This is a genomic window from Bradyrhizobium sp. 139, assembly GCF_023074175.1.
Classification (GTDB): domain Bacteria; phylum Pseudomonadota; class Alphaproteobacteria; order Rhizobiales; family Xanthobacteraceae; genus Bradyrhizobium.
Genome location: NZ_JADPKS010000019.1, coordinates 1 through 44,975, shown reverse-complemented (window position 1 = coordinate 44,975; position 44,975 = coordinate 1). Strand labels below are relative to the sequence as shown.

The 44,975-nt window shown below is 59.9% G+C and carries 32 protein-coding genes, 1 tRNA gene and 8 pseudogenes; 16 read left to right on the top strand and 25 right to left on the bottom strand.

Annotation, left to right across the window (positions count from 1 at the left end):
- Together IVA80_RS04945 and IVA80_RS04940 are read right to left on the bottom strand one after the other, a co-directional pair.
- The coding region (locus tag IVA80_RS04945) for an Hpt domain-containing protein (protein ID WP_247426105.1) at positions 1-869 on the bottom strand (869 nt) is incomplete at its 3' end.
- Positions 870-1,065: 196 nt separating this feature from the next.
- Positions 1,066-1,719 (bottom strand): histidine phosphotransferase family protein, encoded by a 654-nt coding sequence (locus tag IVA80_RS04940; protein WP_247426103.1) that lies wholly within the window; start codon positions 1,717-1,719, stop codon positions 1,066-1,068.
- A gap of 172 nt (positions 1,720-1,891) precedes the next feature.
- Between IVA80_RS04940 and IVA80_RS04935 the strand changes: the two genes are divergently transcribed.
- Positions 1,892-2,722: a 3'(2'),5'-bisphosphate nucleotidase CysQ gene (locus IVA80_RS04935; protein ID WP_247426101.1), complete on the top strand. Its 831-nt coding sequence runs from the start codon at positions 1,892-1,894 to the stop codon at positions 2,720-2,722.
- Here IVA80_RS04935 and IVA80_RS04930 read toward each other — a convergent pair.
- On the bottom strand, positions 2,716-3,201 hold the full coding sequence (locus IVA80_RS04930) for a YHS domain-containing (seleno)protein (RefSeq protein ID WP_247426100.1): 486 nt from the start codon (positions 3,199-3,201) through the stop codon (positions 2,716-2,718). The genes IVA80_RS04935 and IVA80_RS04930 overlap by 7 nt on opposite strands.
- Before the next feature lie 234 nt (positions 3,202-3,435).
- Here IVA80_RS04930 and IVA80_RS04925 point away from each other — a divergent pair, with 234 nt between their 5' ends.
- The 4 genes and pseudogenes from IVA80_RS04925 to IVA80_RS04910 all read left to right on the top strand — a co-directional run bounded on the left by IVA80_RS04925 (position 3,436) and on the right by IVA80_RS04910 (position 7,127).
- Positions 3,436-4,038, top strand: coding sequence for a DUF1134 domain-containing protein (locus IVA80_RS04925; protein WP_247426098.1), 603 nt, complete (start codon positions 3,436-3,438; stop codon positions 4,036-4,038).
- Positions 4,039-4,234: 196 nt separating this feature from the next.
- Positions 4,235-5,533 (top strand): hypothetical protein, encoded by a 1,299-nt coding sequence (locus IVA80_RS04920; protein WP_247426096.1) that lies wholly within the window; start codon positions 4,235-4,237, stop codon positions 5,531-5,533.
- 157 nt (positions 5,534-5,690) lie between these two features.
- Positions 5,691-5,765, top strand: a tRNA-Val gene (locus IVA80_RS04915).
- A 591-nt stretch (positions 5,766-6,356) separates the two neighbouring features.
- A pseudogene (locus IVA80_RS04910) lies at positions 6,357-7,127 on the top strand (outer membrane beta-barrel protein).
- Between the two features lie 1,335 nt (positions 7,128-8,462).
- Here the strand turns inward: IVA80_RS04910 and IVA80_RS04905 are convergent.
- Complete coding sequence (locus IVA80_RS04905) at positions 8,463-10,865, bottom strand: hypothetical protein (protein ID WP_346347966.1); 2,403 nt, start codon at positions 10,863-10,865, stop codon at positions 8,463-8,465.
- Positions 10,866-13,964: 3,099 nt separating this feature from the next.
- Here IVA80_RS04905 and IVA80_RS04900 point away from each other — a divergent pair.
- The 3 genes from IVA80_RS04900 to IVA80_RS04890 all read left to right on the top strand — a co-directional run bounded on the left by IVA80_RS04900 (position 13,965) and on the right by IVA80_RS04890 (position 16,822).
- Entirely contained in the window at positions 13,965-14,654 is a 690-nt protein-coding gene (locus IVA80_RS04900) for a response regulator transcription factor (RefSeq protein WP_247426092.1), read from the top strand.
- A gap of 73 nt (positions 14,655-14,727) precedes the next feature.
- The gene (locus IVA80_RS04895) at positions 14,728-16,149 is read left to right on the top strand and encodes a type II and III secretion system protein family protein (protein ID WP_247426107.1); all 1,422 of its coding nucleotides are present in this window, start codon (positions 14,728-14,730) and stop codon (positions 16,147-16,149) included.
- Between the two features lie 10 nt (positions 16,150-16,159).
- Positions 16,160-16,822: a CpaD family pilus assembly lipoprotein gene (locus IVA80_RS04890; protein ID WP_247384410.1), complete on the top strand. Its 663-nt coding sequence runs from the start codon at positions 16,160-16,162 to the stop codon at positions 16,820-16,822.
- 43 nt (positions 16,823-16,865) lie between these two features.
- Here the strand turns inward: IVA80_RS04890 and IVA80_RS04885 are convergent, their stop codons facing one another.
- The 11 genes from IVA80_RS04885 to IVA80_RS04835 all read right to left on the bottom strand — a co-directional run bounded on the left by IVA80_RS04885 (position 16,866) and on the right by IVA80_RS04835 (position 25,266).
- A complete protein-coding gene (locus IVA80_RS04885) occupies positions 16,866-17,903 on the bottom strand; it encodes an EscU/YscU/HrcU family type III secretion system export apparatus switch protein (protein WP_247426090.1) in 1,038 nt (345 codons plus the stop codon).
- The gene (gene sctT / locus IVA80_RS04880; RefSeq protein ID WP_247426088.1) at positions 17,900-18,721 is read right to left on the bottom strand and encodes a type III secretion system export apparatus subunit SctT; all 822 of its coding nucleotides are present in this window, start codon (positions 18,719-18,721) and stop codon (positions 17,900-17,902) included. Before sctT ends, IVA80_RS04885 begins: the two co-directional genes overlap by 4 nt.
- A gap of 11 nt (positions 18,722-18,732) precedes the next feature.
- Positions 18,733-19,008 carry an EscS/YscS/HrcS family type III secretion system export apparatus protein gene (locus IVA80_RS04875; protein ID WP_247275802.1) on the bottom strand — a complete coding sequence of 92 codons (276 nt, stop codon included), beginning with the start codon at positions 19,006-19,008 and terminating at the stop codon, positions 18,733-18,735.
- Between the two features lie 2 nt (positions 19,009-19,010).
- On the bottom strand, positions 19,011-19,676 hold the full coding sequence (gene sctR / locus IVA80_RS04870) for a type III secretion system export apparatus subunit SctR (RefSeq protein ID WP_247384404.1): 666 nt from the start codon (positions 19,674-19,676) through the stop codon (positions 19,011-19,013).
- Entirely contained in the window at positions 19,669-20,577 is a 909-nt protein-coding gene (gene sctQ, locus IVA80_RS04865; protein WP_346347965.1) for a type III secretion system cytoplasmic ring protein SctQ, read from the bottom strand. Before sctQ ends, sctR begins: the two co-directional genes overlap by 8 nt.
- Before the next feature lie 203 nt (positions 20,578-20,780).
- The gene (locus tag IVA80_RS04860; protein WP_247426084.1) at positions 20,781-21,314 is read right to left on the bottom strand and encodes a hypothetical protein; all 534 of its coding nucleotides are present in this window, start codon (positions 21,312-21,314) and stop codon (positions 20,781-20,783) included.
- A complete protein-coding gene (sctN, locus tag IVA80_RS04855; protein ID WP_247384398.1) occupies positions 21,290-22,558 on the bottom strand; it encodes a type III secretion system ATPase SctN in 1,269 nt (422 codons plus the stop codon). Before sctN ends, IVA80_RS04860 begins: the two co-directional genes overlap by 25 nt.
- 89 nt (positions 22,559-22,647) lie before the next feature.
- Positions 22,648-23,268 carry a type III secretion system stator protein SctL gene (gene sctL, locus IVA80_RS04850; RefSeq protein ID WP_247384395.1) on the bottom strand — a complete coding sequence of 207 codons (621 nt, stop codon included), beginning with the start codon at positions 23,266-23,268 and terminating at the stop codon, positions 22,648-22,650.
- Positions 23,265-23,897: a nodulation protein NolU gene (locus IVA80_RS04845; protein WP_247426082.1), complete on the bottom strand. Its 633-nt coding sequence runs from the start codon at positions 23,895-23,897 to the stop codon at positions 23,265-23,267. The genes sctL and IVA80_RS04845 overlap by 4 nt, the downstream gene beginning before the upstream one ends.
- A gap of 13 nt (positions 23,898-23,910) precedes the next feature.
- On the bottom strand, positions 23,911-24,777 hold the full coding sequence (sctJ, locus tag IVA80_RS04840; protein ID WP_247426081.1) for a type III secretion inner membrane ring lipoprotein SctJ: 867 nt from the start codon (positions 24,775-24,777) through the stop codon (positions 23,911-23,913).
- A gap of 9 nt (positions 24,778-24,786) precedes the next feature.
- On the bottom strand, positions 24,787-25,266 hold the full coding sequence (locus tag IVA80_RS04835) for a nodulation protein NolB (RefSeq protein WP_247426080.1): 480 nt from the start codon (positions 25,264-25,266) through the stop codon (positions 24,787-24,789).
- Positions 25,267-25,451: 185 nt separating this feature from the next.
- On the opposite strand from IVA80_RS04835, the gene IVA80_RS04830 reads away from it, so the two are divergent.
- The 4 genes and pseudogenes from IVA80_RS04830 to IVA80_RS04815 all read left to right on the top strand — a co-directional run.
- Positions 25,452-26,147, top strand: a complete 696-nt coding sequence (locus IVA80_RS04830) for a nodulation protein NolW (protein ID WP_247426079.1) — start codon at positions 25,452-25,454, stop codon at positions 26,145-26,147.
- A gap of 271 nt (positions 26,148-26,418) precedes the next feature.
- Positions 26,419-26,711 (top strand): annotated as a pseudogene (locus IVA80_RS04825) (transposase); the annotation flags it as partial.
- Between the two features lie 14 nt (positions 26,712-26,725).
- Positions 26,726-26,788: pseudogene (locus IVA80_RS38550) on the top strand (hypothetical protein); the annotation flags it as partial.
- A 228-nt stretch (positions 26,789-27,016) separates the two neighbouring features.
- Positions 27,017-27,411, top strand: a pseudogene (locus IVA80_RS04815) (ATP-binding protein); the annotation flags it as partial.
- A gap of 476 nt (positions 27,412-27,887) precedes the next feature.
- Here the strand turns inward: IVA80_RS04815 and IVA80_RS04810 are convergent.
- Positions 27,888-28,247: a transposase gene (locus IVA80_RS04810; protein WP_247426078.1), complete on the bottom strand. Its 360-nt coding sequence runs from the start codon at positions 28,245-28,247 to the stop codon at positions 27,888-27,890.
- 162 nt (positions 28,248-28,409) lie between these two features.
- Here IVA80_RS04810 and IVA80_RS04805 point away from each other — a divergent pair, with 162 nt between their 5' ends.
- A complete protein-coding gene (locus IVA80_RS04805) occupies positions 28,410-31,040 on the top strand; it encodes an NEL-type E3 ubiquitin ligase domain-containing protein (RefSeq protein ID WP_247426077.1) in 2,631 nt (876 codons plus the stop codon).
- A gap of 1,355 nt (positions 31,041-32,395) precedes the next feature.
- Here the strand turns inward: IVA80_RS04805 and sctV are convergent.
- From sctV to IVA80_RS04775, 6 genes are all read right to left on the bottom strand, one after another.
- Positions 32,396-34,519 carry a type III secretion system export apparatus subunit SctV gene (gene sctV / locus IVA80_RS04800; RefSeq protein WP_247426076.1) on the bottom strand — a complete coding sequence of 708 codons (2,124 nt, stop codon included), beginning with the start codon at positions 34,517-34,519 and terminating at the stop codon, positions 32,396-32,398.
- Positions 34,500-34,943, bottom strand: a complete 444-nt coding sequence (locus tag IVA80_RS04795) for a histidine kinase (protein WP_247426075.1) — start codon at positions 34,941-34,943, stop codon at positions 34,500-34,502. The genes sctV and IVA80_RS04795 overlap by 20 nt, the downstream gene beginning before the upstream one ends.
- Before the next feature lie 2 nt (positions 34,944-34,945).
- Positions 34,946-35,482, bottom strand: coding sequence for a hypothetical protein (locus IVA80_RS04790; RefSeq protein WP_247426073.1), 537 nt, complete (start codon positions 35,480-35,482; stop codon positions 34,946-34,948).
- 35 nt (positions 35,483-35,517) lie between these two features.
- On the bottom strand, positions 35,518-36,408 hold the full coding sequence (locus IVA80_RS04785; protein WP_247426071.1) for a hypothetical protein: 891 nt from the start codon (positions 36,406-36,408) through the stop codon (positions 35,518-35,520).
- A 115-nt stretch (positions 36,409-36,523) separates the two neighbouring features.
- Positions 36,524-36,820 (bottom strand): hypothetical protein, encoded by a 297-nt coding sequence (locus IVA80_RS04780; RefSeq protein WP_247426070.1) that lies wholly within the window; start codon positions 36,818-36,820, stop codon positions 36,524-36,526.
- Between the two features lie 67 nt (positions 36,821-36,887).
- Positions 36,888-37,073 carry a hypothetical protein gene (locus IVA80_RS04775; protein WP_247363765.1) on the bottom strand — a complete coding sequence of 62 codons (186 nt, stop codon included), beginning with the start codon at positions 37,071-37,073 and terminating at the stop codon, positions 36,888-36,890.
- Between the two features lie 627 nt (positions 37,074-37,700).
- Between IVA80_RS04775 and IVA80_RS04770 the strand changes: the two genes are divergently transcribed.
- Positions 37,701-39,611 carry an HrpF/NolX family T3SS translocon protein gene (locus IVA80_RS04770; protein WP_247426068.1) on the top strand — a complete coding sequence of 637 codons (1,911 nt, stop codon included), beginning with the start codon at positions 37,701-37,703 and terminating at the stop codon, positions 39,609-39,611.
- Between the two features lie 246 nt (positions 39,612-39,857).
- A pseudogene (locus IVA80_RS04765) lies at positions 39,858-40,156 on the top strand (transposase); the annotation flags it as partial.
- Between the two features lie 298 nt (positions 40,157-40,454).
- On the opposite strand, the pseudogene IVA80_RS04760 reads toward IVA80_RS04765, so the two are convergent.
- Together IVA80_RS04760 and IVA80_RS04755 are read right to left on the bottom strand one after the other, a co-directional pair.
- Positions 40,455-40,730 (bottom strand): annotated as a pseudogene (locus IVA80_RS04760) (transposase); the annotation flags it as partial.
- 435 nt (positions 40,731-41,165) lie between these two features.
- Positions 41,166-41,412: pseudogene (locus tag IVA80_RS04755) on the bottom strand (hypothetical protein); the annotation flags it as partial.
- Positions 41,413-42,469: 1,057 nt separating this feature from the next.
- On the opposite strand from IVA80_RS04755, the gene IVA80_RS04750 reads away from it, so the two are divergent.
- The gene (locus tag IVA80_RS04750; protein ID WP_247426066.1) at positions 42,470-43,279 is read left to right on the top strand and encodes an effector protein NopP; all 810 of its coding nucleotides are present in this window, start codon (positions 42,470-42,472) and stop codon (positions 43,277-43,279) included.
- Between the two features lie 499 nt (positions 43,280-43,778).
- On the opposite strand, the pseudogene IVA80_RS04745 reads toward IVA80_RS04750, so the two are convergent.
- A pseudogene (locus IVA80_RS04745) lies at positions 43,779-44,368 on the bottom strand (transposase); the annotation flags it as partial.
- Positions 44,369-44,975: the final 607 nt, after the last annotated feature.

Here is a 44,975-nt window from a genome sequence, read left to right as displayed (position 1 = left end):
TCGTTGCGGGTCAAGACCAGCTCGGAGACCATGGTCATCAGATGCTCCAGCGTATCCACGTTGACGCGGATCGACTGGTTGGCGATGCGGTCGCCTTCGCTGGCGACCTCGTCCGCCATCGACTTCTTCGGCGCGACCTTGGCCTTGGCGGGTTTTGCCTCTTTGGCGGGCTCCTTGGCGACGGGCGCAGGAGCTTCCACGGCCGGTGCAGGCTCGGCCTTGACAACAGGGGCCGGGGCTTCGATCGCGGTCTCGCGAAAGGCGCGCTCGAGCTCGTCGAGCGACACTTCGCCCGGACGCAGCGGGCGCTCCAGGGTCTGGTCGATCAGCGCGCCGGGCGCGGCCTCGACGGCAGCCGGGGCTTCCGGCGCCAGCGGCGGAGACTCGGCAACGGGAGCAGCAGCGCCGGACGCGATCGGCTGCGCCGACGCTGACGCGATCGGCTGCGCCGACGCTGACGCGATCGGCTGCGCCGACGCTGACATAACCGCCATGCCCTGCTCGACCATCGCCTCCAGCTTGTCGATCAGGTCGCGGTCGGTGCCTTCGGGCTCGGCTTCGGTCGCCTCGAGCCCGGCCAGGATTTCCTTGATGCGGTCGATCGAGGACAGGATCACCGTCACCGCCTGTCCCGTCACCGGCATGCCGTCGCGGAACTTGCTCATCAGCGTCTCGCCGGCATGCGCCAGCGCTTCCAGACGCGGCAGTCCGAGGAAGCCGCACGTGCCCTTGATGGTGTGGACCAGGCGGAAGATGTTATCCAGGATCTTGGCGTTGTTCGGCTCCTGCTCGAACTTCACCAGCTGATTGTCGACGGTGTCCAGACTCTCGCTGGTCTCCGTCAAAAACTCCCGCAACAGATCATCCATAAAACAGGCCTTCATACAGGGAGGGCGCGCACGAGGTGTGATGCGCCATGTCAGAATGGGGCCAGCTTCACCGCAAAGCGTTTAATATTGGTTGAGTAAGTGGAAAAGAACGGAACCAACAAAGAGATAAGGCGCTCCGGACAAGCCGAAGCGCCTCGTAAAGATTCGATTAACGTTCCGGGAGTGAGGCGCGCGTTTACGAAGCGGAAATGATGATGGCTTCGCCTTCGGGCTTGAGCGTCACGGTGAGTCCGCAGGCCTGCGCCAGCAGCCGTGTATAATACGGCTGGATCGCGTGCGCATCCGCGGCCGGGCCGCGCTCGCCGCTCAGGAGCTCGGAGATGTTCTGCGGCAGCCGTGCATTATGTCCGGTCGCGGTGATACGAAAGCTCATGGTCTCGCCCTCGCCGATCGGATCGATCGTCAGCATGCCGCCGCGCGGGATCGTGTGCTGGGAAACAATCAGCATATTGAGCAGCAACTTGACGCGATTCTTCGGCAGCAAGAGCCGCGGCAGATTCCACGTGATCTTGCACTTGCCGTCCTCGATGTGGCCGCGCGCCATGGTCTGGGCATCGCCGAGATCGATCTGCGCGCCGGACGAGCCGGCCGCGCCGAAGGCCAGGCGACAGAACTGGAGGCGGGCGGAGGCGGTTTTCGCGCTCTTGCGGATCAAATCGAGCGCGAACTCGCGATCCTCGGGCTTGGGATCGTCGTCGAGCACTTCGAGCCCATTGACGATGGCGCCGACAGGGCTGATGAGATCGTGGCAGACCCGCGAGCACAGGAGCGCTGCGAGTTCGAGCGCATCTGGAGCGGTAGCGGTACCGGGTGACGAAGCGTCAGACATAAAGGGTTCCTGGAATTGCACGGCGCGGACGCGGCGAATCACGCATGCTTGACGAGTGCCGCGGGTTCTAGCATTCGCAAGCCCTTGGCAGCTAGCTTGCGATCGGATGGAAGCGGCCATAAAGCCGCGGGCGAATCAGTCGCGTAGGGATGGAATTGCCGATGAATGAGGCATGCAGGTGAAGCGGATCATCGACGGCGCCGCCGCATCCGGCCTGATGGAGCCGCTCACCGCGCTGGTGGTGAAGGCGGGCGAGGCGATCCTCAGCGTCAACCGCGCGGTGATGCGGGTCGACGGCAAGCAGGACGGCTCTCCGGTCACCGAGGCCGACCTCGCTGCCGACCGCATCATCGCAGACGGTCTGGCGCAGCTTGCCGGCGACGTGCCGACGCTGTCGGAAGAGCGGACCCAGCTCGCCTCGCCGCCATTTCGCGACAGCTTCTTTCTGATCGATCCGCTCGACGGCACCAAGGAGTTCGTTGCCGGCCGCGACGAGTTCACCGTCAACCTCGCGCTCGTGACCTCAGGCGTGCCGCTGCTCGGCATCGTCAGCGCGCCCGCGCTCGGTCTGCTCTGGCGCGGCATCGTCGGCCGCGGCGCCGAGCGCGTCAGGTTTGACGGCGCGACCATCGGTGCCGCCGAGCCGATCCGCACCCGCAAGCTGCCGACACAGGGCGAGCCCTGGATCGCGGCCGTGAGCCGCTCGCATGGCGATCCCAGGAGCGAAGCGTTCATCGACGGCCGGCCCAATGCCATCAGGAAGACTGTCGGCTCGGCGGTGAAATTCGGCCGGATCGCGGAGGGCAGCGCCGACATTTATCCCCGCTTCGGACCGACCTCGGAGTGGGATGTCGGGGCCGGCTGTGCGGTCGTGACCGCCGCCGGCGGCAAGGTCACCGACGGCAAGGGTGACGAGCTCAGATTCGGCCAGCGCAGCGACACCGGCTTCATCATCCCGGACTTCATCGCCTGGGGCGATCCGCAGGCGGTGGGCTGCTATTGACCGAGCTGTTCCTGGAGCGCCGGCCAGCGCTTGCGCACCTCATGGAGGAAGCGCTCCGGGTTGGCGGCGAAGGCATCGCGATTGGCCTCCCGGCTGAACAAATAGAGCCGCTGCGCCGAAATCACGTAGAAGCGGGGATTGGCGGCGACGGCCACGCCCCGGGCAATGTCGGCCGGATCGTACCCGCCGAACTGCGGTCCATAGATCTCAGGATGGGCCAGAAAGGACGCCCGGTTGCCCTCGTTGCGGAAACGCCAGACCGTGCCCCAGAGATTCGCCTCGAACTCGGCCGTCCCCTGCTTGGCCGCGCCATCGACGAAATAGGCGACGGGGTCGAAACCCTCGATCGCCACGCCGCTGAAGCGGTTGACGACGACCCGCTCGGTGGTGGCAGCCTCAGCCGGCTCCCCCGCGCAGGCGATCCAAATGCCCGCCAGCAGGCAGACGAAGAAGCCGATCAAGGCAATTCCGGGGCGCAAAGGGCTATCTTCCTGCCGTTGTGCCGTCATTGTCTGAATTGATACCAGCGCTGATCTTCCTTGGCCGATGGCAGGAAGCCACCTGAAAGGCCGGTTTCGATCCCGACAATGCCGTTGTGCCGTCATAGTTGCTGCGGATAACATCCGAGTCGAGGGGACATCCGGCGCAATCTAGAGCCGCGCCTGTTGGCGTCAGGTTAAGGAAGCGACGGAATTCGATACCAGGGGTTCTTTATGACTTTCGCATCACGCCTTGCTGCGGTCGCGCTTGCCGCGCTGGTCGGCTGGATCGTCCCGGCCTCCGCCCAGCAGCCGCCGCCCAATCTGCCGCCGCCGCAGCGGACCCAGACGCCGAGCACCTATGGGCCGGACGAGCTCGTGACCGCCGGCCACCGCTTCTTCGGCAACGTCTCGCGCGGGCTCGCCTCGATCATCGAGAAGGCCGTCAGCCAGTGGGGCCTGCCCAACGGCTATATCCTGGGCGAGGAAGGATCCGGCGCTTTCGTCGCCGGCCTGCGCTACGGCGAAGGCACGCTCTACACCAAGAATGCCGGCGACCTACGCGTCTATTGGCAGGGCCCCTCGCTCGGCTTCGACTGGGGCGGCGACGGCGCGCGCACCATGACGCTGGTCTATAACCTGCCCGCCACCAACGCGATCTACCAGCGCTTCGCCGGCCTCGATGGCTCGGCCTATATCATCGGCGGCTTCGGCATGACGGCGCTCACCGCCAACAACATCGTGCTGGTGCCGATCCGCTCGGGGCTCGGCCTGCGGCTGGGAGCCAATATCGGCTATTTGAAATTCACCCCGCGCGCGACCTGGAACCCGTTCTAAAGCGCAAGCGCTTTGGGTTGTTGTTTGAGCATGATTTTTTCGGAAAACCGCTGCGCACTTTTCCGGATCATGCTTTAGGGCTCCCTCCTCCGGTCCAGTTCCGGATTCACGTTAACAACAGGCCGGGGCTGGCTTTTTGCCGGCCCGCCATGCATTGTCGTTGGTAAATTTTCCTTAGCTTTTGGAGTTCCGGCCCATGGTCGAACCGATCATATATCTGGCGATCGGTTTCCTGCTCTCGATGCTGTGCGGGCTCGCCATCGTGCCGCTGGTGCATAACCGCGCGGTGCGCCTGACCACGCGCCGGCTCGAGGCCGCCACGCCGCTGTCCATGGCGGAGATCCAGGCCGACAAGGACCAGCTTCGCGCCGAATTCGCCATGTCGGCGCGGCGGCTCGAAATGAGCGTCGACCAGCTCAAGAACAAGACCACGAGCCAGCTCGCCGAACTCGGCAAGAAGAGCGACGCCATCAACCGCATGAAGATCGAGCTCGGCGAGAAGAACGCCACCATCTTCGCGCTGGAAGCACGCGAGAAGGCGATGAAGGAGCAGCTCCGCGCCACTGAAGAGGAGTTCAGCGCCAAGACCGAAGCCCTGCGCGCTGCCGAGAATGCGTTGACCGACAAACGGGGCGAGCTCGCAAAAATCAATTCCGAACTGTCCGACCGCTCGATGATGGCGGAGAGCCGTCAGGTCGAGCTGATCGCCGTGCGTGCGCAGATCGAGGAGCTGAAGAACCGTGTCGGCGACGCCGAGAAGGAGTTTGCCGCGACGCAGGCGCGACTGGCGCAGGAGCGTACCGACTCCGAGACCGCCTCGCGTGAGCTATCGGACGCGCGCGGCCGCGTCGAGAGTCTGAGCCAGCGCGTCACCGAGCTCGATCGTCAGCTCATCGTGCAGGTGAAAGAAGCCGAGATGCTGTCGGGCCGCGTCACCGACCTCGAAGGGCGCCTCGCCACCCAGGGCAAGCTGCTCGCCGAGCGTGACTATGAGAACAACCAGCTCCGCCAGGCCAATGAGAGCAATGAGCGCACCGTCAAGGAGCTGCGCGTCGAGATCGCAGCGCTGAGCGGCGGCAAATCATCGGTCGCGGCCGAAGCGCTGCGCGCGGAAAAGACCGCGCTGGAGGAGCAGCTCCGCACCGCACGCGACGAGCGCGCAAAACTCCAGCGCGACATCAACGCGATCCAGCAGCAGGCGGAAAGCTCCTGGGCGACCGAGCGCATGGAGAACGCGCTGCTGCGCGAACGCATCAACGACATCGCCGCCGAGGTGGCCAAGCTCGCGATGCAGCTCGAAGGCCCGAACTCGCCGATCGAGGCCCTGCTTGCGGCCGAAGCCGGCCAGCCGCCGAGACCGGCGCCCCGCCCGGCCAACGACGCCGCGACCAATGGCGCGGCCGCGGGCCCCCTGCCCGCAGGCGGCGGAACGCTCGCCGAGCGCATCCGCGCGCTCCAGGCCCACGCCTCCCGCGCCCGCCAGCAGGGCGCCTGAGCGGGCGGAACGCGGTCTCGCCGCCGAATTGCGCGACCTGCAAAAGGATTTCCGGCGTCAAGGCGCCTCGAAACTTGACACCTGTGGCCTGCACTTCTAAATCGCGGGCTCCAGCGCACCGGCCGGCCGAAAGTCCGGCCGCCTGCATGATGGTCCCGGGCGCATAGCTCAGCGGGAGAGCGTTCCCTTCACACGGGAGAGGTCCAAGGTTCGATCCCTTGTGCGCCCACCATTTACCCCGTGGAATCAGCGACTTAGCGACGCGGCTCTCCAAGTATGTGCCCCAAAAAAGCTGGGGCACAACAGGGGCACCGAGCAATGATGGTGCGAGGTCTCGGAGGGCTCGGCTGCTCATCGTGCGACCGTCCGATGTTCTCGCCACCCAATCGGTGTAGGCGGCCTCGTTTGTCTCGATGCGCTCTTGTCTGCGACGTTCCTGCACTGTTTCTCTCTGCCTAAAGTCCTTCTCAGCCGGTGAGCGATCACTCTGCCGAGCAGCAGGACTTCGGCTGCGCGCCTAAAGAAAATCCCGCCAGCCACATAGGGCTGACCGGTTCTCGTTTGCCAGTGCGTATCCGCGGTACTCGTCACCATCCGCGATGGCACATCGTGCAGCCATAACGGTTGACGTAGGCCCCCGATGTGCACGCCACCGGGATTTTAGTTACGCAACTATCTTATAACTATGAAGAATTCCACTCGTCTTTGACCGCGAGTGTTGCAGCCGGCTACAGCAACGTAGAGGCGAACGACGTACTCTTAATCGGGCACGGAGCCAAACGCATCCGATTCATTGAACTCGTATTTCTGGGGAGACACTCGCATGAAAAGGCTTTTAGCGGCTGTGGCCGGAACAATAACTCTGGGGCTGGTCGCTCCCGCCAGTGCGGCGGATCTGGCCGCGCGGCCATATACGAAGGCGCCTCCGATGGTTGCTGCTGTTTACGACTGGAGCGGCTTTTACATCGGCATCAACGGCGGCGGCGGTTCAAGCCGCAAGTGCTGGGATTTTGTGGATGCAGCCGGCATTTTCGGTGTCCAGGCGCTCTGGTGGGCGAGGGTTGCCACACTGCTGTCGGGGGCACGATCGTTGGTCAGATTGGCTATCGCTGGCAGACGGCAAATTGGGTGTTCGGTTTCGAAGGCCAAGGCAACTGGGCTGACTTCAGAGGCGACAACACGAGCTTGGCGTTTGGCACTGATCGCAATCGCTCTCGCATCGACTCTTTTGGTCTGATTACCGGGCAGGTCGGTTACGCATGGAGCAATGTTTTGTTCTACGTCAAGGGCGGCGCCGCGGTCGTCGGCGACAAGTATCAAGTATGATGTGTTCGATATTTCGACCGGCGCGCTCTTGTCGTCGGCGCGTGAAACCCGTTGGGGTGGCACCGTTGGCGCGGGCCTCGAGTATGGCTTTGCTCCGAACTGGTCGGTTGGCGTCGAGTACAACCACATCTTCCTGGGCGATCGCACGATCGAGTTCACCTCGCCGGCTGGAGCCTTCGCAGGTAGCGACCGCAGCCGCCAAGACGTTGACATCGGCCTCGTCCGCCTGAACTACAAGTTCGGCGGTCCGATGATCGCGAGGTACTGAGCAGCTTCATAAAAAGAACAGGGGCCGGCTCTTAGAGCCGGCCATCTTCTTTGGGAGGCTCGAATGACAAAGACCTTCAGGCCAGTCATCCCTTCGCAGCTCACCGTTGAGCTCAACGAGGCATTCGCTTCGGGTGAACCTCACACAATTTGCAGAGCGATCGGGCGGGCGCTCAGACATTTCAACATTTCAGAACTCTCAATAAAAACTGGACTGCAGCGTACAAGCATCTATCGCGCGTTCGGCGACCAAAGCTTCCGAATTTTTCAACAGTTCTCAGTGTGCTCACCGCCATGGGCTTGCAGATCAAACTAGTTCCAAGCACTGGCGGCAAGTGAGCGTCGAGGACATGATCAGGGCTCTCCAAAAGAAGCTCAATCTCGACTAGCGCGAGCCCGTTTCGGGAGAGCCGGTCCACGCTAGCGGGCCTGTGTGCTAGCAACTTGGCGTGCCGCGCGGATCGTGCGGAACGTCGCGGCACTGGCCGCAGGAGCCGTCATAAGGTAGCACCTGCGGCCTACATATCCGCGGGGGCTCGAACGCCGCCGCACCTGATGGAAGCCCGTTGTTCTCGTTTTGCGGAATGTTCTCATGCTGCCTCGGGTACTGGCCTGTTTCCGAGCGCGGTGGCCTAGTTTGAAAATCACAGTGGCCTGATTTGAGGAACCGGCCCGGAACTTTCGCGTTTGAATTGCCGGGTTACGTCATGGAGAAAGGCCATGGGAGCGCGCCGCCGATTTAGCCAGTCTTCGTCCTTGGAACAACGACTTGCCGAAGAAGCGAAGAGCCTGCGCGAGCAAGCCAAGAAGCTCCCGCATGGACCGCAGCGGGAAGCCTTACTGCGTAGAGCCCGACAAAACGATGTTGGCGCTCACATGACCTAATGGCTTATGTCGCCCGGCTTGCAGCCGCCGGAGTAAAGCGTAAGATTCAGGTGATTTGCGAAACCAAATGGGGGGGAGCGTGACGGCGCCAGACCTCGTTTTCATAATCACCATCGTTGGATTGAGCGCTCTATCCACGGTCCTCGCGTATATGCTGGTGCTGAGCCTCTAAGGCGCCCGTAAATCTCCGAATGCACAGAGAGTAAGGCCGCCTCAGTTGGCGGGCCTCTTCTGCGGGTGCAGGTTCACGCTGGCGGGCCTATCACGTCGTACTCAAAGGCGACGCCCTCGGGGTCGTTCTCATCGAGCCATCGAATTTCAGTCGGACCGGTTGTCGATCTGTTCGAGGAGCCCGCGCCGGCTTCGAGTTCATCGAGGATTTCCTCTCGGTGATAACGGTCTGCTTGATGGTGTCACCACAGCGACGCTCTGGCGTGAGACACTCAGGTAACTACATCCTGAGGCGCGCGAACTGCATCGACGCATGCTCCGCCTCGCGAAGGGAGTCGCATGGGACGATGCTCAACAACGACTTACAGACCGCAGGCGTGAGCTTGCCGCGGTGGATCACGACGTTCTCGTGCCCCGTGGCGGCTCGAGCGCTCTGCCATTGCCGATTGTAGCCGCGCTGTTCATTGGACTTCACGTGGCAAGCGGCGAAGTCGGCGCCGCCCAGCGTGGCCAACTGCCAGGCATGTACCGGCAGCTTGGTATGGATGTGCACCCACATCGGATTTGGCATCCTACCACTGCGCAGCGCCTTGGGCTGCAGCTTGATCTCGAACAGCGTCGCTGGCTCGCTCTTCAAGGCGCGGGGTGGATACACAGACGCAAGTTCTTCGGCCGCCTGCAACTGTTCAAGGTACTTCTGCGACGGAAACGCGTATGTCTTCATGCAATCGATCGTGATCGCCGCCTTTCGTGCGTTCAATGAGTTTGCCTGTCCCTGAACCTGGGATAACATCGCCTTAAGCTGGACTATTTTTCCGTGCACTTCAGGCAATTGCGCATGCGTGAGTAGGCCATGGCGGAGGGGCTCCTCCAGCGCGGCTACACAGGCCTTAATCTCGACTTCTTGCGTCTCCAGGCGCTTAAGGACGAGATCCACGACGTGGTCGGCGTCCTCAGGCTTCATCTGGCGCGCTTGCGAGACGGCGCTTTGCTGAGCCGGCAGATCGAACTGCAGCAGCTCGTCCAATCGCTTGAGTAGTCCCGTCAGTGCGTTCCTGGAGGGCGGAGCCTGCCACATCGCCAGGTGCCCGGTCGCCGATGATGACGCCCTCGCGCGTGCCTCCTCCGCACTCGCGAGTTTCTTCGTACCCAGATCCGAGAGTACGATAACCTTGGCAGTAGAGGCTGTGGCAGCGTCGGGCCTAGCGAGCTGCGGCTCGCGCAGCCCGGCCGTTGAACTCCCCTCGCCTGCGGCCGGTGCGCGCTTGCCTTTCCCCTTCCTGCGCGCCGCGTGGTTCTCAGCCGCTAAGTCGGTCTTTTCCGATATCGCAGTCTGGGCAGGCGGCTCCACTTGCCTCTTTGGCTGCACTGCCAAAAGTCGCGTGACTTGGTGCGCGGTGACCCATGCACCTTCCACGATCTGGTCCAACTGTTCCAATGGAAGGTCGGCATCCGTTCTAGCATCCCTTAGCCTGGCAACGATACGTTCAACCTCTGAGGCAAATTCCGAATGCCGTTCCATGACTCCTTCCAGAACGGTGCAGTGCTCTGCGTCGAGTGGCTCTCCGTCCTTGTTCAGAACGGCTTTGTACGTCGAGAGGAATGCCGGAAAAGCATCCTGAATATAGGTCCCGAGCAGACGCACCCGCCCGTTCTCATCCATGAGGGCGTCCCTCACGGCTGGTTCAAACGTGCTCGCCTGAGACTCAATCAGAAGCTTCGCGAGCTTAATCCGCGATTCCAGATACAAGCACCCATCATAAAGTGCCGAGCCGGTGTGCAGGCGTAGTGCGGCTTCGTTGGCCTTCCGCATCTCGGGCGTCGTGCTTGGCAAGTTGGCAGTGGCCTCGCAGGCGGACTGCATCCGTTCCGAGCGCAACAGCTTCTTTCCCCACCACTCGATTACAGGCACATGGTCCTTCACCATACTGGAAGCCACTCGGCTCAGCTGGTCGGGGGTAGCGTTGGATTCGAAAATCCGCTGGAACAGGCGTGCCGATTGCTGTCTGCGCTCTTCCAAGGCGAGGATAATCGCCGAGCCCACAGTCTTGCCTTGATTCCCCGCATGGAGCACGGCATAGCAGTATTGACGGGCCTCAGCGTCGGACAGAATGCTCCGCGCCACGGCCGGGCGCACGCTCGCGTAGTACTCCAGAACTGCCGAGCCTGCTTTGACGAATCGATCGATCAGCTCTAGCGTCTCCTCCAGCCCGGCATCCTCGCCCGGCTGAGCGCAAGCGCCAAGTTCCTCACGCAGGCGGTCCATGTGTCGCCTTGTTGCGTTGATTTCTTCCTCTGACGAGGAAATGGGGACTGCCACACCGGAAGTTGGCGGCTGGCTGGCGACCGGCGCCGTGTCTCCACCCTCCGACACTGAAGGAAAGCCGCGCCGCCGCGCAGTGACTGCACGTGGCGCAGCGGCTGCACGTGCCGCAGCGCCTAGGATTCGATCTGGGCCAACGGAGGGACCGGAAGACCTGTCGCCAAGGGCATCGTCGGCACCGCGCGCCGTGCTAGCGGAGGGCGTCCCTCTATCTTGGGGCCCAGAGCGCATCCGCTCCACGACGGAATCGAACGATTGACTGCCTTCCCCAGGGGCTAGACTCGAGTGCGAGCGTGAACTGCTCGATCCGGCTCCAGCATCTCCAGTGCGCGATCTTCCAGATCGGCCAATGCCCGTCATATTCCATCTCCAATCAAGTCGAGAATGCGCAGCCTGTCTGGATAGACAGGCTGGCTGACGAGTAGCTGACGAAGGGCGTTTTTCCGGTTGCACAGGAAACCCACATCGCCGTGGATCGTGGTCGAGTAGCTCGGCCATTTGCTTTGCCCTCACAGATCCGGGCAGACGGCTTTGGCGAGTAGGCCGGCGGAATCTCACCGCCGGCCTCTCAAGGATCCCAGCGTGAGACTCTCGCGTCACTAGGCTCCCATCAGGCGAACGAGCCGCGTATGCCGATCTTCCATTGCGCGAACAACCCGGGACGTTCGCGAGATAGTCGTTCGAGAACGCGGCCGGTCTTGGCCTTGCGACCCCATAAAGCGTTTGAACTTCCGCACCATCCAAGCCTCGATTGTCTGATTGACGTATCGAAGGATTGACCCAGAGGCGCCGGCCTGAATCGACCGTAATACACAATCCCCCCGCAGGAGAGGATTGAGCTGCCGAGCGATGTCAGCCATTGACACATGGGTCCGTTTTCGGAGGTTCAAATCCCGGATTGCCGCCCGCATAAACTTCAGCGCCGAAGCGCTGAGCCGAGGCAGAAAACTGCAAAACACCGAGGCGTTTTGTAAGTTCTTTGCCCGTCGCGGCCCGAAGCAGTAGCCGAGGAAGTCAAACTTGACGTTCGAAACCGGGCATATGTCACGCGCGAGGAGCACGATCCGGCGCGAGCGCTTCCTTCAAGTTCACTTCTGAACCGGCCCCTGCAATAGCGAAATACCGGTCCGCCCCAGCCCGCTCTCATCATTCCGAATCGTCTTGTCCCCCAGGCAATCTTCGAACAGCGCGCTCCAGGTAATACGAGGGATCATCGTCACACGAATCCGTCTCGCAGCTCTCTTGACTATCGCTATCCTCGACTTCGGAAAGATACTTTGTAGGCCTGACTACTCGGTGCCACTGGTCGTTCTCGTTCTTCGTCCACACTTTGGGATGCTGTTGAGGATCAAGCACCCAGTTATTGCGACCCACGTGAACAAAATCCATTTCCGCTAGACGGGGTTCCATACCTCCTACGCCAGGACGTGATAAGACCAACGGATGATCGCCGTCCACTCGCAGTTCATGCTCCAGCAGGATATCGCCCGCGTTCTCGGCGAGCGGATAAGTAACGCGTAGATCTACCACGGACGTGATATCGTTACGCCGGAACTGTTGGCGAAAATGGTCTCCCCCTGATCCTGACCGAGCCTCCGGCTCCTAAAAGCCCTATAGTTTCGCCACCCAACCTGATATCTGAAAAATCGCGCGTGCTTACCCGGATCATCGTAAGTACTGGAATAGCCTCCACCCACCGACAGTTGCAGCCCGCTCGCCTTTCTCCGAACAAAATCCGAGTACTCCTGCGGGTTACTGGCGATGTGCATGATTTCACTGGACAAGAATCTCTTCACTTTGCGCATGAAAGATTCTCAGTCGACGATCTTGATAATGGGCGGATTGGAACGCAGGAGTATGGCGTCGCGCCCGCCGACGACGACCCACCTCGCTCCAGGCCGGCAACCGCTTCCGCAAAACGGAGCCACCGATTCTGCCATACATCAGATCGCTCCCGATCGGCAAAATGCACGCGATTGAGCTCGTGCCGCGACAAGCTTTGCCGAGGAGGATATACAACCTAGCTGACCACAACCTGACCAAAGCATCTATCCGCACTCCGATGCGACTGCCAAGCACTCTGCGGAAGACTTATTGGCCGTCAAGCTCTCTAGGATCGGGGCGCTTCGGCTCAGACGGAACAACTTGCTGACGCGCGGTCATGCACCATGCGAATTCCGGAGCAAGTCGCCCACCGATTCCGAGATGATGCACCATTCTGATCAGACGTAGAATGTCGATCACAACAACATTTTTTCCCACGTCCGGATGACAGAACCGACATTGCTGGGCGAGTGACCATCACCTGGGTTTTGCTAGTCCAGAAGAGTCGGCGCCCAATGTGAGCCTTGCAGGAAGACGCCGCCATGCAAATCACCAAAATTATCGCTCGCCCCACCAGAGCTGCCAGCGACAGATTGCGTTCGGTCATCAGAGCATCAGGTGCGACTAGGAGACTGAGACACAGACCTCAGACGTGTTGTCACTATCCAGGATGCGAATGCAATCCATCCAAAGAATTGATTTCACACTTCATGTGCTGCCGGGTAGGGAAAGCGTCGTGCATCACGCAACATGGTAGGTTTACTGTCGGCAAAGCTGCGATGAGTACGTGATCATGGACGCCGCGATCGGATTGTAGGCACGGTTTTGCCCGGTGCGGCCAACTTCATGTCACCCCCCGTCTTTGGATTGTGCGGCCGTTGAGCAGTTCATTCCACAGCGTCTCGGTGATTTTATAAAAGTTCGAAAAAGGAAGGCGCGGCAGGACGGCCTCGTTATGGCGTTCTCCAGCTGAGCGTAGCCGCGCTTGGCCATCACTGTCGCTCCGGTGATCGGAGCACGAAGGAGGCTCACCTTCCAGGCCGAATGAGGAAGTTCGTTGCTCAAGCACGGAACGTCTGCCGGCGTGTGAGGCTTTGCAAATTGAGGGTCGCGATGCAAATCGCCTATCATCGCTGCTCCCCCATCAAACCTGCGGCCGTGCGGCTGCGCTCGCCATCGGGAGCATCGATCGTGATGAGGAGATTTAGATCCAGACCGTGGAACGGCATTGTCACTGATCCGCCATGTGAATGCATCGATCCAAACCATGGATTTCACCAATCAATGTGTTCTCGGCAATCATCTCGACCTCAGGAGGTCGGCGACAACTACCGGGATTGTTCCGGCGCTGAGCGGGGTGCTGCCCGCCTATCGATGCATTTGATTGATTGCCGCCTATGTCCCGGTGGCGAGAGCACATTCGACGTCACCAAGATGCATGCGCGCCACGTGAGACAGTGAACACGCCAGTCGAGCTTACAATGGAATCCCGATCCAGTATGCGAGTCGCCAGCACCGCTGCTCTTCGTCTATTCCGGATTCCAACGCTTACGCGGAGGCCGGACTGTTCAATTCCGCGCATGCTCGAACCTGACGTGGTGGGTGTCTTGGCGTGACTTGATAGGAGGTCGCGGAATGCGAACGCTACTCGTTGATCATGAGACAGACCCAGCGCGCGTTGTACAAGATGCGCTCTCCGATTGCGGTTTTGCCGTTGACGTAGCGTGCACCCTGGACGAGGCGGCCGCCGCTTTTTGTTGCGCCAGGTATGACATTCTCTTGCTCGAGTTGGTTCTACCGGATGGAGACGGCTTGGATTGGCTGAAGCAGTTGAGACGTGACGGACATTCGATGCCTGCCATGATGATGAGTAACTTCAACGAGCTCGGTAGGCGGATAGCGCTATTTAATGGCGGTGCGGACGACTTCCTGCCCAAGCCCGTATCTACTGATGAACTCATCGCACGGATGCGCGCTACTCTGCGCCGATCAACGCAAATGACGGCCCCCATCGTTACCTTTGGCAATCTACGATTCGATTCGATCGGTCGGCAAGCATCGGTCAATGGTCGACCGCTGAAGATTGCCCGCCGCGAGGTGTGCATTCTCGAACATCTGCTCAGCCGGGCCGGCCGCACCGTGGCTCGCGCGTCATTGCAGGATAGCCTCTATGCATTTGACGACGAGGTCTCCACCAATGCGCTTGAGGTCGGAATCTATCGTTTGCGCGGTCATTTGAGTCAGTCCGGTGCGACGCTACGGATCAAAACCGCGCGCGGGATCGGCTACGTCCTTGAATTGAAATGCGCGGCATCGACCGCGTAGTCAATCGAACTTGAAAGAAAAGACCATCTTGAGCATCATTCTTGACAAGCATGCCGGCGTCACTCGAGGATCGATCGCCGCCAACGGCCTTTCGTCCACCTTTCTTCCTTGTCTTTCGCAGCTTTTGTGCGTGGTCGTCCTGCTATTCCCGGCTGCTGCCGTAGCTCAGATCAAGCGGGATGATGGAGGTGGGCCGCAGCGTACGGCTGCCGACGGCATTAGCGGAACGCTGACCCTTTCCTCTTCGCTGGGTAAGACGATTCATCTGCCAGCGCCGGCTGCGAGCATCTTTATCGCAGATCCTACGGTCGCGGACTATCAGGCACCTTCGAACAACACCATCTTCGTTTTCGGCAAAAAATCCGGGCGGACCAGCTTGTTCGCACTGAACGAGGGCGGGGAGGCTCTCGCTGAACTGCGTGTTGTGGTCACGCAGCCGATCGAGGATCTGCGCGCCACGCTGAAAGCCCAGGTCGGCGACTATCCCATCCAGGTAAGCTACACCCCGCGCGGGGCCATCCTTAGCGGTACGGCGCCCAATGCGGAGATCGTCGACATAGCGATGAAAGTGACCGAGCAGTTTCTTGGGTCTGGTGCGCTCGTCGTCAACAAGATTCAGGTGGCTGGGTCATTGCAGGTGAATCTGAGCGTGCGGGTGGCGGAGGTCTCCCGGAGCGCCATGAAGGAGCTCGGCGTCAACCTCTCCGCTTCCGGTCAAGCTGGCCCTTTCACTCTCGGCTTGGTCAGTGGCAGTGGTGGTGGATACGGCGCGGCGCAGGGCGGCGGTACGGCGAAGATGGGAGTCAACACTGGCCATGTGAACGTCAGCGCTATGCTCGATGCACTGGCTCACGAGCGCCTCGCTTCCGTACTTGCTGAACCGAACCTCACCGCAATGTCAGGCGAATCCGCCAGCTTCCTCGCCGGCGGCGAATTTCCCATTCCGGTGTTGCAGGACAATCGGCAGGTCTCTGTCGAGTTCCGTCACTTCGGCGTCAGCCTGGAGTTTGTGCCGACCGTTCTCAGTAACAATCAGATCAATATCCGCGTGAAGCCTGAAGTCAGCGAACTATCGTCACAAGGTGCTGTCAACATCAACGGCATCTCCGTGCCGGCTCTCTCCACCCGGCGTGCCAACACGGTCGTCGAGCTCGCCAGCGGCCAGAGCTTTGCAATTGGTGGGCTTATCCGGCGCAACTTCAGCACTGAGATCACGACTTTCCCTTGGCTCGGCGACGTTCCGATTCTTGGTGCGCTATTTCGCTCATCGTCATTTCAACAGGAGGAGACGGAACTCGTGATCATCGTCACGCCTTACGTCGTGCGGCCAAGATCGAACTCGAAGCAGATGAGTGCGCCCACCGACCGCATCGCTCCGCCCTCAGACCTCGCGCGCAGTCTGACAAACACATTGGCAACGCGCTCGCCTGTTCGCAGTGCTCCCCCGATAAGCGTACCAGGCGCGACAAGGGGCACCGGGCACATCATCGAATGAGGATCGACCAATGAGATTACGATTCGTGCGCCCCCTCATCGGTCTGACGGCCAGTCTAGGTGGCTGCGCAAGCACCGCGCCGACTTACCTCGAGCCGACCGCGCAAGCGATCCTAGTTGAACAGGAGAAGAACGTCTTACTGTTACAGACCTTCGGAGGGCCCGAACGGCAGCGTCTGCGTTATTTCATAGCGAGTACCAGTCGCGGTCGGTATGACGCGCTCCATCTTGATATCGTCGGCTCACGTCGGCTCGGGGCGCAGATAGCAGCTGAGGCCCGCGCAGTGGGCGTCGACGCTCACAACATCCGCCTGTACGGTCCATTCATCGATAGGCGTGATGGCTCTGCCGCCCGAATCGAGGCGATTACGTACGAGGCGCACCCTCCCGTTTGTCCGTCGATTGCGATCGTCGGCCCTTCAGTGAACGACAATTCTTTCGATCCGACGCTTGGCTGCTCGATCCGCAACAACTTGGCCGGCATGGTCAACGATCCGCGCGACTTGATTGACAATCAGGCCGTTGTGCCGAGTGATGGCAATCGTGCGGCCATTCCCGTTGCCACATACAAAGCCTTCGCGACCGGCAATAACAGCAACTTGGGTATAGCTAACAACAAGCTGCTATCAGATCCCACGTCTGCCGGCACCCAGACCGTGCAGCCGTCTCGATAGCGAGAACATCAGTCATTCGATGCGACCTCATTCACAACACGAACTAGACTTGGCCGGCGGCAAAGAGTGCTTTTGCGACAGCCTCGAAATACTGGACAGGAATGGAATTGCCAAGGCTAGTGTTGCAGATTAGCTCACGGACCAGGACGTGATCATCGACGATACTGAGACGAAGGCGCCTCGCTTCATCAATGAGCCGTGAAGCCGCCTCCCCATCGCCGCGGCAAACCAGGACCGGGACGCCCGTTTCGCCACGGATGTAGCGTACCCCGACCAGCAGCTCGCGCCCAGTCAAGATCAATGTCGCGCGACGCACGCCGAGTGGAGACTCGCTCGCCTGCTCCCGCCGAAGGCGTCGGTGTTCGCGTTTCACCTCCGGACTGCCTTGCTGCTCCTTGTCCTCGCGCTTCATATCGCTCTTAGTCATGCGCATGCCGCGCAAAAACAACCAGCGCTGGACGAGGAGATCGACCAATCCGCCGATCAGAAATGCACCACTTGCAATCCCGATCAACAGTTTCACTTGAATGAACACGAACTCGAAGCAGCCCGTGCCGCAAACCGGCAGATAGACCAGTGTCTTCCACGCGCCGACAACGACGAGGAGAAAGATCGCGCCGAGGCAGAAGACCTTGAACAAGGTCTTGCCAAGCTCGATGAGGGAACGCAAAGAAGCGATGCGCTTCAGTCCGCTGATGGGATCAATGTTCTCGAATTTCGGCGTCATCGGCTCCGAGGAAAACACTAATCCACCATTGGCCAGGACCGTCGTCAGAATTGCGCAGGTGACCATACTCCCAAGAAGCGGGCCAACAATTCTCAGTGCAAGTTCGGGCAAGACGCCGAGCGCAAGATCGACCGCAATATTGAACGGCTTATCAAGCAGCTTGTCAGTCAGCATGAGCGCTTCACGACATTTGTCGTAGATGGAACTCGCTTCTAACCAGAGATAGCCGAGACCGGCGCAAGCGCTGACGGCCCTGACTAGATCCGTGCTATGCGGAACCATGCCTTTCTTGCGCGAATCGCTTAGCTTCTTTTCCGTGGGGGCGAGCGTTTTCTCTTCGCTCGTGTCGCTCACTTCAGTTTCCTTTCAAGCCTCTCCAGCTCTCGGCTCGACTGCATGATTTCCGATTGCATGTATTCGATGAGATAGATCGTATAAGTGACCATGACGATCGCAAAGCCTATATTCTTGATCGTCAAAGATAGGTCCCGCGGGTTGAATTGCGGCGCAAAGCGCCCGAGCAGGAGCGCTGATATGTCGGCCAGCAAGAGGAAAGCTACCACAGGTCCAGAGACCAGGACGGCGGTACGTATGATGCTGTCGAGCACGCCCCACAACTCCAGTGTCCCTTGCATGCTCAGCGTGGGTCCAAGCTGATAAGCCGGCCAAACCAGATAGCTGCCGTAAAGCCCGCTGATCATGGTTTGCAGGCCCCCCGATACGACGAAGATCGTGATCGCGGTGGTACCGATAAGCAGTCCCGTCGCCGAAGCCTGACTGCGTGTCGCGGGATCGGCGGGAGTGACCACGCTGCTGATGCCCCGTTGCGCGTCGATGAACTCGCCGACGGCCTGAAGACTCCAGAGGGGAATACTGAGCAGGGCGCCGATCAGCAGGCCGACACACGTCTCCTTAAGACCGAGTAGCGGGATCTTGAGCAGACGGGTGTCCGGATCTAGCTCCTTCAGGCCATCGGCGATGTGCGCCAAGTATGGTAGTTCGAGCGCAACGGCCAGGCAACCGCGGATCAGGCCGCCGATCTGCGGACGCGTAAATACCGGAAGCACCAGCATAATGCCCACGGGGCGGCCCGCACCAAGGCCGGCAGCAACGACGAGTTCGATGGTCGCCTGGATCAGACTTTGCGCGTCGGTGGTTGACAGATCATACATGACGGCGGCTGCTAGTAGCCCGTCGTGAGCGCGGGAAAATCAGTGAAGATCTGCTTGGCTTGTTCGATGAGCGGGGCGCTCAGCACCGGAGCAAACAAACCTATAATCCCAACAATGACCAAAAGCTTCACAGTCAGTGGCAATGTCTGATCTTGGATCTGCGTTGCCGCCTGGATGATGCCGATGACGGTTTCGGCGACCGCCGCTGCAATGAGCGGAGGCAGAACCCAGGTCATGAAAAGCACCAGTGATCGGCTCATATAAGGGAGAATAGTGGCCTCATCCATGCTCACCCTCCAGGTGTTGTATAGCTCAGCACTAGCCCGTGCATAAGCCGCGACCAGCCGTCAATCGCCACGAATAGAAACAGCTTGAAAGGAACTGAGATCACTGTCGGAGACACCATTGACATGCCCATGGCCATCAGAATGGTCGTTACGATCAGATCGATAGTGATAAACGGAAGGTATAGTAAAAACCCGATTTCGAAGGCACGCTTGAGTTCTGAGATTAGAAAAGATGGGACGAGAATGACAAAATCATCGGCTGTGGCTCTGCCGCGCATCTCTTCCGGCCAGACACGTTCGGTCGAGGACAGGAAGAAGTCTCGCTGTTCTTCATTGGTGAAGTTCTTGAGATAGCCTCGCAGCGGCTCCTGCCCAACTTTCGCAGCGGCTACCCAATCCTCGAGCGTTTGATAGCGGAGCTGCAAATCGGCGACTCGATTGTAGCTCTGCTCAAAGACGGGGGCGCTCGTGAAGGCGGTGAGCATCAATGCTGCGCCGTATAGAACGATGTTCGGTGGAATCGACTGGGTCCCAAGCGCATTGCGAACGAGGAAGAGAACGACAGATACCTTTACGAACGCCGTGGTCGTGACGACAGCGAAGACCAACAAGCCGAGCGCGGCCGTGACCGCAAGAAGCGGCAGTATTGCTGGTTCAATGTTAGTCATTACCCGCTAACCCGCCACGCAGTCTAACGCCGAGCTCGTCCCCAATACGTACTATGTCGCCACTCCCGATACGTACGCCGTTTGCGAGGATATCGACCGGGCCGTCGACCGGCCGGCCAAGTTCGAATACATATCCTTTGCTGATGCTTCTCAAGGCTCCCAGCGTGATGGGCCAGCGGCCGCATTCAAAGACAAGCGAAATCTCAATATCGTCAAGATCGGCTTCCGAAGGCGGCTGCTGTGAACCGGGTAGTGTCGTCATATGCGCATACTCCAGAGGGCGCGGCCGCAAGCGAAACGGTCCGTGCAGGATCAGGCGGTTGCCAGTGACATCTGCCGCGGTCCATAACCGGCCCGCAGTGAGGATGATCTGACCGCGGGCGAATGGCGTTACATCCGGCAACAAAGCGTCGCCCTTACGCGTTTTGCGAAGAAGCGAGGCTGACGCCCGGAGGGAGCCGATCTCTCCTGCAACCGTAACGGGTAACTGTGCGGAGACCTCACACAACTGTCGCGGCAATTGGCCGAGCAGCCCGCCTAAGGCGCGGAACGCCGGCGGTATCGGTCCATCAAGAGGCGAGAAAAGAAATAGGCGACCTTTGCCCCTGACCGGACCGTAGATGATGTCGAGTTCGATATAAGGCCCGTTCTTCTCGGCCTTTCCAACATGAAGGAGTCGCAGTTGCTGCTCTGTCTCAGTCTCCAGGCGCGCGAGCAACGGTTCAAGTGCAAGTTCGAGAACCAGGGAACGACTTGGCTCGGAAAGTAAAGCTAGGCCACTCTGTACTGTCGAGATCAAGGCCTCGGCAAGCGCATGCGGTATCGACAACACGAGCGCATCATCGCCGAGGCCCCAAACGCAATCGAGCATCGACAGAGCCGGAGGTTCCTCCTGCCACACAAGTCGTTCCAGTCGCACCGATAGCGGCTTGTCGCAAAGGCTACTCCGCAAAGAGGCGGAGGGCCGCACGTTTCTGTTGAGCCACGAGACGAGACTCTGCGTTAGACGCTGGGTCGGCTCGTACTTCGCGTATGCGTCCGCGCGAGTTGCAGGAGGCGGCTGTACAGGGCAGCGCATTTGCTTCCCAACTGGACTAGCGGTCATCAAATTGCACCGCCCGCCGCCGGCGTGGACAAACCCCTCCCATGGCGAAGCAAGACTTCATCATCAGCCTCTAGCTCGGCTGTTACTTCCGAATGGGTATCGGCCGCACGCCGGACGTCGGTCTCGATTTGTCGCCATTTATGAGTCGCTGCGGAACGCTTCGCCCAGTGCGCACGCCTCTCGGATGCCGCTGTCTCGGCCTGCTTTTGAGCGATACGCGCCTCCTCAAGTGTGCGGCGTTTCGAGGTGATCTCAATCGCGAGCCTCTCAAGGGTGAGCTGGCAATGTTCGAGTTCAACGACGGACAAGGTACCGACCGACATCAACTGTTGGTAAACCTCGGCCTGGGCCTCTGTATGATGCTTTTCAGCAATTGCAAGTTCCTGCCATGCGTGCTCCGCGGCCGAGGTCGCGATATGACGCTTGGCTTCCATATTGGACAACTCACTACGAGCACTACGCTCGCGCATATCCTTCACGCGCCGCAAGCTCGAAACGTGCATGCAGCTCATGCGGTCAGACGGCACATCCATGTGACGGTTTCCTCAAAAGTGGACGCATCGTTTTCACCCTGGCGTAAAAACTCGCGCAGATCATCGATCGAAGCGACAGCTCGGTCCGTCAGCGGATCGCTGCCTTGCTTGTATTCGCCAACCTTGATCAAAAATTCGGCCTCTGCATGACGGGAGATAAGATCACGGAAGAGGGATGCTGCCTTGCGATGCGGTGCAGATACGACGGCATCCATGACGCGGCTGCGGCTCGACAGTACATCGATGGCGGGGAAATGCGCCCGCGCCGCGAGAGAGCGTGAAAGAACGATATGACCATCGAGAATGCCACGCGTTTCCTCGGCGATTGGATCGCCCGTGCCGTCACCTTCCACAAGCACGGTATAGAAGGCCGTGATTGAGCCACGCTCACTCATACCAGCGCGCTCCAGCAAACCTGGCAACATTGCAAAGACAGAGGGAGGAAAGCCCCGGCGGGTCGGTGGCTCACCGGCAGCAAGCCCGATCTCGCGCATAGCGCGGCTAAATCGCGTCAATGAATCCATCATCAGAACGACGCGCAGGCCTTGTTCGCGAAAATATTCGGCGAGCGCGGTTGCCGTATAAGCACATTGCGCCCGCTCCGTCGCTGAGCGATCGGAGGTCTCAACGACGACGACCGTGCGGCGGAGGGCAGTCTCCCCAAGATGCCGCTCGATGAATTCACGCACTTCGCGTCCACGCTCGCCTATCAGCGCAACCACGGTCACGTCAGCGACCGCGCCTTTTACGATCTGCGACAATAACGTCGACTTGCCGCCACCAGGCTCTCCATAAATGCCGATGCGCTGGCCCTCGCCGCATGTCAGAAGACCATCCAAGGCGCGAACACCGAGTGGCAGAGGGCGATCGATGATGCACCTCGTCATTGGATTTGGCGCTTTGCCGCGCAGCGGACGCGTCTCCACGGCTTTGACTGCGCCCTTGCCATCGAGTGGACGGCCGAAGCTGTCGATCACCCGGCCAAGCAAATTGGGGCCGACCGGCACTTCGTGCATTCGGCCAGTGGCAACGACTTCTGCGCGGCCGGACATGCCTTGCAGGTCACCGATCGGCGTCAGCAATACGCCGTCCTGCAACAGACCGATCACCTCAGCCTCAAGCGACCATCCGGTGCGCGGATCCTTGAGCACACAAACTTCTCCAATACGAGCATCCGGCAAAACTGCATGAATCAACGTGCCGATCGCACGCGTGATCCGCCCGCGTACGGCACGCGTGTCCACATGGCTTGCCGTAGTTCGCAGACGCGCCAGCGCCGCGTGCAGAGTCCCATCTCCATCAGGACAGCTATGGTTTGGTCTCGGCGCCGTCACTATTCGTCTGCCTCATGATCTAACCCAAAGCCCAAACGCAGTGCGCGGAGCTGCGCGTCAAGTCCGAGATGGATATTGCCAAATTCGCTCCACAGCACGCATTCGTTCGCTGACAGCGCCGGGTCCGGAATAATTCGGACTGCCGGCCGGTCCTCCCGTCCGTCGCAGGCAGCAAATTCGCGCGTAAGCGCATCAGCATCCATGGGGGACGCATGAAGGGACAGTTTCGCCCCGCCATATCTGTGCGAAATCGTGTGACGAACCGTCCTCACCAACATCTCGCCGGGATCGAAATCGCCCAGTAGATCAGTTACGATGTCCATCACGAGCGCTGACAGTTCCTGCTCCAAAACGGCCTTTCGTCGTGCCACTTCCGAGGCAGCCTGCGCGACCAGCTGTGCCATTTCCTCGGCGCCGGCCCTCACCCCCTCAGCATGGCCGCGCGCACGCTCCTTCTGATAAGCTCTGCGCGCCCAGCCGCGAACCCGCTTCAGATTGCGCTCGGCCACGGCGCGTGCCTCGAGGGCGCTCTGCCAAATCTCGAGATCCCTCGCCGCTATGAGTGGCCCAAGCGGGCGGATGTGCGGAGCGACCGGCGGCGCAGTTTCGTCGTCTGTCATCCCGCTGGGGCCTCCCTCGCCAAATGGGCCAACACCGGCGAAAACAATTGGCCCGCGGCATCGCGGTGTTCAGTCGCCGGATTGTCGGCGGCCGTTCCGACAACTAGGCGTAGAAGCACGCGGCGGCAATCAAGCGTTGACGCTTCATCGAGCCAAGCGCCGAGGCAGGCATGTCCATCGTCTTCAATCCCTAGCGCGAGTTGTTGAGGATCAGCAATTAATCTGGTCGAAACCGCATGCGCTGCATGTCGGATCCCGAAAGCCTGCACCTCGGTGCCGACGCGCTCGACCAGAACGGCGACATCGTGCTTTGAAATCAGCCTTGTCAGCGAACGGGCATGCCAAATGCCGCCGGCGAGCAGGGCAGCCCTGCTCGGATCATGCCCGAGGAGAAGGTCTGGCCCGAAGTCACTTCCGTTCATGCCCATTTCATCTTCAAGCAGCAACGCTTGCAGTCTTATCTGCAGCCTAGGACTCTTCTGCAGTCGCACCAACGTCGCGGCCGAGAGGTTCGCGTCAAGACGCGCGGCAAGGCGGGTCGGATGAATCGTGGCAGCAAGCTTACGAATACCTACAGAGGCTAATTTCAGCGGATCATGCCGCTCGGCAGACGGATTCGGTCTCGTCATGTCGGATACCACACTACGCCGCATTAGGCTTAGTCGCTTTGCGAATCATCTCGATAGCAGAGACACCCGAGCGCCCACCAACCGCGCTAACTTTCTGAGATGATTGCCTGCGCTGACGTCCACGAGCGCTCAGCAAGACGCAGGATAGCACGCCGAATACCGACCCGCCGAGACCCATGCCAACCGCAACCAATGGCGTTGAAATGATTCCAGATGCTTGGGCGAAACCAGCCGCAGCCGCCGGTCGCGGCTCTAGTGCGGGCCGCTCGACTGAGACGAAAACAACAGCCACCTTGTCATAGGATAAGCCCTCGATGCTGTTGGCGACGAGCATTTTAATCTGCGGCAGCAAGATTGAGAGATTTGCCCTCGAGTCATGCCGGATGAAAACCGACGCCGAAGATGGCGTGGTGTCACGTCGCAACAGGTCGTTCTTTGGCAGAACAACGTGGACGCGCGCCGAGAGGACACCATCGATATCACTGATCGTGCGAGATAATTCCTCGCTCAGCGCATAGACGTAACGGGCGCGCTCCTCGATCGGCGAAGCAATCAGACCCGCCGCGCTGAACACTTCGCCTAGACTCTTGAAAGCGTGGCGCGGCAACCCTTCGCCATTCAGCAGGTCGATTGCGGAAGCAATCTGAGTCTGCTCGACCTGGATCGTGATAGTCCCGTCCTTAGCAGCAACGCGGAGCGCATCGACCCCATTCTTGAGGAGGACCGCAAGCATCTCATTGGCCTCACGCTCCTGAACTTTCGTGTAGAGATCGGCTTTGCAACCAACCAGGAGAAGCAGGAGCGGCAGCAGAGCCAGAAGTTGAAGCCGCTTGCGGAATGGGCGCGCCTGACCGCTTTCGCGATCGATTAAACCAATCATTCGCCCCACTCAGCCCGCCGATATCAGCTTGTTCAGAGATGAACCGAGGCTACCGACGCCATTTGAAATGAGTGTTACCTGGATGACGCTGTCAGAAACATCCTTCAGATTCGCCAACATCGCCTCGAAGTCACCTGCGCCACTGGGGGCGCCCGGCACACCTGCTTCCGCTTTGCCCGGTTGCAGCAAAAGGGGCTCCGACGCCGACCCGGTCTCCGTACCTTTTGGAGCTGCATTGACCGGATACATCGCAGAAAGATTCTGGAGGATGCGATCGCCCAGCGGGCTCGCCTGTGTTGTTGCGCGCGATACCTCGGATGTCGGCGGAACCGCCGCCGCTTCCGTTACTGGAGGCGCAAGGTCTTGAACCGAAGCCGCTTGCAAGAGACTCTGCTGAAACTGGACCTGCTCGTCGACCGCTGTTGCCGAACAGGCCTTGGACAGGCCTTCTAGATTGTGAGAAATCGGCGCAGCGCCTAACATCATCATGGAAAGACTCGCTCTCATCGAGATGTGATACGACCAGCCGTTCAAGCCGATTAGCGGCTTAATGTCCTAGACAGGCCAGCTGACGACAAGCTGACGAGTTCGCCCGCACATCGTCATCTAAAGATCACGTTTCGCGTTCACGTACCAAACGTACTCCTGTTAGTTTAAGTCAAAGAGAACCATGAATGCTCATCCGATCCATAATCCCGCACGTTTTGAACGGAGTTCTGTGTGTCGCCGTTTTCGTTTCCGGCGGAATACAGATCGCGCGCGGCGCTCCCCTGTCGCTGCCCTCGACCCCTTATCGGTATACGGTTCTGGATCAGGAGCTTTCTGCCGCGCTGCAGGAATTCGGCAACAACCTCAATATTAAAGTCACCATCAGCGCCGAGGTGAAGGGTCGGATTCGCGGGCACATGCCGGACCTGCCACCGCGCGAGTTCCTTGACCATCTGACTCAACTCTACAATCTTCAATGGTATTACGATGGGCTCGTGCTTTACGTCTCTACCGCAAAGGAAGCGCAAACTCGTCTGCTTCTCCTAACTTCAATCAGCTGCGACGCGCTCAAGGCAACCCTCGATGCGCTCGCCATTTCCGACGAACGCTACATCATGAGACCGGCACCGGGAAATGGCCTAGTCCTTGCGTCCGGTCCACCACGCTTCATCGCACTCGTGGATCAGACGCTCAATGGTCTTGTGGCGGAGGCGCAGGCGCGACCTCGCTCCGTCGAGATGCCGTCCCGTGAATCTGTGCTGATGTTATATCGTGGCGCCTCCGCGACGATCGTTCGGGATGGGCGAACTGAAGGCCCGTACTCTTCAGACATGCCGCGCCAGGAGGGTGCCTTGCCTGCGCAAGGGCCGGGCCGAAGATGATACGGCTAGCCGGATTCCTCAATGAGCCGTTACGCGGGTTGTGCAAGGAGCCTGGACCGATCGTCCGGTCAGACGCTGCACAAGCACGGCGAGACGTACGTGTCGTAAATCGGCTCCAGAACACGAGAATTGCCGCTGCGCCACCTTGTCCACCAGTATCGGGATGGCCGGTGGTAGTGTGCGGAAGGTTCTGCAAAAGCTGAGCGGCTGAAGCGATAAATCCGGTGCTTGCGAAGATTACCGCCATAGCGGAGCAAGGACCACCACGACCGTGACGAAGACTAGGACGGATGGCTCTGCCGTCAAACAGCTTTTAGCGTCGGACAGGGATCCTGAAACCGCTGATCCAGGGTGCGGTGCAGGAAGCTCTCGAAGCCGCGATGGCGGAGGCGCTGGGCGCGGCGAGACGCGGCTGGGCTATCGCTCCGGCTACTACACCCGCTCGCTGATCACCCGGGTGGGCAAGATCGAGTTGAAGGCGCCGCAGGACCGCCAGGGGCGGTTCTCGACCGAGCTGTTCAACGCTATCAGCGCTCGGAGAAGGCACTGGTAGCGGCGCTGGCGTTCGGACATCGGTCTTGGATGCTCGCGGTTTTGCGGCTGCACGAGATTTTGCAGCTTGGACGGGGTTAACGCCGAGGGCACAGTCGAGCGGCGGGAAAGAAAGGCTCGGGGCGGTATCAAAGCGTGGAAATCGGCATACGGACGCTCTTGATCGTTGGTGCGACCTCAATCATCAAGCTTGGCAAGCGAGGCTTGAAAGTCCCGCTCTGGATTCGGACCATGCTGCAAAGACGGCCGTCAAAGTCGTAGCGGTGACGTTCGCCAATAAGATTGCGCGCACCATCTGCGCCTTGCTGGTCAGAGGGGCGGGAAAGAGCGTCGCGTTCGCCACGCTCGCGGACATCGTCACCGCCACTTTGCGCGAGCGCCTGCGGTTCCTCGCCCTTGCCTCCCTCCTTGTCGTCGACGAGATCGGTTACCTCCCGGTCGTGCCTGGCGGCGGCAATCTGTTCTTCCAGTTGGTCAACGCCCGCTATGACAAGGGCGCGATGATCCTCACTCCGAACCGGCCACAGCATTGCTTGATCGACTGCTTCACCACGCAATTGTTATCCAAATCGAGGGATCGAGCTATCGGCTCCGCCAGCACGCCGCTCTCGTCCCGGAAAACGTCCGCTCGCGCCCGCTCACAAATCCGCCGCAGCCCAAGCGCCGCGGCCGCCCGCCTGGAAGGACCAATGACGATTCCGATAGCGGCTGATCCCCGAACCACAATCGCGTCACCCAGGGAAATCTGGACATTCTCACGGAAAGTTCGCTGCCCGTTGACAGAGGTCCATGATCGCCGCCAGGTACAGCAGCCATCTGCAGTCGAAACGTAAGTGATGTCGGCGAGCCAGATCCGGTTCGCTGCTGCGGCCCTAAAGTTGCGATCGATGAGGTTTGGCGCGATCGTGAGGCCATGACGGCTGTCGGCAACGCGGTGCGGCCGGGCCATGATGGCGCCGATGCCGTGCCGATGCATGAGGCATTCGATCCGGCCACGGCTGGCGCCAAGTCCCTGTGCCCGCAGCGCGGCATGGACCCGTGGGTTGCCGTCCCCGAGCGCCGCTGTCCTGATGAACCTGTCGAATATCAGTCAAGTCAAGAGCGCAGCATTGGTGGTCGTGCGTGCTCTGTCCGGACGCTCGCGCCAGGCGTGATAGCCGGCCGGCGAGACCTCGAGCACGGCGCACATCAGCCGCCGGGTAGGTATCGCGATGGTCCTCGATGAAGCGGAAGCTCGTGTCCGCGTTCCGGCAAAGATCGCGATCGACTTTTTAGAATGTCCCGCTCGATGGGCATCCGCTCGTTCTCCTCGCGCAAACGGGCGATCTCGGGAGCCTGGTCCGCCGACATCGGCGCCGCCTGCGTGTTGTGGCGCCGCGTCGCCGATGCCGGCTCCTGCCGGAGCTTCTCAACGCAGCGCCGCAGCACCGAACCGCGCAGACCGAGTTCCTTGCCAACGGCTCTGATCGATCGGCCACTCGACACCAGAAGCTCAGCCGCCTGCCGCTTGTACTCCTCGGTAAACAATCGACGTTGACGTACTTCCATTCGACGCGTCCTGGCTCTCTCTGAGCCTACTACAGGTGTCCACTCATTCGGAGGAGGTTCGCGTAGCTGCGCACCGTCAGCTTCTCGAAAGCTAAGCCTCCTAGGGAGAAGGTGTCGATCTGGGCCCGGCGTTAGCTGTTGGATCTGCCAAAGGAGAATCCGATGGATCCGTTCCACAATTTCGTCCAATTCGAGCCCCCGGATTTCGCCCGGACGGACTACGACGAGCTGCAACAGCTCCCAGTTGACCAAGCGGGGTTTCAGCAGCACCTGAACGAGTTGCACCTGCGCGAGCGCCCGCCCCGCAATGCAAATCGTCGCGGCGACCCTTATAATGTGTCGAACAGGGATGCGGACTGGTTGGACCACGGGGAAGGCACCTCGCGGTCGACGTGGAATCCGCCCACCGAATCTGAACAGGGGAGCAATCAGCATGTGCTTTTTGCGGCCGCAAGTCGCGGTGGCCAGTTGCCAGCCGGCAGTTTCAGTCCGACGGACTCTTGGCACGGCCGGGATTCAGCTGTCCACTTGCCGACGCATAGTGTCGACCAGCAGGAGTATTCGTGGGCGAACGCCGATGATGATTGGCCAACGCCCCCCAGTGTTCCTTGGGAGCATAATCACGGGGGATCGCTCCTCGACCGACGAGCATGGCCTGGCGATGGCAATACTTCAACCGACTACTGGCACGGCCTGGACTCAGCGGTCCACTTGCCGACGCATAGTGTCGACCAGCAGGAGTATTCGTGGGCGAACGCCGATGATGATTGGCCAACGACCTCCACTGTTCCTTGGGAGCATAATCACGGGGGATCGTTCCTCGACCCACGGCCATGGCCCGGCGATGGCAATACTTCAGAAGAAGGGCACTGGTTAGCCCCGGCAGGGGCGCAGTGGGTCCAAGCCTTGAGCGACGGGCGGGTCTCCCCCGCCGGCCCTGCTGGCGGTCCGACGAACGTTGAAGGCCCCGTCCTCCAGCAATCGCAGCTTGACGAAATCCTGAACAGTTGGGCTGGCGAGGAGGAGCAGACAGAAGACGAGGACCGGCAAGAGGCGGTAAGACGAATCAAAGCCTGGGGAGAGGCCGGCGACGTCTATGCACGGCTGGAGCTACCATACCTGTGCCTGACGACCTTGCCCCCCGCCTTTCCGCCCGATCTCCGGACGCTCGACGTCAGCGAAAACGAGTTGATGCACCTGCCCGACAACCTACCGGCCGAACTCCGGACGCTCGACGTCCGCGGCAATCGCATGACAAGCCTGCCTGACACCTTGCCGGCGGCACTTCAGTTACTCGCCATCGGCGGCAATGAGCTAACCAGCCTGCCCGTAACACTTCCGGATGGCCTTCAGACACTCGCCGTCTCCAGCAACCGGCTGACCAGCCTGCCTGAAACCCTGCCGGCCGAGCTCCAGCAGCTCGATGTTCGCGGTAACCGGCTGACCAGCCTGCCGGAGACCCTTCCGACTGGACTTCAGTTACTTGAGGTCGGCGGCAACCGGCTGACCAGCCTGCCCGATACCCTACCGCCCGAACTCCAAGAGCTCGAAGCCGACGGCAACCGGCTGACCCGCCTGCCCGAGAGCCTCCCCGCCGAGCTCCAGTTGCTCTTCGTCCGTGACAACCGGCTGACTAGCCTGCCCGAGACGCTCCCGCCTGAGCTCCAGAGGTTTCATGCCGGCGGCAACAGGCTGACCAGCTTGCCCGAGACCCTCCCGGCCGAGCTCCAGGTGCTCGAGGTGCGAGACAACCGGTTAGCCAGCCTGCCGGAGACCCTGCTAACGCAGCTAGATTCTGGGTGTATGGTTTATCTGGAGGATAATCCGCTGCCCGAGCGGGTGCAGACGAATCTGGCGATGGCCCTGAATGCGCGAGGCTATACCGGCCCTCGGGTCTTCTTCTCAATGGGCCGGGAACCGGCGGTGAATCATGAGCGGCCGCTGGCGCAGGCTGTGGCCGACTGGGTCGAGGGGGAGCCGGAGGTTCTGGCCGCCTGGCAGAACTTCGCCGACGAGGCGGGTGCGCCGGAATACGCGCGCTTCCTCGACAGGCTGCGGGACACCGTAAATTCTGGCAATCCCCAGTTCCGGCAGGCCGTGATTGAGGATCTGCGGCAGGCGGCGACCAGGCCGCAATTGCGCCAGCAGTACTTTCAGCTGGCTTTCGAAGCGAGCGAGAGCTGCGAGGATCGCATCACTTTAACCTGGAACGGCATGCAGACCGCACGCTTAAACGCTGAAGTCGAGGATGGCGCCTATGACAATCGGCTTGACGATCTCGTCCAGCAGGGCCGCGTCCTGTTCCGCCTGGACGCGCTCGAGCAGATCGCCAGGGAGAAGGTCAACTCGCTCCGCTTTGTCGACGAGATCGAAGTCTATCTGGCCTATCAGGTCAAGCTGCGCGAGCGGCTTGAGTTACGGCACATCGCCCCGGACATGCGCTTCTTCGGCGTCTCCTGGGTCACTGAGTACGACCTCAGCACGGCTGAGATGCGGGTGCGCGACGAGGAGGAGACGGGGTTGGCCGACTATCTGGCAACTCGGTGGCAACCCTGGGAGACGGTGCTGAGCCGGATCGCACCCGAACCCCATGCACAGATGCAGCATCGACTCCTCGAGGCGATGGGGGAGGAGTTCGACAGCCGCCTCCAGCAACGGCTCGCCGGTCATGAGCTAATCGGGAACAGCGATGCCGAGCGGCAGTTCGGAGCGCAGATCCGCGATGAGATCGTCCGCGAGATCAAGGGCGCGCTGACGCGTCAGGTGCTCGCGGACCATGCGCTTGAGCTGTGAAGCGGCCATCCCGTTGCAAGGAGCTGTCAATCCTGTTTTCACTCAGCCGTCGGCGCGTCATGGTCGGCTTCGGACGCCCGCGCGCGGAGGGACCATCTGTGAAAATGTAGTGCTCGGCCGGCAGGATCTAACCGCACGGCGGCGCTCGATCTTTTCGAACGATTGCCGCGGCGGGCGCGCCCGGCAGCGGCGCAGGTGCAATTCATCACCTTCGCAACACCAACCGACTGCCGCTATTGTTTACGTAATCTGCCGCCAGGCAATCAGCCTATTCCATCCGGAGTGGACGAGGACGGATTGACTGGCTCATCGCATAGGCGTTCGGAAATTTCTTTGTACATCCTGACGAGCTCCAGCGGGTGCCGAGTCGCAAGTCGGCGGCATAACGATGCGGCAAATCCCTGCATCACACCTGATATCGGCCATGGCGTATGCAGGAAAAGCCCAATCAGCCGATCAATTTCGAGTTCACGCTGGGTGCTATGCCGGGTAAAGCGTGACGTGAGACTTCCTGCCCACGAGCAAGCCAGGAGACGAACACACGGATCTTACGAGCGGGTTTCGACACCGCTTTGCCGGGAGTCCGCACCAGCCCAAGCACCACGCTTGCCGCACGTAACGGGGCTAGCGCAAGAGAGGCGCGTCGCAAAATCAAACTGTATCAAATTTCTCTTATGCCGGCAGCAGTTCCCTGCCGCACTTAGCGCGCACGAGGCGTGTTTCCCAAAAAGGCCCTGCTCACCTAGTTGGTAATCGAGACAACAGAACTACTACGTCCGCTACTATTAGCTATGCCCGGGCCACTTCTGTAGGGCGGCAGCGCCAGCGCAGCGGGCGGGTGCTTGCATTGCGCGATATCGTGCACCGATCGTTGCGGACAACGTGATTTGGTTACGCGAAATCGGAATACGCTGCGCTGTCGCGATTGCTTGTATTGCGGTTGTGGCTCACCAAGCGTCCCACGTTGTCGAGTTAACGCATTTGGTCTTGAGCGCATATAAATCGCAGGTCCAGGCAGACGTTGGCGAGCACTCAATGCGAGGCGCTTTCGCATCGACACGCAAGACCGATCCGCTGCATGGATCTTCCGCGCTTTTTTGCTTCAGCGCATCGCGCAAAGCTCCTGGTCAGGAGTCCGGCCGATCGCGCACTCAATGCGTTCGCGCATAGCTGGATCGATATCTTTGGCGCCGAGCAACTTTGGCGCCGGCGTCGCTTGCATTTGAAGAGCTGGTCTATCCCAGCTAGCGCAACTGCAGAGCCCCAGAGCGGCGAAGAGAGCCGAGCACGAAAGCAGACAAAATGAACCCAAGTGCCACCGCACTGCCTTACGAGGTGAATTCATGCGGTCCTTCTTAGATTGACTGCTGCGACTGTGAATCGGCTGCAAGGAGCGTGTTGCTGAGTTCCTCGGACGGGGCGTCGTCGTCCTTTGCAGCTGCGAGTGTGATGGATCCAACAGGCTGGATTGTGAAGTCCGAGGCAAGGTCCTGATAGGATAGAACAGCAAGATCGATCCCATTACGGGTGAGAAAGCCGCGGACAAAGCGTCGTATATCCATCGAAGCAAGGATAACGGGCTTGATCTGCCCCCGAACTACGTTCGAATGGATCTGACGCATTTTTGAGAGCAGCGCCTCGCTTTGCCCGTCGCTCAAAACCAGGTAGGGTCCTTTGGCAGTCTCTCGAACCGCGCTGCGCACGATATCCTCGGTTTGACGTTCGATGATAAAGACGGGCACGACGCGGTGTGCGTTGGCATACCGGTGGCAGATTTGCCGTCTCAGACCGGAGCGAACATGTTCCGTGAGCAAGACGACGTTTTGTTCACGTCCGCTCCATTCGGCCAATGCTTCCAAGACCAGCCGTGTGTTCCGGATCGGAATACCCTCCTCCAGGAGGCGCCGCAAGACGTCGGCTACTTTAGGGATCGGCGTCGTACGCAACACCTCCTTGACCAGATCGGAATATTCCGTCTCCATGCGGGCCAGCAACTGGCGCGTCTCCTGGATACCCACCAAGCACTGTGCATAGCGGGTCAACGCCGAATGGACGCGCAAGGCCAGGATTTCAATGGGACGGTGGTGCCCGATGCCGGCTGCTTTGAGAGCCGGTGCATTGCTCTGTTCAATCCAGATTTGATCCGTCTCCCGGTCATGCCGAAACGGGATGCCACTCAATTCAATGTTGGCCGGATCGTCGTGGAGTGCGAGCTGCGTTGGATCAATTAACTCCTGCTCGACGGGCACGCCCTCGACATCCACCCTGTACTGCAAGTCTGGCAAGCGCTCGTCGACCTCGATGGGGATGCGCGGAATTGTGATGCCGAGATCAGACGAGATCAGTCCCGAAACGCGTGCAATGTGCTGTTGCAATTCTTCTTTGTCGATCGCCCGTGTCAGACTTGACGCAAGGAACAACGCGACGGGAAGCGCCTCCGCAGGCACGATTTCCTTGTTAGACTGTGTGGGAGCCGGGCGAGAGACATCAGCGCTTTTCTTGCCGCTTTGGGTCCCACCGTCGGCAAAGCTCGCTGCCGCAAAGACTGCAGCCAAGACGAGAAAGACAGGGAGCGGAAAACCCGGAATAGCCCCCATTACAACGAGGACGCAAGCAGACAGCCGCAATGCGTGCGAGTTTGCTGTGAGCTGGTTAACGATGTCGGTCCCAAGATTGAGCCTTACAACCCCATTTACACGAGTGATGATTGTCGCAGCTGTAATCGAGAGCAGCAGCGAGGGAATTTGTGAGATTAACGCATCACCTATGGTCAGCAGGGTATATTGATGCAGCGCCGCCTGGAAAGACATGCCCTTTGAGAGCAGGCCGATGGTGATCCCGCCCAGCATGTTGACGCAGATAACGACCAATCCTGCGATGGCGTCGCCCTTCACGAACTTCATGGCGCCATCCATAGCCCCGTAAAGCTGGCTTTCTTTCTCCAATGTAGCGCGCCGGCTGCGGGCTTCGTTCTGATCGATATGGCCATTGCGCAATTCCGCATCGATTCCCATCTGCTTGCCTGGCAGAGCATCGAGCGTGAACCGCGCCGCCACCTCCGCCACGCGTTCAGCCCCCTTGGCCACGACGATGAACTGCACCATGGTCACGACTAAAAATATGACAATGCCGACGACGATATTTCCCGATATGACGAAATCACCGAACGTGCGAATGATGCTGCCCGCATCCCCCTCAGCCAAGATCAGCCGCGTCGTTGATACGGTGAGCGCCAGACGGAATACCGTGGAAATCAGAATGACGCCTGGCAAGGACGAGAAATCAAGTGGAGTGCTAATATAGAGAGCGACCATCAGCAGCAATATGGCGAAGCCGAGATTGAAGCCGACGAGCGTATCGATCGCCACTATCGGGATCGGCATGATCATCATGCCGACCGTCAGAAGCAGCATCAACGCGACCATCAAATCGGAGCTGGCCGACGCGCGCGCAATGATCTTACGCAGGACGCTGGTCATGGGGACCTTCCGATCGTTGATTGATCAGGCCAATGCCGTCACGCAACGAGACATAGCGTTGGAAAGCGGCGAGCGCCTCGTCTATGAGGCCGGCCCGCCGCAGGGCGTGGCTACGCAACAGCATCAAAGAGATACGCGCCGAGGGTTCGTCATCAAGTGTGTTCAGTCTATCTATGACCTGCAACGCCTCACCTCCGAGACCTTCCAAGATGAGGGCATAGGCGAGAATCCGTAATAGATCGACATCTCGCGAGTCCTTGCCGACGATGAGTCGCAAGAGAGCCACGGATTCTGCGCTCTGCCCACATGCAAGGTGAAGATAGGAAAGTGTACAGAGCAAATCGCGCTCCTGCCCGGAACTCAGTGAGTCGTTATCGGATTCGGAAACGTTGGTCGTCCGCTGCGCTCCATCGGAGTTGAACATTGTTAGGCTTCGATCAAGCTATTCCGATTCCGGCGGAGCAGCGCTAGCCAGTGCAGTCCCTGCCGTAGGACGACGACACCGCCCCCAGCTATCGGATCCGCAGGCGCGGCCGCCAGCTTATGGACGAGACCTTCCAGAACAATGCTATACCGCTCCGCCCGCAGCATGTCCGGATGACGAAGGCTTGGCGTGACGAAGGAGAGTAGATCGTGCGCGATATCGCGCCCGTAGAGCGATGCCACCCCAGCGCGTTGCTCGAGCTCATAAATGCGAGTGCGCATCTCGTTGAGACTGACACGCCCGACTGCATCAATATCTTTGGCCTCCGATGCGGCTTCGATCGCTAGATCCAGCGGCATATAGCGCGTGTTCACCTCGCCCCAGATCGACGCCAGCTCCTTCTCGCCGTTTGCACGAGCACCGTCCGCCTCACCGTTATTGGGTTGGATGGTCGGCCCTATCACTGGTTGATGATGGTGCTCGCTGAGTCTCTGCGAAGCAGTGCCAGGCCCGACATCGTAGGGGGACACCTTTGACATGACGATCTCCTTATCCTTCCTTCGGGCCCGGAAACCTAATACGGAACGGCAACAACGCGGCCATTGCGGCTTAGCAGCACACGCCCATCCTCGATTCGAGTGACCGCCCATCCGTCGGCCAAGAGAGCGCCGACGAAATACTTCTGCCCACCGACAAGCAGATAGGGCTGGGGTCCGCGCGAAACAGCTTCGATCGCGATTGAGGATGGCTGCTTTTCCTCCTTGACGATCACTCCGTTCACCAGTGTCACCGCACCGTATGTACGACCATCGAACCATTGCTGGAGCTCCTGCCATTTCGCAACGGTTGCAGGCGTGACTTTTCCCTCAGCGCTAACAAAACCCGGCCCCGAACCAACCCTGATATCGAGCAGGCCCGCCTTATCAATTTCCTGTTTCAGCACTTCGGCTGCAGCCTGAGCTCGCCGATCGTCAGGCCGGTTCATGCTCAGCTTGGGTACAAGCTCTGCGGCAGGCGGCGCAATGCCGGTCGGCGCACTTCCGCTGGCTTTGAACAAAATCGTCGAGAGACTGCCTACGCCAAGAAAGCTGAGGAGCACGAGGGCGAGAGCTGAGATCCAAACGCGCGAGAGGCTGATCGACCGAGCCTCAACTGCATTCTGCATCGACCAGCGAATAGACATGGCGCCCGCACGAATGACGGCAGGAAGAAAAAGAACAACACGTTCACCTGCGGCAATATCCCCTTCGCCCTCTGGGGTGCTTACGGCTGCAAGAGCCTCAAGCTCGATTGAATTGCCAACGAGGGTGACACGTAGGTGATGCGGCTCAAGCCCTTGTTCGACGAAAACCATATCCGCGTCGAGGCCGCTACCGATAAGGCTCGTTCCGACAGAAGCCTTCCCGCTTAGCCCGGCATAAGGTCCCGACAGTACCTCGAAATGTAAGGAGGCGGCCTCATTCACGGACAATTCTCCGAACTATGAGGAGCACGGCAGGGCGATTGGTCGCACGACTCATTCCTAGGCCGCACCACTATGACGGGAAAGGCGGAGCGACGATTCGCCCCGCCTTTCACCGTTATCCGTTGACGCGCTCGCTGGCCGCCTTCCTCTCACTCGAGAGCTCGGTCGTCAGTGCACGCAACCGTATGTCCTGCACCATGGCCTGCTGGTTAACCGCCTTCAATTCGTCGATCAGTTTCTCGAAAGTACCCGTCCCACCAACGTTATCGGTCGCCGAGCTACCGACGCTGGAACTCGAGGACTTGCTATCAGTCTTGCTATCAGTCTTGCTATTTGCCTTGCTATTTGCCTTGCTATCATGGGAGTCGTGGACACCACCAGTAGAAGAGCTAGTAGAACTTGCTTTGCTCATATCGCTTCACCTTCCGTTTTTTTGCTGCCATCAATGGCAACACTCCACTGACGTCGAAGAACCGGCGTCAGGTATCCTCTTCTGTTTCAGCTATAGCTTCGCGAAGATTTGACATGTTTCGCTCCATCGCCTGCATCGCGACGTTGGCAAGAACCGAACCGAAAGCCGATTCGAACTTCTGACGATCAGCTACCGACTGCGAGCTGCCACTGTCAGAATTGGTATGGATCACGCCTTCGATTGCCCCGGCCATCTGGTGCCTCTCACTTCAGTTCCGCCAAAACGGTGGTATCACCACCGAGCGATTCACATTGCTCACGCTATTGGGATTAGCTGTCGAGAAGCTGACGAGAATGAGAACAACCTCACTATCGTCAAGTGAACCCAGCTGAGAGCGCGCATTCGCAGGTACATGCCGCGACTGCCACCGCGCGAATTTCTCGGCCCCACTTCAATCTCTACATAATGCCGACGAGCGCCAGATCGCGGCGCCGGCCCAACGCACCTCATCACATTGCTCGATCAGCAATGGTGTGATGGCAAGTCAGAGGCAAAACCGCGCGCAGTTGGAAATGCTACCGCGGGAATCGGTGGTGATGTTGTTTCGTGCCCCACAGCGATCGTCACTCGGGACTGACGACCGCAGGCACCTGCTTTGCGAAAGCGTCAGAGCAGCGTCGTGCCTGCACATGCTCTGAGCCGGAGATGAGTTTCATGAGCACGATGACGCCTCTCCGGGATGTTAAGACGACCGACATTGGCTCGTCCTGCTCCGTCCAAAAGTCGTCAGCTTCTCGAAAGCTCGCCTCCTTAACGTGAAAGCCTCGATCTTACGATGTCGATGCCAAGTATTTACCGCAATGGAATGGAAATGAACCTAATGCAGCTCAACAGCGTTTCGCTGCCCGCCAGTGCAGATCCAGCTCTGTTCGGGCTTGTTCCGGGGGCTTCGTCGGCCTTGGGATCATCCGCGCAGACCCCCGGCCAGATTCGGCAAGGCGAACCTTCGATCTTCGAGGCGATGGTGTCCATCTGCTCGCGGGAAGAGAAATCCGACGTTCGCTCCACGCCACCGGATCTGCTGCAATCAGAGCTACAGATCCCGCAGGATTCGCTGGACCAGTTGTCAGCGCACGCGAAGGCGGCGATCGAGGCGGTGATGAAGGATCCGGTTTTTTCTTCCTCGGTCGATTCCTCCTCGGTCGATTCCTCTTCGGTCGACACCCCTGGTGCAGACGCATCGTCGACGGCTGCTCCATCGCCTGACGTACCGAGCACTCCGGTGCCAAGCTCTAGGATCACGTGGAACGGCGGCACGCTCACCAATGCCGAGTTGCAGATCGTGGCAGTGCTGAACCGGCACAAGGACCAATGCCCACTCAGCTGGGACTCGCTGGCAGCCAAGGCCAGCGATCCGTCGACGCCCCCGGATCTGAAGGAGGCGATCGAAGGATTGCGACGCGATCCAGAGCTCTTCTATGCGATTGGCTCCCAAGGGGACGGCCGCTGCGGCGGCAAGATCAAGGCCAAGGATCTGTCAGAGTTTTCCGCCAGCCATTCGCAGGTTGCTACATTCCAGGAGCAGCAAGCGCAAAGCTACGAGCAGAACTATATTCCATCCGACGGCACCTCGAATGGACAAGCATCGGTCATGACCTTGAATGATGCATTGCGCGAGCTTTACAAGTATTCTGACTACCTGCCCAAGAATTTGAGCCTGGACGATTTCAAGCGGATTGTCGACGGCAAAGCCGACATCGGTAAGTGTCCGCCTCAGCTGATCGCGGCGGCTCAACACTTCCTCGAGCACCCGGACGCCTGGAAGCAGTTGTGCGGTGGTGCGACTGATAAAATCCACAAGGAAGACTTCTTGCAAGTCGCCTCCTCGTCGATGAATTCCACGCAAGGCGAGCTGAACACGCTCGACACGATCCACAAGAATCAGAACGCCTTCTTCGGGGACGGTGACCTGACACGACACAAGTTGGCGAGTATGGTCGAGGACAAGACTCTCGACCCGAAGATACGAGAAGCGGCATCGCAACTGCTCTCGGACCCGATCTTGTTCCGTTTGCTAAACAATTCGATTACGGGCTACAAGACCCATCAGGAGTTCTTCGATTTAGGCGGCGGGCACACGGTCGACTCCGGTAATATCAGCAACAACGACTTCAGGCACTTCTATAGCAACATGTCACCTGCGAACCATACCGTTCAGCAGATCAAGACCCATGTCACCAAGACCGCCGCTGAACAAAATGCAGTCACAGACATGTTGATGGGGGTATCCGACCAACCCGATGTCGCGTCTCCGAAGAAGAATGGCGGGGTCCTCATGCATGCGGTCGATGACGTAGCCGAGGTGGGCTCGAAGGTGCTCGACTGGGAGGCCACGGCAGTAGGCCTGCTCGGCGTCATTCCGGGACTGGGCGAGTTGGCCGATGGCATATCGATGGTGCTCGAGCTCGAGTCGCAAGCATTGAGCCTTCTGCATACGGGCATTAGCGGAGGTGATATGAAACAGGCTCTGAAAGAGGTTGGCCTTAATCTTGCGGGGCAGGCCATTAGCTTTGTCGCTGGGCCCGAGGTCAAATTCGCGCTGCGCGAGGGCCTCGCAAAGGAGATGCTCGAACAGACCGTGCAGTTCGGCCTCGATACGGCGATCTCGAAAGTGCAGTCCTATGCCGAGGACCATTTGGACGACCTGAAGGCACGCCTTACCGAGCCCATGCAGGCCGCAGGCGTTCCGAGTCAGGTCGCTACGCCGCCGTCGTCTCAGAAGGTGGCCTGAAAGGCCAGTTGCGGGTAAGGTGCGGATTCGTATCTACCTTTTCAGGGACGGACGCTTGCAACTTCTGCGCCGCTCGACAGTACGGCCTCGAGAAACTCGGTATGTGCCACGTCATCAGGGCGAAGCCGCCGCTCGGCAAGCGGCGGCGGAAGAACGCGCGCTGCACTCGAGGCGCACCCCAAGCACCTCGCGCCACTCTTCTGAGAGCCGGCTCCGCAAATTTGAACAGGTCGATAACTGGAGTTTCTGCCTGAAAGCGGCGATGATGGCCGCGAACAGGAGAGACCAAGAACAGACGAACCGCGCAGGAACCACAGCCCGGCTTTCAAGGCGAAGGTGGCGCTTGCCGCCGTCAAGGGCGACCGGACGATAGCCCAATTGGCCGAGCACTTCGACGTCCACCCCATCCGGTGACGGCCTGGAAAGCTCAGCTTGAGGCCCGGGCTTCTGACGTGTTCGGCGCGGGGAGCTCCGCGACGGTTGTGCCCGCGGTCGATGTGAAGTCACTAAATGCCAAGAGCGGGGAGTTGACGCTGGAGAATGATTCCTAAGAAACGGGAGCACCGACTTGCGGCTCCAAGGGTTGGAGAACAAAGGCCAATGCCTTGGCACGCCCATGCAAATTGTTGACCACTCGCGTTGGGTAACGCGTCTCGTAGGACGAGGCCCTTGGATCGACATAGTCCGTCCGTATCGCAAAGCGTTGTAGAACAGAACTGCGATCTTGCGGGCCGTGGCGGTCACTACCTTGGCCTTGCCGATGCGCGATGAAAGTCGCCTGTAAAAGCCGCCGAGCGCGGTGTCTGTACGGCCCACGGTCACGGCAGCAAGGCGCAGAAGTGCCGCCGCCCTACCGCCGGATCCGCGCGTTCGGGACGAGAGCATTCTGCCGCCGGAGACCTTGTTGTTCGGCGCCAGTCCCAGCCAGGAGGTAAAATGCTTTGCACTTCGCCACGAGGAGAGGTCGTCGCCCCATTCAGCGATCAGCTTCAGCGAGAGGTAAGGACCGAGGCCGTCGAGCGTGGTGATGTCCTTTCCGACCAACGGAACAGCGCCACGCGGACGTTCGTAAGCTAGAGCGTTCGCCTGATCGGTTCGATTCCGACGCGCCTTCAACACGGCTTCGATCCGGGGCGTCGCAGACAGATGCTTTCTCGTGGTAGGCGTCCTAAAGCGCAAGTGCCTGCTCGAGCGCAAACAGACGCTCGGCGCGATAGCTTCCGGTGAGCGCCTTCACGATCGTCTCCGCACTAGCGTGGCAACTGTAATGGCGCAAGCACGCCAGCGCCTCAGGATCGCGCTCGCCGGCAAGGATCGCGCGGATGAGGCGCAGCCGGTGGCGCCGGTGATGTCGGCGAGACCTGGTGGAGTTGAAGATTTATCTCCGTCAAGGCCTTGTGCATATGCTTGATGTGGGAGGCCGCGTACCCAATCAGACGCTCGCGCTGGCGCACGTAGGATCGCAGCTCCGCAATCTGTCCTTTGGGCCGAAAGCTGGCTCGCGACAGCCCAAACGAATGGAGCCGCTGCAGCCACTGCGCATCGGTGATATCGGGCTGCCTCGAGCATCGGCACCACTTCTGTCTCAAAACACATCGGCCAACCGGTCCGGCCGGCGACGGCCGCGCCCACCCTTCTTCTGCGATGGTAGGCGGGGTTGTTCTCGGTCCGATACGCGGTTGACGGACTAAACGACGCCTTGGCGGCGGCCACTGGCGGGCTGACGGTACTTCGTGTAGAGCCTTCTGTCGTTGCCGCCCGTGATGCAAGAAGTTTCTGACCCGTTCGGCGTGTGGACGATGCGGTCTTCTGTCAGGCCTTCCTTTACGGCGTCCTCAGAAGCCGCTGGCCGGTATGGTGATCCGCGGATCAAGTCCAATTCTCATCTCCGAGCACCTCGGCTCTTCGGCTCTAACTGGTTTTCCTGATCCAGATCTGTTCGATCGTTCCGCCCATTAGGGTCGTCGCCTTCTCACACCCTTCACCAACGTCAGGCTATTTCGTGCTGCATTCGTCATGATGCCGTCACTGCCTGCGCTGGGTTCCGATAATCCACCTTCCGGGTGGCCATGGCCCAAATCGTCCGAGCCATCTTGGTCGCGAAGGCGATCGCCACGAGCATGCGCGGCTTCCGCGAGAGCGCTTCGGCGAGCACAAGAGCTGCGTTTGCGCTCAGGTAATCTACCACTTCGCCGGCGGCCAGACCGTCGTCCGCCAATGATCCAGCAGAGCTGGCTCGAGACCGGAAGACGAGCCGCGGGCATGGTAGTCGATGGCTCAGCTCCGGCTGCCTGTCTTCCCGACTCGGCTTCGGAAGGCGGAGCTTCCATGAGTTCGAGCACGGCGCGCCCTTTCCTACGCCAACCGCCGTTCAGGCGCTCGTCGAACGGCAGTGCCACGTAGTAGGTGACGTCATCCGGAGTCACTCTCGCGATCGCGTTGCGCGCCACGCGCCCATCCGAATATCCGGTCGACACTGCGTGCAGTTCGCTGCCTCGGACTGGGAGTGCCACCAGGTCGAGCAAGCCATCCAGCGCACGAGACGCTCGGGCGGCGGTGGAAGTCGCTTTCCTCGCGGCGAGCTCGACGCCTCGGCGGGTCCGAGTGCCCCCCATCGTGTTCCCCTTGCGACGCGCCGCTTGCACCAGTCCAGCACCTCCTCGCCTCGTGCTGGGTGGATAACGTGGAAGCCTGCATCGCGCAACGCCTCGACGATACGCGGTCGAGCTGCCCAAAGGCGTGGTCGGATTTTCCCTTTATGCGCTGGCGTCAGCTTACGGACAGCTAAGCTGTCTATCAAGCGGGTAAGGTCTAACGACCTGAAGCAATGCAAGACGTATGATCCAGGTGCAGTCGTCATGTACGGTCGCGTTAACAATTGGCCCGATATTCCGGCCGAAGGAAGATATCATCGGCCAGCCAACGCTGAGGAAGCGGGTGCCGAAAGCCAGGGCTTCGCCGATGCGTTCGCTAGAACGCGATTGCAGGAGTCTGCTGGCAGCTCACCTTCGCAACCGAGTTATTCCCTCGTTCGAAAACCTCCTGTGGTCGAGATCGATAGAGCTACCTTCAGGACAGAAGTGAGGACCTTTCATGGCGACGCAATCAACCGCATCGCCAACAATCCACACGAGTACTCGGAATTTGTATCCGCAAGAGCTAAGCGCACAGCAGAGGTCGCTAAGGAATACGGTATCAGAAGAGATTCAGAAGACGCCCGATATTACAGCTACCAATTAGGAAATGTGAGCGTCGGCCTCCAAAGAACGGAGGCCGGATTCAACATGACTGAGTTCGAAAGCGATAAGTGGCGAGAACAGTTCCCTGGACGAAGTGAAGTCACCTCAATTGTGGATTTTCAGGTTGCTCATCCGCTTGTCGCGAACGCCGGCGATATTCTGCTCGAACATCAACTTCGGCAAGACGGCGAACGACCATTGGTGAACTGGCGTCCTGCTAATGCAGAAGCGAAGGCCCGCGCAGAGACAATGGGCTTCGTTGAAGTGGACGAGGACGACATGGTACTTGACCCCACTCAGTCCGCCCAGTGGACAAAAAACAGCCTCGGTGAATGGCAGCGCGCAACTAAATCTCAGCTTTATCTCTCCAAGGTCGATAGTGATACTGAGGTTGCAGCAGATTCCGAAGAGGATGGTGACTTTATGTAATGCCAGATCCGCAGGCATTCATGTTTGGGCAGGCGGTGGAGCAAGGAGCGCAGGCAACCCGACAGCTGCGGCAAAGGTCAAGCCTTAGCCGAGCGAAACCGACAATTCGACTGGATCCGCGAGGTGCTTTGTAACAAGGCACCAATGTTCACCATCAGGCCGGTCCGAGGTGGTTTCGCCGTTTGATGCGCCAATCTGAGGGAGATAGGGTGTCTCGGCCAATTCGGTCGAAGACACCAAATCAGGAGAGATGTCGAGCGAATTGAGCCACAGCAGCCATGCGCTCTGATCCTGGCGCTAAGCTCTGCGCTGCTGCCGCCGACCTTAAGGACGGACGTGTTGACCGGCGCGATGTGGCCCGTCCTGAACCGGCTTAATGCCAGATGCGATCTCGACAAGCTTGTGTGCGGCGGCTTCGGAGCCAAGCTAGCTTGATCGGCGGAAATCTCATCAGGCTCGGACTGACTCGCTGCCGCCAAGCATCGTGGAATCGTCGCCGCTAAGAAGGCGGTTTGAGCGCCTGCGACCGGACACCTGCTTGCCAGAGGATGATCAGGATTGATGTCAGCAAATCCCTCAGCCAGGCGATCACGCGGCGGAGGTTGTGGCCGACGGCGGTGAGGATGACGTTGCTGGCGTCGCTCTCACGCCCCTTGGGATGGCAGCGGCCGAGGTGGCCGTCGCTCTTCATGTGGCCAATGATGGGCTCGATGGCTGAACGGCGCCGGAGCTCGCGCTCGATGACGCCGAAGACGCCCCGTTTCTGCCCGGAGATGAAGACGCGGCGCGGTCTATCGGTGTTGCGGCCGCGATAGCCCTTGTCGACATAAGCGCGCTCGACCGCGCAGCCGGTTAGCGTTTCCGTCGCCTCGATGATGGTGCCGAGCGAGTGTCCGTCATAGCGATTGCCGGGCAGTGCGCGAGCGTGCAGCACGAACTGGCCGCCCGGCGCGCGGTCGTTGGTGGTGACGATCGAGGCCTTGACGCCGAACTCCTAAGGCGCTGCCGCCTTGCCTTTGCGGATGTACTCGTGACCTGGGGCGCATGGAAGGAATAGAGTTTCCTGCGCTGCCGCTGCTGTTGCGATCCGCGCATCAACGTCAGTACGGCGTCGTTCTTTCTTCCTGCTCATTTTCTGAACCTCCGTTTGTGAGGCCGCCGCGGCCCGTCACGGGTTCCGAAGCCGGGGAATTCAGGGGGCCGGCGCACCCTTAGGCCGAAACGAAATGAAGGGCGACCAAGCCGCTGCGCCGGCCACCGGCCCCGCAAGACCGACAGCGGGACGGGGGCACTTGGCGACCGCTTTGGGCGTCGTATATTGAACCGGTAGGCTGCGTCGGCCTTGCTCAGCCCGCCGTCGACCACGCTTCGCACCATCGCCTCTCGACCTTTGGGCGTCAAAGGCGCATTCTTGTGGACATTCATCTGTTCTCTCCTTGGAACACTGAAGCTTCGCAACCTCAGCTTCCTCGGATCAGACCAGATGGACAACCTCCTGAGGAACCAAAGCTAGCGGAGCGCTTCGGCAAGCGCGTCCTGTCGCTCGATGACGACATCGTTCGGCGTTGGGGATGGATTTTCGGCGAGGTAACGCGGGCTAGTGTTCTGTCACTGACATTTGAATCCCAGCTTGTCGCGAACATGATTCACTCGCGGCATGGGAAACGACTTGATTGTACTTGATCGCAAGGCTCGC

Bases quoted from the DNA above. Each gene is read 5' to 3' on its own strand.
- IVA80_RS04940 (WP_247426103.1), bottom strand. From the start codon at position 1,719: ATGTCTGACGCTTCGTCACCCGGTACCGCTACCGCTCCAGATGCGCTC.
- IVA80_RS04935 (WP_247426101.1), top strand. From the start codon at position 1,892: ATGCAGGTGAAGCGGATCATCGACGGCGCCGCCGCATCCGGCCTGATG.
- IVA80_RS04925 (WP_247426098.1), top strand. From the start codon at position 3,436: ATGACTTTCGCATCACGCCTTGCTGCGGTCGCGCTTGCCGCGCTGGTC.
- IVA80_RS04920 (WP_247426096.1), top strand. From the start codon at position 4,235: ATGGTCGAACCGATCATATATCTGGCGATCGGTTTCCTGCTCTCGATG.
- IVA80_RS04905 (WP_346347966.1), bottom strand. From the start codon at position 10,865: ATGACGGGCATTGGCCGATCTGGAAGATCGCGCACTGGAGATGCTGGA.
- IVA80_RS04900 (WP_247426092.1), top strand. From the start codon at position 13,965: ATGCGAACGCTACTCGTTGATCATGAGACAGACCCAGCGCGCGTTGTA.
- IVA80_RS04890 (WP_247384410.1), top strand. From the start codon at position 16,160: ATGAGATTACGATTCGTGCGCCCCCTCATCGGTCTGACGGCCAGTCTA.
- sctT (WP_247426088.1), bottom strand. From the start codon at position 18,721: ATGTATGATCTGTCAACCACCGACGCGCAAAGTCTGATCCAGGCGACC.
- IVA80_RS04875 (WP_247275802.1), bottom strand. From the start codon at position 19,008: ATGGATGAGGCCACTATTCTCCCTTATATGAGCCGATCACTGGTGCTT.
- sctR (WP_247384404.1), bottom strand. From the start codon at position 19,676: ATGACTAACATTGAACCAGCAATACTGCCGCTTCTTGCGGTCACGGCC.
- IVA80_RS04860 (WP_247426084.1), bottom strand. From the start codon at position 21,314: ATGGATGTGCCGTCTGACCGCATGAGCTGCATGCACGTTTCGAGCTTG.
- sctL (WP_247384395.1), bottom strand. From the start codon at position 23,268: ATGACAGACGACGAAACTGCGCCGCCGGTCGCTCCGCACATCCGCCCG.
- IVA80_RS04845 (WP_247426082.1), bottom strand. From the start codon at position 23,897: ATGACGAGACCGAATCCGTCTGCCGAGCGGCATGATCCGCTGAAATTA.
- sctJ (WP_247426081.1), bottom strand. From the start codon at position 24,777: ATGATTGGTTTAATCGATCGCGAAAGCGGTCAGGCGCGCCCATTCCGC.
- IVA80_RS04835 (WP_247426080.1), bottom strand. From the start codon at position 25,266: ATGATGATGTTAGGCGCTGCGCCGATTTCTCACAATCTAGAAGGCCTG.
- IVA80_RS04830 (WP_247426079.1), top strand. From the start codon at position 25,452: ATGCTCATCCGATCCATAATCCCGCACGTTTTGAACGGAGTTCTGTGT.
- IVA80_RS04810 (WP_247426078.1), bottom strand. From the start codon at position 28,247: ATGGAAGTACGTCAACGTCGATTGTTTACCGAGGAGTACAAGCGGCAG.
- IVA80_RS04805 (WP_247426077.1), top strand. From the start codon at position 28,410: ATGGATCCGTTCCACAATTTCGTCCAATTCGAGCCCCCGGATTTCGCC.
- sctV (WP_247426076.1), bottom strand. From the start codon at position 34,519: ATGACCAGCGTCCTGCGTAAGATCATTGCGCGCGCGTCGGCCAGCTCC.
- IVA80_RS04795 (WP_247426075.1), bottom strand. From the start codon at position 34,943: ATGTTCAACTCCGATGGAGCGCAGCGGACGACCAACGTTTCCGAATCC.
- IVA80_RS04790 (WP_247426073.1), bottom strand. From the start codon at position 35,482: ATGTCAAAGGTGTCCCCCTACGATGTCGGGCCTGGCACTGCTTCGCAG.
- IVA80_RS04780 (WP_247426070.1), bottom strand. From the start codon at position 36,820: ATGAGCAAAGCAAGTTCTACTAGCTCTTCTACTGGTGGTGTCCACGAC.
- IVA80_RS04775 (WP_247363765.1), bottom strand. From the start codon at position 37,073: ATGGCCGGGGCAATCGAAGGCGTGATCCATACCAATTCTGACAGTGGC.
- IVA80_RS04770 (WP_247426068.1), top strand. From the start codon at position 37,701: ATGCAGCTCAACAGCGTTTCGCTGCCCGCCAGTGCAGATCCAGCTCTG.
- IVA80_RS04750 (WP_247426066.1), top strand. From the start codon at position 42,470: ATGTACGGTCGCGTTAACAATTGGCCCGATATTCCGGCCGAAGGAAGA.